At 74.4% G+C, this 57,671-nt stretch carries 55 protein-coding genes (2 of these 55 only partly in view); 11 read left to right on the top strand and 44 right to left on the bottom strand.

Translation table 11 applies throughout. The annotated features are described in order from the left end of the window. The 6 genes in view from KPF47_RS28690 to KPF47_RS28665 are tightly spaced (each overlapping or abutting the next) and all read right to left on the bottom strand, a layout consistent with a single transcriptional unit that may run on beyond the window. On the bottom strand, window positions 1-413 hold the 5' portion of the coding sequence (locus KPF47_RS28690; protein WP_224391923.1) for an ABC transporter ATP-binding protein. 643 nt of this gene lie to the left of the window's left edge; the window shows 413 of its 1,056 coding nt (coding positions 1-413); the start codon lies at window positions 411-413; its stop codon lies beyond the left edge, outside the window. Beyond that, window positions 410-1,459, bottom strand: coding sequence for an ABC transporter ATP-binding protein (locus KPF47_RS28685; protein ID WP_224391922.1), 1,050 nt, complete (start codon window positions 1,457-1,459; stop codon window positions 410-412). Before KPF47_RS28685 ends, KPF47_RS28690 begins: the two co-directional genes overlap by 4 nt. Further along, window positions 1,456-2,322: an ABC transporter permease gene (locus tag KPF47_RS28680; RefSeq protein ID WP_224391921.1), complete on the bottom strand. Its 867-nt coding sequence runs from the start codon at window positions 2,320-2,322 to the stop codon at window positions 1,456-1,458. The genes KPF47_RS28685 and KPF47_RS28680 overlap by 4 nt, the downstream gene beginning before the upstream one ends. Then, window positions 2,309-3,076: an ABC transporter permease gene (locus KPF47_RS28675; protein ID WP_224391920.1), complete on the bottom strand. Its 768-nt coding sequence runs from the start codon at window positions 3,074-3,076 to the stop codon at window positions 2,309-2,311. Before KPF47_RS28675 ends, KPF47_RS28680 begins: the two co-directional genes overlap by 14 nt. Continuing rightward, window positions 3,043-3,324, bottom strand: coding sequence for a hypothetical protein (locus KPF47_RS28670; RefSeq protein ID WP_224391919.1), 282 nt, complete (start codon window positions 3,322-3,324; stop codon window positions 3,043-3,045). The genes KPF47_RS28675 and KPF47_RS28670 overlap by 34 nt, the downstream gene beginning before the upstream one ends. Continuing rightward, a complete protein-coding gene (locus KPF47_RS28665; RefSeq protein ID WP_224391918.1) occupies window positions 3,321-4,937 on the bottom strand; it encodes an ABC transporter substrate-binding protein in 1,617 nt (538 codons plus the stop codon). The genes KPF47_RS28670 and KPF47_RS28665 overlap by 4 nt, the downstream gene beginning before the upstream one ends. Before the next feature lie 390 nt (window positions 4,938-5,327). Between KPF47_RS28665 and KPF47_RS28660 the strand changes: the two genes are divergently transcribed. Continuing rightward, window positions 5,328-6,134, top strand: a complete 807-nt coding sequence (locus tag KPF47_RS28660) for an IclR family transcriptional regulator (RefSeq protein ID WP_224391917.1) — start codon at window positions 5,328-5,330, stop codon at window positions 6,132-6,134. A 67-nt stretch (window positions 6,135-6,201) separates the two neighbouring features. Here the strand turns inward: KPF47_RS28660 and KPF47_RS28655 are convergent, their stop codons facing one another. The 23 genes from KPF47_RS28655 to KPF47_RS28545 all read right to left on the bottom strand — a co-directional run bounded on the left by KPF47_RS28655 (window position 6,202) and on the right by KPF47_RS28545 (window position 29,910). After that, window positions 6,202-7,206: an amidohydrolase family protein gene (locus KPF47_RS28655; protein ID WP_224391916.1), complete on the bottom strand. Its 1,005-nt coding sequence runs from the start codon at window positions 7,204-7,206 to the stop codon at window positions 6,202-6,204. Window positions 7,207-7,215: 9 nt separating this feature from the next. Next, window positions 7,216-8,325, bottom strand: coding sequence for a zinc-binding dehydrogenase (locus tag KPF47_RS28650; protein WP_224391915.1), 1,110 nt, complete (start codon window positions 8,323-8,325; stop codon window positions 7,216-7,218). Continuing rightward, window positions 8,322-9,188 (bottom strand): SDR family NAD(P)-dependent oxidoreductase, encoded by an 867-nt coding sequence (locus KPF47_RS28645; RefSeq protein WP_224391914.1) that lies wholly within the window; start codon window positions 9,186-9,188, stop codon window positions 8,322-8,324. Before KPF47_RS28645 ends, KPF47_RS28650 begins: the two co-directional genes overlap by 4 nt. Further along, window positions 9,185-10,081, bottom strand: a complete 897-nt coding sequence (locus tag KPF47_RS28640) for an SDR family NAD(P)-dependent oxidoreductase (RefSeq protein WP_224391913.1) — start codon at window positions 10,079-10,081, stop codon at window positions 9,185-9,187. The genes KPF47_RS28645 and KPF47_RS28640 overlap by 4 nt, the downstream gene beginning before the upstream one ends. Continuing rightward, entirely contained in the window at window positions 10,078-11,130 is a 1,053-nt protein-coding gene (locus tag KPF47_RS28635) for a hypothetical protein (RefSeq protein ID WP_224391912.1), read from the bottom strand. Before KPF47_RS28635 ends, KPF47_RS28640 begins: the two co-directional genes overlap by 4 nt. Beyond that, complete coding sequence (locus KPF47_RS28630) at window positions 11,127-11,687, bottom strand: UGSC family (seleno)protein (protein WP_224391911.1); 561 nt, start codon at window positions 11,685-11,687, stop codon at window positions 11,127-11,129. Before KPF47_RS28630 ends, KPF47_RS28635 begins: the two co-directional genes overlap by 4 nt. Before the next feature lie 18 nt (window positions 11,688-11,705). Then, window positions 11,706-13,004: a phenylacetate--CoA ligase family protein gene (locus tag KPF47_RS28625; protein WP_224391910.1), complete on the bottom strand. Its 1,299-nt coding sequence runs from the start codon at window positions 13,002-13,004 to the stop codon at window positions 11,706-11,708. A gap of 26 nt (window positions 13,005-13,030) precedes the next feature. Further along, on the bottom strand, window positions 13,031-14,155 hold the full coding sequence (locus KPF47_RS28620; protein WP_062404425.1) for an NDMA-dependent alcohol dehydrogenase: 1,125 nt from the start codon (window positions 14,153-14,155) through the stop codon (window positions 13,031-13,033). A 47-nt stretch (window positions 14,156-14,202) separates the two neighbouring features. Beyond that, on the bottom strand, window positions 14,203-15,132 hold the full coding sequence (locus tag KPF47_RS28615) for a TIGR03560 family F420-dependent LLM class oxidoreductase (protein ID WP_224391968.1): 930 nt from the start codon (window positions 15,130-15,132) through the stop codon (window positions 14,203-14,205). A 37-nt stretch (window positions 15,133-15,169) separates the two neighbouring features. Continuing rightward, window positions 15,170-16,648, bottom strand: coding sequence for an aldehyde dehydrogenase (locus KPF47_RS28610; RefSeq protein ID WP_224391909.1), 1,479 nt, complete (start codon window positions 16,646-16,648; stop codon window positions 15,170-15,172). A gap of 10 nt (window positions 16,649-16,658) precedes the next feature. Continuing rightward, on the bottom strand, window positions 16,659-17,768 hold the full coding sequence (locus KPF47_RS28605) for an NDMA-dependent alcohol dehydrogenase (RefSeq protein WP_224391908.1): 1,110 nt from the start codon (window positions 17,766-17,768) through the stop codon (window positions 16,659-16,661). A 131-nt stretch (window positions 17,769-17,899) separates the two neighbouring features. After that, window positions 17,900-18,850 carry a thioredoxin-disulfide reductase gene (gene trxB / locus KPF47_RS28600; RefSeq protein WP_224391907.1) on the bottom strand — a complete coding sequence of 317 codons (951 nt, stop codon included), beginning with the start codon at window positions 18,848-18,850 and terminating at the stop codon, window positions 17,900-17,902. Beyond that, on the bottom strand, window positions 18,847-20,433 hold the full coding sequence (locus KPF47_RS28595; RefSeq protein ID WP_224391906.1) for an ABC transporter substrate-binding protein: 1,587 nt from the start codon (window positions 20,431-20,433) through the stop codon (window positions 18,847-18,849). The genes trxB and KPF47_RS28595 overlap by 4 nt, the downstream gene beginning before the upstream one ends. Beyond that, the gene (locus tag KPF47_RS28590) at window positions 20,430-21,356 is read right to left on the bottom strand and encodes an SDR family NAD(P)-dependent oxidoreductase (protein WP_224391905.1); all 927 of its coding nucleotides are present in this window, start codon (window positions 21,354-21,356) and stop codon (window positions 20,430-20,432) included. Before KPF47_RS28590 ends, KPF47_RS28595 begins: the two co-directional genes overlap by 4 nt. An 11-nt stretch (window positions 21,357-21,367) precedes the next feature. Next, entirely contained in the window at window positions 21,368-22,357 is a 990-nt protein-coding gene (locus tag KPF47_RS28585; RefSeq protein WP_224391904.1) for an ABC transporter permease, read from the bottom strand. Then, a complete protein-coding gene (locus tag KPF47_RS28580; protein ID WP_224391903.1) occupies window positions 22,354-23,316 on the bottom strand; it encodes an ABC transporter permease in 963 nt (320 codons plus the stop codon). The genes KPF47_RS28585 and KPF47_RS28580 overlap by 4 nt, the downstream gene beginning before the upstream one ends. Beyond that, window positions 23,313-24,290, bottom strand: a complete 978-nt coding sequence (locus tag KPF47_RS28575) for an ABC transporter ATP-binding protein (protein ID WP_224391902.1) — start codon at window positions 24,288-24,290, stop codon at window positions 23,313-23,315. The genes KPF47_RS28580 and KPF47_RS28575 overlap by 4 nt, the downstream gene beginning before the upstream one ends. A 217-nt stretch (window positions 24,291-24,507) precedes the next feature. Then, window positions 24,508-25,503: an ABC transporter ATP-binding protein gene (locus KPF47_RS28570; protein ID WP_224391901.1), complete on the bottom strand. Its 996-nt coding sequence runs from the start codon at window positions 25,501-25,503 to the stop codon at window positions 24,508-24,510. Window positions 25,504-25,517: 14 nt separating this feature from the next. Beyond that, window positions 25,518-26,561, bottom strand: a complete 1,044-nt coding sequence (locus tag KPF47_RS28565) for a hypothetical protein (RefSeq protein ID WP_224391900.1) — start codon at window positions 26,559-26,561, stop codon at window positions 25,518-25,520. Further along, window positions 26,558-27,139 carry a UGSC family (seleno)protein gene (locus KPF47_RS28560; protein ID WP_224391899.1) on the bottom strand — a complete coding sequence of 194 codons (582 nt, stop codon included), beginning with the start codon at window positions 27,137-27,139 and terminating at the stop codon, window positions 26,558-26,560. The genes KPF47_RS28565 and KPF47_RS28560 overlap by 4 nt, the downstream gene beginning before the upstream one ends. A 526-nt stretch (window positions 27,140-27,665) precedes the next feature. After that, on the bottom strand, window positions 27,666-28,130 hold the full coding sequence (locus KPF47_RS28555) for a MaoC family dehydratase (RefSeq protein ID WP_224391898.1): 465 nt from the start codon (window positions 28,128-28,130) through the stop codon (window positions 27,666-27,668). Continuing rightward, window positions 28,127-29,029 carry an SDR family NAD(P)-dependent oxidoreductase gene (locus KPF47_RS28550; RefSeq protein WP_224391897.1) on the bottom strand — a complete coding sequence of 301 codons (903 nt, stop codon included), beginning with the start codon at window positions 29,027-29,029 and terminating at the stop codon, window positions 28,127-28,129. The genes KPF47_RS28555 and KPF47_RS28550 overlap by 4 nt, the downstream gene beginning before the upstream one ends. Window positions 29,030-29,205: 176 nt before the next feature. Next, the gene (locus tag KPF47_RS28545; protein WP_224391896.1) at window positions 29,206-29,910 is read right to left on the bottom strand and encodes a response regulator transcription factor; all 705 of its coding nucleotides are present in this window, start codon (window positions 29,908-29,910) and stop codon (window positions 29,206-29,208) included. A gap of 247 nt (window positions 29,911-30,157) precedes the next feature. Between KPF47_RS28545 and KPF47_RS28540 the strand changes: the two genes are divergently transcribed. The 7 genes from KPF47_RS28540 to KPF47_RS28515 all read left to right on the top strand — a co-directional run bounded on the left by KPF47_RS28540 (window position 30,158) and on the right by KPF47_RS28515 (window position 36,900). Then, window positions 30,158-31,027, top strand: coding sequence for an AMP-binding protein (locus KPF47_RS28540; protein WP_308015518.1), 870 nt, complete (start codon window positions 30,158-30,160; stop codon window positions 31,025-31,027). Beyond that, a complete protein-coding gene (locus tag KPF47_RS39255) occupies window positions 31,021-31,725 on the top strand; it encodes an AMP-binding protein (protein ID WP_308015517.1) in 705 nt (234 codons plus the stop codon). The genes KPF47_RS28540 and KPF47_RS39255 overlap by 7 nt, the downstream gene beginning before the upstream one ends. Window positions 31,726-31,786: 61 nt before the next feature. After that, complete coding sequence (locus tag KPF47_RS39250) at window positions 31,787-31,918, top strand: hypothetical protein (RefSeq protein WP_255660524.1); 132 nt, start codon at window positions 31,787-31,789, stop codon at window positions 31,916-31,918. A gap of 29 nt (window positions 31,919-31,947) precedes the next feature. Next, window positions 31,948-32,793, top strand: coding sequence for an ABC transporter substrate-binding protein (locus tag KPF47_RS28530; RefSeq protein ID WP_224391895.1), 846 nt, complete (start codon window positions 31,948-31,950; stop codon window positions 32,791-32,793). Between the two features lie 61 nt (window positions 32,794-32,854). Next, window positions 32,855-33,259 carry a nitroreductase/quinone reductase family protein gene (locus KPF47_RS28525; RefSeq protein ID WP_224391966.1) on the top strand — a complete coding sequence of 135 codons (405 nt, stop codon included), beginning with the start codon at window positions 32,855-32,857 and terminating at the stop codon, window positions 33,257-33,259. Between the two features lie 63 nt (window positions 33,260-33,322). Further along, window positions 33,323-36,229: a BTAD domain-containing putative transcriptional regulator gene (locus tag KPF47_RS28520; protein ID WP_224391894.1), complete on the top strand. Its 2,907-nt coding sequence runs from the start codon at window positions 33,323-33,325 to the stop codon at window positions 36,227-36,229. Window positions 36,230-36,363: 134 nt separating this feature from the next. Then, window positions 36,364-36,900 (top strand): DUF4333 domain-containing protein, encoded by a 537-nt coding sequence (locus tag KPF47_RS28515; protein ID WP_224391893.1) that lies wholly within the window; start codon window positions 36,364-36,366, stop codon window positions 36,898-36,900. 236 nt (window positions 36,901-37,136) lie between these two features. On the opposite strand, the gene KPF47_RS28510 is transcribed toward KPF47_RS28515, so the two are convergent. The 10 genes from KPF47_RS28510 to KPF47_RS28465 all read right to left on the bottom strand — a co-directional run bounded on the left by KPF47_RS28510 (window position 37,137) and on the right by KPF47_RS28465 (window position 50,367). Further along, the gene (locus KPF47_RS28510; protein WP_224391892.1) at window positions 37,137-38,375 is read right to left on the bottom strand and encodes a methyltransferase domain-containing protein; all 1,239 of its coding nucleotides are present in this window, start codon (window positions 38,373-38,375) and stop codon (window positions 37,137-37,139) included. A gap of 25 nt (window positions 38,376-38,400) precedes the next feature. Further along, on the bottom strand, window positions 38,401-39,513 hold the full coding sequence (gene proB, locus KPF47_RS28505) for a glutamate 5-kinase (protein ID WP_224391891.1): 1,113 nt from the start codon (window positions 39,511-39,513) through the stop codon (window positions 38,401-38,403). Window positions 39,514-39,520: 7 nt separating this feature from the next. Next, entirely contained in the window at window positions 39,521-41,020 is a 1,500-nt protein-coding gene (obgE, locus tag KPF47_RS28500) for a GTPase ObgE (protein ID WP_224391890.1), read from the bottom strand. 118 nt (window positions 41,021-41,138) lie between these two features. Next, window positions 41,139-41,396 (bottom strand): 50S ribosomal protein L27, encoded by a 258-nt coding sequence (gene rpmA / locus KPF47_RS28495; RefSeq protein WP_020624745.1) that lies wholly within the window; start codon window positions 41,394-41,396, stop codon window positions 41,139-41,141. A gap of 12 nt (window positions 41,397-41,408) precedes the next feature. After that, a complete protein-coding gene (gene rplU, locus KPF47_RS28490) occupies window positions 41,409-41,714 on the bottom strand; it encodes a 50S ribosomal protein L21 (protein ID WP_020624746.1) in 306 nt (101 codons plus the stop codon). A gap of 180 nt (window positions 41,715-41,894) precedes the next feature. Beyond that, window positions 41,895-45,191 (bottom strand): translation initiation factor IF-2 N-terminal domain-containing protein, encoded by a 3,297-nt coding sequence (locus KPF47_RS28485; protein ID WP_374108906.1) that lies wholly within the window; start codon window positions 45,189-45,191, stop codon window positions 41,895-41,897. Between the two features lie 174 nt (window positions 45,192-45,365). Further along, on the bottom strand, window positions 45,366-46,175 hold the full coding sequence (locus KPF47_RS28480) for a TIGR03936 family radical SAM-associated protein (RefSeq protein ID WP_224391965.1): 810 nt from the start codon (window positions 46,173-46,175) through the stop codon (window positions 45,366-45,368). A gap of 41 nt (window positions 46,176-46,216) precedes the next feature. Continuing rightward, a complete protein-coding gene (locus KPF47_RS28475) occupies window positions 46,217-47,692 on the bottom strand; it encodes an amino acid permease (RefSeq protein WP_224391888.1) in 1,476 nt (491 codons plus the stop codon). Between the two features lie 166 nt (window positions 47,693-47,858). Beyond that, window positions 47,859-48,401 (bottom strand): GNAT family N-acetyltransferase, encoded by a 543-nt coding sequence (locus tag KPF47_RS28470; RefSeq protein WP_224391887.1) that lies wholly within the window; start codon window positions 48,399-48,401, stop codon window positions 47,859-47,861. Further along, window positions 48,394-50,367, bottom strand: coding sequence for a TIGR03960 family B12-binding radical SAM protein (locus KPF47_RS28465; RefSeq protein WP_224391886.1), 1,974 nt, complete (start codon window positions 50,365-50,367; stop codon window positions 48,394-48,396). The genes KPF47_RS28470 and KPF47_RS28465 overlap by 8 nt, the downstream gene beginning before the upstream one ends. A 66-nt stretch (window positions 50,368-50,433) precedes the next feature. Between KPF47_RS28465 and KPF47_RS28460 the strand changes: the two genes are divergently transcribed. Both KPF47_RS28460 and KPF47_RS28455 read left to right on the top strand, forming a co-directional pair. Then, entirely contained in the window at window positions 50,434-51,309 is an 876-nt protein-coding gene (locus KPF47_RS28460) for an alpha/beta fold hydrolase (protein ID WP_224391885.1), read from the top strand. A gap of 93 nt (window positions 51,310-51,402) precedes the next feature. Beyond that, a complete protein-coding gene (locus tag KPF47_RS28455; RefSeq protein WP_224391884.1) occupies window positions 51,403-52,578 on the top strand; it encodes an acyl-CoA dehydrogenase in 1,176 nt (391 codons plus the stop codon). 300 nt (window positions 52,579-52,878) lie between these two features. Here KPF47_RS28455 and KPF47_RS28450 read toward each other — a convergent pair whose 3' ends face one another. The 3 genes from KPF47_RS28450 to KPF47_RS28440 are packed head-to-tail and all read right to left on the bottom strand — an operon-like array spanning window position 52,879 to window position 55,629. Continuing rightward, window positions 52,879-53,310, bottom strand: a complete 432-nt coding sequence (locus KPF47_RS28450; RefSeq protein WP_224391883.1) for a hypothetical protein — start codon at window positions 53,308-53,310, stop codon at window positions 52,879-52,881. Between the two features lie 49 nt (window positions 53,311-53,359). Next, complete coding sequence (locus tag KPF47_RS28445; protein ID WP_224391882.1) at window positions 53,360-54,541, bottom strand: acyl-CoA desaturase; 1,182 nt, start codon at window positions 54,539-54,541, stop codon at window positions 53,360-53,362. A gap of 29 nt (window positions 54,542-54,570) precedes the next feature. Then, the gene (locus KPF47_RS28440) at window positions 54,571-55,629 is read right to left on the bottom strand and encodes a ferredoxin reductase (protein ID WP_224391881.1); all 1,059 of its coding nucleotides are present in this window, start codon (window positions 55,627-55,629) and stop codon (window positions 54,571-54,573) included. 87 nt (window positions 55,630-55,716) lie between these two features. On the opposite strand from KPF47_RS28440, the gene KPF47_RS28435 reads away from it, so the two are divergent. Next, a complete protein-coding gene (locus tag KPF47_RS28435; protein ID WP_224391880.1) occupies window positions 55,717-56,517 on the top strand; it encodes a MerR family transcriptional regulator in 801 nt (266 codons plus the stop codon). Window positions 56,518-56,568: 51 nt separating this feature from the next. On the opposite strand, the gene dapA is transcribed toward KPF47_RS28435, so the two are convergent. Both dapA and KPF47_RS28425 read right to left on the bottom strand, forming a co-directional pair. Then, entirely contained in the window at window positions 56,569-57,447 is an 879-nt protein-coding gene (gene dapA / locus KPF47_RS28430) for a 4-hydroxy-tetrahydrodipicolinate synthase (RefSeq protein WP_224391879.1), read from the bottom strand. Window positions 57,448-57,527: 80 nt separating this feature from the next. Next, window positions 57,528-57,671, bottom strand: the 3' portion of a protein-coding gene (locus KPF47_RS28425) for a hypothetical protein (RefSeq protein WP_224391878.1). 633 nt of this gene lie beyond the right edge of the window; 144 of the gene's 777 nt are visible here — the last part of the coding sequence; the start codon falls outside the window, past its right edge — the gene reads right to left on this strand; its stop codon occupies window positions 57,528-57,530.

Genomic DNA, 57,671 nt, shown 5'->3' with positions numbered 1-57,671 from the left:
TCCCGGTAGCCGACCAGCGGCTCGGCGACCAGCTCGGTGACCCGCCAGCGCGGGTTCAGCGAGCCGAACGGATCCTGGTAGACCATCTGCAGCGACCGCCGGGCCCGCACCAGGTCCCGCCGCCGCAGGCCCATCAGATCGACGCCCTGGAACTCGATCTCGCCCGACTGCGGCCGCGGCGCCTGGATCAGTGACCGGGCCAGCGTGGACTTACCGGAACCGGTCTCGCCGACCACCCCCAGCGTCTCCCCCGGGTGGACCTCCAGCGACACGTTCGAGACGGCGTGCACCACGCCGCCCTTCACACCGCCCGCGGCCCGGACCGGGAACTCCTGGACGACGTCGCGGGCGGTCAGCAGCGGGGCGACCGGAGCGGTCCGCGATCCGGTCCCCCGGTGGTCGGTGACGGTCATCGTCGGCCCTCCTCGCAGTCGGTGTCCCGGCCGGGTTCGGGATGCCAGCAGGCCCAGCGGTGGCCGGGCTCGTGTTCGGTCAGTGGTGGCTCGGTCAGGCACTGCTCGTCGGCCGAGGCGCACCGTGGGCGGAACGGGCAGCCCTCGGGCAGCGCCCGCAGGTCGGGCGGCTGGCCGGCGATCACCGGCAGCGGGGTGTGCGACGGCCGGTCGAGCAGCGGGATCGCGCCCAGCAGCGCCGCGGTGTACGGCATCCGGACGGCACCGAACAGGGTCGGCGCGGGCGCGTACTCGACGGCCCGGCCCGCGTACATGACCAGCACGTCGTCGGCGTAGCTGGCGGCCAGCCCGAGGTCGTGGCTGATCATGACGACGGCGGTGCCGAGCCGCTGCTGCAGTTCGGCCAGCAGCTCCATGATCTGGGCCTGGGTGGTCACGTCGAGCGCGGTCGTCGCCTCGTCGGCGATCAGCAGCCGGGGCTCCCCGGCCAGCGCGATCGCGATCATGACCCGCTGCCGCATCCCGCCGGAGAGCTGGTGCGGGTACTCGAAGAAGCGCCGCTCCGGTGCCGGCAGCCGGACCATGGTCAGCAGCTCGACGGCACGCTCCCGCGCCGACCGGGCGTCGACGTCGGCGTGCACCCGGACGGCCTCGGTGATCTGGTTGCCGATCCGCATCGTCGGGTTGAGCGAGCGGGCCGGGTCCTGGAAGACCATGGCGATGTCCGAGCCGCGCCGCCTGCGCATCCGGCGCTCCGGCATGCCGATCAGTTCGGTGCCGTCGAACGTCGCCGAGCCGGTGACCCGGGCGGAGCCGGGCAGCAGCCCGAGCAGCGCCCGCGAGCTCACGCTCTTGCCGGACCCGGACTCGCCGATCACCGCCAGCGTCCGTCCGGGGGCGACGCTGTAGGACAGCCCGTTGACCGCGTGCACGGGAACGCCCTCGCGGCTGAACCGGACCCGCAGGTCCCGCACCACGAGCAGCGGATCTCCGACCGGCGCCGGATCGGTACCGGCCGGCGCGGTGTCGGTGCCGGAGATGGTCATCGGCCGCTCCATCGTGCGCGCAGGGTCTCGCCGAGCAGGTTGAAGGTCAGGACGGTCACGAAGAGCACCAGGCACGGCCAGACGACCAGCATCGGCGTCGCGGACAGGCTCTGCTGGCCCTGGGCGATCATGTTTCCCCAGCTGGGGGCGGGCGGCGGGATGCCGAGCCCGAGGAACGACAGCGCTCCCTCGATCACCATCACGATGCCCATGCCGAGCATCCCGAAGGTGATCAGCTGGGGTGCGATGTTGGGCGCGACGTGTCGCAGCAGCGTCCGGTGGCCGGGCGTCCCGCACAGCTCGGCCGCGGCCATGAACGGCTGCTCGCGCAGCCGCAGGGTGGCGGCCCTGGCGATCCGGGCGAACGCCGGCACGCTGAAGAATGCCAGCGCGAGGACGGTGTTGGTCCGGCTCGGGCCGAGGCTCTGGGCCACCGCCAGGGTCAGTACCAGCGACGGGAACGCGATCAGCACGTCCAGCACCCGCATGATGACGGTGTCGACGATCCCGCCGAGGAAGCCCGACACCGCGCCGAGGGTGCCGCCCACGAGCAGCCCGAGCAGGTTCACCGACACCGCGACGATCAGCGACGAGCGCCCGCCGTGCAGCACCCGGGACAGGATGTCGTTGCCGTTCGGGTCGGTGCCGAGCAGGTGCCCCGGGGAGAGCGCCGGGAGGTAGCTCGACAGCACGCTCCCACCGACCGGCGGCGGCAGGGGCAGCACCACCGGTCCGACGAAGCAGGCCGCGGTGATCAGCGCGAGCAGCCCACCCGGCAGGACGACCGCCGGGCTCCGGAGCAGGTCACGCCGGCCCGGCGGCACGGTGGGGACGACGGCGGTGACGGATTCAGCGACTGCCATAGCGGATCCTCGGGTCGAGCACGGCGTAGAGCAGGTCGGCGAGCAGGTTGGCCAGTACCGCGATCACCGCGAACACGACGACGCAGGCCTGCACCACCACGAAGTCCCGGGTGTTGATCGCCTGCAGGAGCAGCTGCCCGAGGCCGGGCAGCGCGAAGATCTGCTCGATGATCACGGTCGCGCCGATGAGCGTCCCCAGGTTCAGCCCGACCACGGTGATCAGCCCGAACGACGAGTTCCGGAACGCGTGCCGCACCAGTACCCGCCACGGCCCGACACCCTTGGCGCGGGCCGTGGTGATGTAGTCCTCGCCCTGCAGCTGGTCCACCAGGTCGCCGCGCAGGAACCGGGTGTAGAAGCAGAACAGCGGGAACGCGATCGCCACCGCGGGCAGCGCCAGCGAGTGCAGGTTGCCGGTCACGCTCTCCGAGAGCGGTACGAAGCCGATCGCCGGGAAGAGCGAGAACCGCACCGCGAACAGCAGCACCAGCAGCAGGGCCAGCACGTAGTTCGCCACCGACAGCCCGGTGATGCTGACGAGCATGCTGAACCGGTCGAACAGGCGGTTCGGCCGGTAGGCCGCCAGCAGCGCGACCGGGATCGCCAGTCCGAGCGACAGGACGAAGGCCATCCCCACCAGCTGCCCGGTGACGGCCAGTCGCTCCGCGAGCACCGGGGTGACCGGCTGGCCGCTGACCACCGAGTTGCCGAGGTCACCGGTCACGGCGCCGCAGAGCCACTGCAGGTAGCGCACAGGTCCGGACCGGTCGAGCCCGAGCCGCCGTTCCAGCGCAACAGCTGCTCGGCGGTCGCCTCCGGTCCGAGCAGCTGTTGCGCCGCCCCGCCCGGGATCAGGCTGAGCACCCAGAAGGTCAGGACGCTGGCCCCGAGCACGATGGGGACCGCCATCAGCGTCCGCTTGCCGACCATCCGCAGTGCCGGTGACCCGCGCAGCGCCGCGAGACGCGCGGAACGGTCGCGGACCGGTACGCCCGCGGTCACTGCGACGACTCCCGCCAGACCTCGTCCCAGTGCACACCGGTGTTGACGACGATCGGCGGAATCCGGCTGGTCAGGCCCGGTCCGTACACCCCCGGGACCGCGAGGTTGGCCGGAGCGAAGGCGAGACCGAACGGGCCGTAGTGGTTCTCGGCGATCAGACCGCCCGCCCGGTCGTAGAGCTCCTGACGCTGCGCGGGATCGACCGAGGCGGCGGCCTGGTCGAACAGTGCGTCCAGCTCGGGGTCTGCGACCCCGGAGAACCGGCTGTCCGAGTCGAACCGGAAGTTGACGCCGACCCCGGCGGCCGGGTCCCACGATCCGGCGGTCTGCAGCATCGCCTGCCAGCCACCGCCGTTGAACTCCTGGACCAGTGTGGACAGCTCGTAGGTCTCGGTCCGGACGGTGATGCCCGCCTCCTGCCACTGCGTCTGCAGCGCGGTCATGACCTGCTCGGCCACGTAGGAACCGAGTGTCCCGAGGTCGACCTCCAACCCGCCGAGCTCCGCGACGAGCTGCCGCGCCCGCTCCGGGTCGTGGCCGGTGTAGCCGGGGGTGTTCTCGGTGTGGAACAGCCCGCCCGGGCCGGTGAAGCTCTGGCTGACCGGGTACCGGCCGCGGAACAGGCCCTGCCCGATCGCGTCGAAGTCGGTGGCGGCGTAGATCGCCTCCCGGGCCCGCGGGTCGTCGAACGGCGCGGCCCGGGTGTTGAGCTGGACGACGTAGGGCGACGTCGCGGGCTGCACCGTCACGGCGAGCCGCCCCTGGGACTGCGCCTGCTCCAACAGCGGCGTCGTGGTCAGTCCCTCGTACGCCTGCGCCTGCCCCGCCAGCAGCGCCTGGTAGGCGGGCTGGTCGCCGCCGATCGACTGGAAGGTCAGCCGGTCCAGGTAGGGCAGACCCTCCTTGAAGTAGTCCGGGTTGCGTTCCAGCACCAGCTCGGAGCTGAGCTGGTTGGACACCACGGTGAAGGGCCCGGCGCCGACCGGCTCGATCGCGAAGGCGTCCTCGCCCTTCGCCGCGAGCGCGGAGGGCGAGGCGATCCAGTTCACGTTCGTCACCGGCATCGCGTTGATCACCGCGGCGTAGGGCCGGGTGAACTGCAGGACGACGGTCCGCGGCCCGTCGGTGGTGATCCCGCCGTCGGCCAGCGGCCAGTTCGGCGAACAGGTGCAGGGTGAGTCGACGGCGCGGCGGAAGTTGACGGCGACCGCCTCGGCGTCGAACGTCGTGCCGTCGGTGAATCGGAGCCCCTCGCGCAGCGTGATCCGGACCGTCCGGCCCCCGTTCTCGACCGAGCTGCTCTCTGCCTGGTGCGGCTCCACCCGGGCGTTCGTGCCGTCGTCGTCGGCGACGAGCCGGAACAGCCCGCCGTAGATCGCGCTCATCTGCGGCACGTTCGCACCGCCGGTGGTGTTGGTGGCCGGGTCCAGACCGGTCGGCCAGCCACCGGCGAACGAGCCGTCCTCCAGGACGGTCAGCTCACCGCCCCGCTGGGGCGGACCGGTCGGCTCCGCGGGAGCGCCGCCCGCGTTCGTGGTCGTCCCACCTCCGCAGCCGGCCACGACCATGGCCGTGGCCAGCAGCAGGGCCGGCAGGTGCATCCGTCGTCTCACGGGGCACTCCCGTTCGGTTCGGGACCGGCCGGCCCGCGCGGCGGCGGACGTCCGGTCGGTGGTGGGCCCCGGGGACCGGCGGTCGAGGGCAGCCGGGGAACGTGATCGGGCTCACGGTGATGTCGACCAGCGTCGGACAGCCCCACCGTCGCGGTGGAGGGCGCTTCCACCCGGCGGAAGACAACTTGGTGCCCTCCCCGGCCCGACCGCGACGAATGACGTAGGCCCTCTGTCCCATCCGACCCGTTCGTCCGTGCTGCCCTTGTGACGCAGCGTGTGACCTGCGAACACTGACCGGGCGCCGGCTCCGGCCGCCGCACGACGTGGACGCTGGACGAGGGGGTCGGGCGTGGTGGAACCCTGCGGTACGACGGGCACGGGGGCCGGTCGATGACGGTCACGGCGGAGCACGGCCCCGGGTGGGCCCACGAACCGGATGCCGGCCGGCGGGTCACGGCCGCGGGCCGGATGCTGGCGGTGCTCGACGCCTTCGGACCCCGGCACCGGTCGCTCACGCTCAGCGACATCGCGCGGCGTGCCGGGCTCAGCCTGTCGACCGCGCATCGGCTGGTGCACGAGCTGGTGGCCTGGGGCGCGCTGGAGCGCGACGGCGAGGGCCGCTACTCGGTCGGGCTGCGGCTGCTGGAGCTGTCGGCGCTGGCACCGCGCGGTCTCGGCCTGCGGGAGGCCGCCTACCCGCACCTCGAGGACCTCCACCGGGCCACCCGCGGCAACGTGCAGCTGGGTGTGCGGGACGGCACCGGCGTGGTCTACGTGGAGGCGATCCGCGCCCGTGTGCGTAACCCGGTGAACAGCCGGGTCGGGGACCGCTGGCCGATGCACGCCACCGGCACCGGTCTGGTGCTGCTCGCGCACGCCGAACCGGATTTCCAGGAACAGGTGCTCAGCTCGCCGCTGGAACGCTTCAGCCCGTTGACGGTGATCGACCCGGACGTGCTGCGACGCACCCTGGCCTCCATCCGGCAGACCGGAGTGGCGGTGGCGCGCGGGCAGATCACGGTCGCCGACATGGTGGTCGCGGTGCCGGTGCCCGACGCCGGCGGACGGGTCGCCGCGGCCGTCAGCGTGGTCGTTGAGGCGACCGAGGCGCGGACCCGTGAGCTCGCGGGGGTGCTGACGCAGGCGTCCCGGGCGATCTCCCGGACCCTGGGACCACGCCCGGTCACCGGCCTCTGAGCCGTCCGGCACACGCCGCTCCCCCGGGCACCGGGCCCGGGGGAGCGAGCGTGCGGCGGTACCGGGGTCAGGCCGGCGGGTCGACCCCGAGCCAGCGGAAGGTGTTGTGCCACAGGATGTCGTCCAGCTCGGCCGCGGACAGGTCCAGCGACCGCAGGGTCCGGCCGCAGGGCTCCTCGCGCGGCATCGCCGGGAAGTCCGAGCCCGCCAGCAGCCGGTCGTGCCCGAGCAGGTCGACGAGGTAGCGCAGGGCGCGGTGGTCGAAGACCGTCGTGTCGTAGTAGAAGCGCCGGGCGAGCTCGGACGGGGACGGGCCGTCGTCGTGCGCGAACGCGCGTTCGGGCACCGCGGGCTCCTCGTTCCAGGTGCCGCTCCAGAAGTACTGCGCCCGCGGCAGGACGAGCGGGAAACCGCCGGCCGCGTGGCTGAACGACAGCCGCAGGTCCGGGCACCCGGCCGCGGTCCCACCGGTGACCATCGACGCGGCGGCGGTCGCGCCCTGCAGGCCGACCACGTGGGTGCCCATCGCCGAGGCCGGGAGCTGGTCGGTCGGGGCGGGCATCGCGTGCACGAACACCGGCAGCCCGAGCCGCTCCGCCTCGGCGAAGAACGGCCGGAACCGCTCGTCCCCGATCGGCCTGCCGAGCACCCCGGAGGCGATCTCGACACCGTGCAGGCCGGCGTCGCGGATCTGCTTCAGCTCCGCGGTCGCGGTGTCCGGGTCCTGCATCGGGACGATGCCGAAGCCGTAGAGCCTGCCCGGTCCGGCCGCGCTCAGCGTCGCGGTGAACTCGTTGACGTGCCGGGCCAGCGACAGCCCGTCGGCGACCGGGAGGTCGTAGCGCAGCAGCGGCGGCATCGGGGTGATCACCTCGGCGTCCACACCGGACGCGTCCTGGGCCTCGATCCGCCGTTCGGCGTCGAAGAACGCGGCCTTCGCGGTGAACCGCACCGACCCGAACACCAGCAGCCGGGCGTCGGTGCCGTCGATCGCCTCCATCCGTGGGAAGCACCCGGGGCCGTCGTCGGGGTAGTCGTGGGGCAGCAGGTGGGCGTGTGCGTCGATCAGCACGGCGACTCCTCAGCGCAGGTGGGGATGGACCGACACGTGCACCGCGCGCTCGCCGGGCTCGTCCCCGCCGAGGGTCCGCAGCGCCAGCGCGGTGTCGTCGAGCCCGAAGGTGTGGGTGTGCAGCTTCTCCAGTGGGAAACGGCCGGACTCGATGATCGCGATGGCCTCGGCGTAGCCGCGGGCGTCGACGCCGAAGGCACCGCGCACGGTCAGCGCCCGGTTGATGATCAGGTCGGTGTTCAGCGGGTTCTCCCGGCTGCCCTTGAGCCCGGCGAGCACGACGGTGCCGCCGTGCTTCGCGGCGCGAAGCGCCTGGGTGAGCGGGGCGGCGGCCATCGGGGTCAGCTCCAGGACGACGTCGGCCCCGGCCCCGCCGGTCAGGTCGAGCACCGTCTCGACCGGGTCCTCGGCTCCCTCCCCGTCGACGACGACGGTGTGGTCGGCGCCGAACTCCCTGGCCAGCTGCAGCTTGTGCACGTCGGACTCCAGGCCGGTGACGACGATCGTCCCGGCCCCGGCCGCACGGGCGGCGATCACCGAGGCGATCCCGCGCTGGCCCGCACCCAGCACCAGCACGGTGTCTCCGAGTCCGACGCCGCCCAGGTCCACCGCCCACCGGACACCGGCGCCGAGCGGGTTGAACATCACCGCCAGCTCCGCGGGCAGGTCCCGGTCGACCTTGTGCAGCACCACGTTCGGGGCCAGGTAGAGGTGCTCGGCCATGCCGCCCCACAGCGACGGCGCGACGTCGGTCCCGGTCACGCCGTGTGCGTTCCCGCGGTGGCGGCAGGACTGGTAGCGGCCGGTGAGGCAGTCGTGGCAGGCTCGGCACGGCACGATGACCTCGAGGGCGACCCGGTCACCCGGCTCGACGCCCCACCGGGCGGCCGCCCGCTCGCCGACCTCCTCGACGATCCCGAGCGGCTCGTGCCCGGGGATCACCGGCCTGCCGGTCCCCATCCGCATGTGGCCGCGGAACATCTCGACGTCGCTGCCGCAGATCCCGGTCGCCTCGACCCGCAGCAGCCCGTCGTCGGCACCGATCGCCGGGCGCGGGAACTCGCGCAGCTCGATCGTTCCGGGTGCGGTCTGCACGGCCGCGCGTACCTGGTCGCTCATGGCGTGTCTCCTGGGTGGTCGGCGGGTCGGGGCAGCGGGAACGGACTGAGCCCGCCGCCGTCGAGGACGAGGGTCTGGGCGGTGACGTAGCCGGCGTCGTCGGCGGCGAGGTAGGCGACCGCCGCCGCGACGTCGTCGGGCCGCCCGGCCCGGCCGACCGCGATGGACCGCCCGCGGGCGGCGACCGCCGCGACGGCGGCCTCGTCGTCCAGCGTCGGATCGAGCACCGCCCGGCTGGTCGCGAGCAGACCGGGACAGATCGCGTTGACCGTGATCCCCCACCCGGCGACGTCCATCGCGAGCGCGCGGGTCAGCCCGACCACCCCGGCCTTGGACGCCGAGTAGGCGGCCGAGCGCGGGGCCGCGGACAGCCCGGCCATCGAGGAGATGTTGACGATGCGGCCGTAGCGCTGCCCGCGCATCACCGGCACCGCCTCCCGGCACATCAGGAAGGTGCCGGTCAGGTTGGTGTGCAGCAACTCCTGCCACACCTGCAGCGAGGTCTCGCCGATGTCGGCCCGGTCGGCGCCCTGTGGTGCGGCGGCGTTGTTGACCAGGACGTCGAGCCTGCCGAACTCGTCGACGGCGGTGCCCACCATGCGGGCGGCGTCCTCGGGCCGGCCGATGTCACCGAGCACGGAGACGGCCCGGGCCCCGGTGGCGGTGAGCTCCGCGGTCAGCGTCGTGAGCCCGTCATGCGTCCCGGTCCCGGACTGCGCCGCCTGCCGGGCGTTGGGTACGCCGCCGGGCACCCGGTCGGTGACGACGACGGCGTACCCGGCCACGGCGAGCCGGCGGGCGATCCCCTGGCCGGCGCCGTCCGGCTTGCCGCAGCCGGTGACCAGCGCGACCCGGGCGCTCACCGGGCACCTCCGTCGCCCGGGGCGGCTCCCGCGGTCCCGGCACCGACGGACCACCGCGCGTCGTCGGCCCCGGCCACCGAGCGGACCGGCGGCCCGGGCGGGAACCGGTGCGGCGGCCCGCCCTCCACCGCGAGGGTGTGGCCGGAGATCCAGCGGGCGTGCGCACCGAGCAGGAACGCCACCGCGGCGGCCACGTCCCAGGCCGTACCCTCGGTCTTCAGCGCGGTCGAGTCCCGGCGCGCACCGCGCAGGTCCTCGCTCATGTTCGCGGCGGCGAACGACCCCCAGATCGCGCCGACCTGCACGCAGTTGACCCGGATGCCCTGCGGCCCCAGCGTCGTCGCGGCGCCCTCGGTGAGGTTCTCCAGCCCCGCCTTGGCGACGCAGTAGACCATCCCGGGCCCGCGCATCCGGACCCCGACCGAGGACACGTTCACGATCGACGAGCCGGGCGGCAGCAGCGGGACGGCGTGCCGGGTGACCTGCCAGGCCGAGGTGAGGTTGATCCGGAGCAGCTCGTCGAACCGCTCCGGGGTGACGTCGAACAGCCCGGCCCGGTCCCCGGCGGCGACGTTGTTCACGAGGCCGTCGAGGCCGCCGAGCAGGCCGGCCGCCCGGGCGACGGCGGCGCCGCAGGCCGGGTCGGTCGTGACGTCGGCGACGACCGGGACGGCCCGTCCGCCGTCGGCGGTGATCCGCTCGACGGTGCGGCCCGCGGCGGCCGCGTCCCGGTCGAGCACCGCGACCCGGGCGCCCTGGGCCGCCACCAGCCGGGCGGTCGCGTGGCCGACACCGGGGAGCTCGCCGTTCTGGCCGGCGCCGGTGACGAGCACGGCGCGGCCGGCCATCGGGCCGGCCCCGGGCGCGAACGGGTTCTCCAGCGGGCCGGTCACCGGGTCACCCCCGCCACCGGGACCGCGGCGCCGGACCAGTCGGAGAACAGCCGCACCACCATCGAGATACCGGCGTTGCGTGCCCCGGCGACGGCCAGCAGCAGGTTCTCCCGGCCGGAGCCGGCCAACAGCGGGTCGAAGCCGTCGCCGCGGGTGCCGTCGGCGAACCGGACCTGGCCGTCCAGGCCGTCCTTCCCGGCCCGGGCGAGGTCGGTGACGCTGCGGCCGCACCGCTGCGCCAGCCAGGCCCGCACCTCGGCACGGCCGAACCCGGCGGCGGCGAGCTGCTGGGCGTGCTCGGGGCAGAACACGACCCCGGCGCTCGCGTGCCGGAAGATCCAGGCCCCGGTGCGGGAGAGCGTGTCGGCGACGTCGGCGAGCAGCTGCTCGGCCGAGCCGGTGTGCCGGTTGTCGACGTACTCGCAGGTCCGCAGCAGCGTCGCGGACACGGCGGACTCCCCCGGAGCGACGCCGGCCTCGACCGACAGCGGCTCCCAGGGGCTCTCCTCCTCGTTCTCGGCGATGCAGATCTGCCAGCGCCCGGGCAGCCCCTGGGTGGCCTGCTCCAGGGCGTGCGGGTGCACGCCGTAGACGTTGCGCACGATCAGCCCGATCGACCGGGCGACGGTGGCGTTCGGCCGGAACCCCGGCCCGAACACGCCGCCGGTGGAGTTGAACCCGAGCGCGTCGCGGACCGGGCCGTTGACCACGATCAGCGGTGCCGGACCGCTGGTCGACTGCCAGCCCCCGCCACCGGTCGCACGTTCCGCGGTCAGTGCGGCCCAGGCCGCGAGGACGACGGGGAAGTACTCCGGGCGGCAGCCCGCCATCACCGCGTTGATCGCGGCCAGCTCGACGGTGACCGCCCGGTCCAGCTGCGGCAGCCTGCCGATCTCGGTCTCCGGGGCCAGACCGGTGGTGGCCAGGAAGCCGTCGACCAGCGCGCGCGACGCAGGCACCACCGGCAGCCCGTCGGTCCAGCCCTGCTCGAAGCAGTGCTCGACCGCGGCGGCGGCGAGATCCGGGTCCGGGTCGGTCCCGGCGGTCACCGCTGCGCCCCGGTGAGCAGAGCGGCGACGTCGCCGGCGAGCCGCGCGGCACGGTCCCGGACCTGGTCCGGTTCGAGGATCGCGACCGGGTGCGGGGTGGTCAGGTAGCGGTAGCCGGTGGCGCCGCGCAGCGCGGCCATCGTGTCGGCGGTGGCGGCGAACGCGTCGCTGCAGATCACCGCGGCAGGCACCCCCGCCCTCTCGAACAGCACCCCGTCGGCGACCGCGGACGCGCTGCACGATCCGCAGTCACCGACCCCGGTGACGACGACGTCGCAGCCGCGGGCGTACTCCTCGATCAGCTCGTCGGGCGCCGGGACGGCGAACTGACGTTTGGTGCGGGCCACCGTGACCCCGGCGGCGCCGTGCTCGTCGACGAGCAACCGGGCCAGCTCGGTGAGCAGCAGGTCGGCGTTCTTCTTGGTGTTCTCCAGGACCCCGATCCGGAGGCCGGTCAGCTCCGGGCGGCGCGGCGCGAGCACTCCCGCCCCGGGCTCCGGGGAGGGATCGGCGCCCCGGCCTGTCGGGTCGAGGATGGGGTTGGGCCTCTCGGTCACGTCTCGTCTCCTTCCTGTTCAGCCCGCGAGCCGGGTCAGTCGGGACTTCATCTCGGCGCGTTCCAGCGAGCCGGGCGGCACGAGCGTCACCGCGGCCCTGACCGACAGCCGGGTCCGGATCGCGGTCTCGATCTCCCTGCCGAGCTGCTCGGTGTCACCGGCCGCCTCGCCCCACTCGGCCTCGATCCGCAGCGGCGGGTCGACCCGCGGGCCGTGCTCGGGCAGCACGATCTGCACGGCGCCGGTGGTGCGCGGGTGCAGCGCGACGACGAGATCGCGCACCGCGGACGGGAAGACGTTGACGCCGAGCACGATCAGCATGTCGTCGGTCCGACCGATGCAGCGGATCAGCGGGGCGTCGTCGGCCGCCCGGCCGGTGACGACCACCCGGTCCCGGGTGCGGAAGCGCACGAGCGGGCAGCATTCGCGGTCCACCGAGGTGTAGACGAGCTCGCCCTCGGCCCCGGGTTCGGCGCCCACCGGCTCCCCGGACTCCGGGTCGATCAGCTCGGCGACCACGTGCCGACCACCGGTGAAGCGCATCCCACCGCTGCCGGGCTGCTCGGCGAACAGCACCGGGGCCATGTCGGCGTTGCCGAGCCCCTCGGTGACCGGGGCGCCCCACTCCTGCTCGACCTGTCTGCGGAACGCGGGTTCCCCGCCGCCGGGCTCACCTCCGACGAAGATCTTGCGCAGCCCGAACTCGCGCGGGTCGCGGCCGGCCGCCCTCAGGTACTCGGCCAGGTAGCGGGCGTAGGACGGCGTCGAGTGCAGCGCCGTGACGCCGAGCGACTCCAGCGCCAGCACCGCCTTCTCCGACGCCCCGGTCCCGATCGGGACCATCGTGCTGCCGATACGTTCCAGCGCGTCGCGGATCGGGAGGCCGCCGACGAACAGGGTGAGGCCGGCGCCGTGCAGGACGACGTCGTCGCGGGTGGCCCCCATGGTGCGGAACGCCCGTGCGACCAGCTCGGTCCAGGCGCCCGCGTCGCGCCGGGTCACCCCGACCCAGCTGGGGCGTCCGGTGGTGCCGGTGGAGGCGTGCACCCGCACGACCTCCGACATCGCGACGCCGGCGTGCCGGCCCAACGGCGGCTGCGCCGCCTGGGAGTCGCGCAGCATCTGCTTGCCGGTGAAGGGGAACCGGGCCAGGTCGGCGAGCGAGCCGAACGCCGACGCGTCGATCCCGTGCTCGGCGAACAGGTCGGCGTAGAACGGCGAGCGGGCGAGCAGGCCCTCGAGCTGGGCCCGCAGCAGGTCGGTGACGGCATCGGCGTCGGCCGGCGCGACGAACCCGGGCACGGGTGCAGGGGACACGGTGGCTCCTCGGATCGCGGCGGGCGTCAGACGTCGTGGACGATCACGCCGCGGATGGTGCGGCCGGCGGTCATGTCGGCGTAGCCCCGGTCGACCTCGTCCAGCCGGTACCGGCGGGTGATCAGCTCGTCGAGCTTGAGGTCGCCGGCCCGGTAGAGGCCGAGCAGGCGGGGGATGTCGTACAGGGGGTTGCAGCCGCCGAACAGCGCGCCACGGATCTGGCGCTGGTAGCTGATCATCATCCCGGCGTGCACGTCGACGGTGTTCTCCCCGAGCCGCCCGACCGCGGTCACGGTGACCCTGCCGCCCTTGCCGACGACCGCGACGGCGTCGTTCACGATCTCCGGGGTGAGGACGCCGGGGGTGCAGATCGCATGGTCGGCGAGCTGGCCCCAGGTGGTCTCGACGACGAACTCGTGTGCGCTCGCCGCGTCGGCGAAGGTGTGCGTCGCCCCGAACATCTCGGCGGACTCGCGCTTGAACGCAACCGGATCGACGACGACCACGTTCTTCGCGCCGGCGTAGCGGGCGCCCTGCACGGCGTTCGACCCGACCCCGCCCGCGCCGTAGATCACCACCGTCTCCCCCGCCCGGACGCCCGCGGCGTACACCGCGGAGCCCCAGCCGGTGGGGACACCGCAGCCGACCAGCGCGCCGATCTCGAACGGGATGTCCTCGGGCAGCGGGACGCACGCCCACTCCGATACCACCGCGTACTGCGAGAACGTGCCGAGCGTGCAGAAGCCGCCGAAGTCCACGCGCTCGTCGCCGGTGCCCTGGTGGAACCGGAACGACCCGTCGAGGAACATCCCGGTGCCCGCGTTGAGGCCCTTCACGCACATGTTCTGGTGCCCGGTCGAGCAGGGACGGCAGGCGCCGCAGGCGGGGATGTAGGAGCAGACGATCCGGTCGCCGGGGCGGACCCGGCGCACGTCCGGGCCGACCGACTCGACGATCCCGGCGCCCTCGTGGCCGCCGACGACCGGGAACCGTACGGGCGCGTCGCCCGCGGTGATGTGGTCGTCGGAGTGGCACAGACCGGCGGCGTGGAACCGGACCCGCACCTCGTGCGCGCGGGGCGGTTCGAGCCGCAGGTCGGTCAGCTCCCAGCCGGTGTGCGGGCCGCGGGCCACCGCCGCCCGGGTGGTGATGACACCGGCGTCGGCGGTGGACGGTCCGGCCGTCGTCTCTGCTGTGCTCACTGCGGGGCCCCCTCCGGTCGTGCCGCGACGTGCGGCAGCACCTCCGCCCCGATCAGGGCGATGTGGTCGAGATCGGCGATGTCGTAGACGTGCAGGTAGACGGTGTCCGCACCGGCCTCGGCCAGCCGTCCGATCCGGTCCGTGACGTGGTCCGGAGACCCGATGGCGGCGTTGTCGCGCATGAGGTCGGACCCGATGACCGCGCCGCGGCGGGCGACCTGCGCCGGGTCGGCGCCGCAGGCCACCGGCAGTACCGCGGACCGGCGTGCGGTCGCCGGGTCCCGGCCGATCGCCTCGCACGCCCGGTCGAACACCGCGTAGCGCTCGGCCAGGTCGCCGCCGAGGGCGCCGTTGAACTCGTCGGCGAAGCGGGCGGCGATCGCGGGGGTGCGCCGCCGACCGGTCCCGCCGACTATCACCGGCGGGTACGGGTCCTGCGCCGGGTGCGGCGGGGTGTGGTTGTCCGCGATCCGGTGGTGGTGGCCGTCGTGGGAGAACGACGTGCCGGCCCGGGCGGCCCGCCACAGGCCGGTGACGATCGTCAGCTGCTCCTCCAGCCGGTCGAACCGGTCGCGGGTCGGCGGGAACGGGATCCCGAACGCGGCGTGCTCGCGCTCGTACCAGCCGGTGCCCAGTCCCAGCTCGACCCGGCCGCCGCTCATCTCGTCGACGGAGGCGACGATCGTCGCGAGCAGGCCGGCCTCGCGGAACGTGGCGGCTCCGACCAGGGCGCCGAGCCGGATCCGGCCGGTGTCGCGGGCCAGGCCGCCCAGCGTGGTCCAGCAGTCGGTGGGGCGGTACGTGCGGTCGTGCGGGTCGACGCCCATCAGGTGGTCGGAGCGGAAGAACGCGTCGAACCCGGCGGCCTCGGTCGCCCGGGCGAGGGCGAGGATCTCGTCGTAGCGGCAGCCGTGGCGGGGTTCCATGAGCACCCGCAGCCGCACCCCGGTGCCCGCCGTCCGCTCAGCCACGGATCGACACCGTCTTCACCTGGGTGTGCTCCAGCACGGCGTCGGCGCCCATGGTCCGGCCGAAGCCGCTGCGCCGGTAGCCGCCGAACGGCCCGCCGATCACCCCGGCGCCGAGCGCGGCGTTCACCGCGACCTGCCCGGCGGCCAGCCCGCGCGACATCCGCACGGCACGGCCGACGTCGCGGGTCCAGACCGACGCGACCAGCCCGTAGTCGGTGCCGTTCGCGACGTCGAGGGCCTCGGCCTCGTCGTCCACCGCGAGCACCGACAGCACCGGGCCGAAGATCTCCTCGCGGGCGATCGTCATGCCGGGGTCGACGTCGTCGAACAGCATCGGTTCGACGAAGAACCCGCGGTCCAGTCCGCTCCCGGGCGGCGTGCCGCCGCCGGTCACCAGCCGAGCGCCCTCCTCGCGTCCGGCGCGGACGTAGCCGAGCACCCGGTCCCGCTGCCGGGCGTTGATCAGCGGCCCCATCCGGGCCCGTGCGTGCCAGGGGCCGACGCTGACCGCCGCCATCTCGGCGGCGAGCCGTTCCACCACCTCGGCGCGGATCGACCGGTCCACCACGACCCGGGACCCGGCGGCGCAGATCTGGCCGGTGTTCAGCGTGATGCCCGCGACGATCGCCGGGATCGCCCGGTCCAGGTCGGCGTCCGGGAACACCACCTGCGGGGACTTGCCGCCCAGCTCCAGGTGCAGCGGTACCAGCCGTCGTGCGCAGGTCGCCATCACCGCGGACCCGGTCTCCGGGGAGCCGGTGAAACCGACCCGGGCGACGTCGGGGTGCGCGGGAAGGGCGGCGCCGGCCTCGTGGCCGTAGCCGGTGACGACGTTGACCACCCCCGGCGGGATCCCGGCCTCGCGGGCGAGCCGGGCCAGCGCGAGCGGGGTCAGCGGGGCGTCCTCGGCCGGTTTGACGACCACGGTGTTGCCCGCGGCGATCGCAGCGCCGGTGTCGTTGGCGAACATCGGGCCCGGGGCGTTCCACGGGATGATCGAGGCGACGACGCCGTAGGGCTCGCGCAGGGTGAGACCGAGGACGTCCGGGGTGTGGGTGGGTAGCGAGAGCCCCTGGACCTTGTCGGCCTGCCCGGCCAGGAAGGTGAGCATCCGAGCCATCGGCGGCGGGCCCCAGTGCGGCCGCCCCACCTCACGGGACTCCAGCCGGTCCAGCTCGTCGGCGTGCCGCTCGACCAGCTCGGCCCAGCGCAGCAGCAGCCGCCCGCGCTCGGTGGCACTGGTGTCGCGCCAGGCCGGGAACGCCTCCCGGGCGGCCGCGACGGCGGCGTCGACGTCGGTGGCGGTGCCGCGCGGCACCCGGCCGACGACCTCGCCGGTGGAGGGGTCGAGCACGTCGATCGTGCGGCCGTCCGCGGCGGGCACCCAGGCGTCGCCGATCAGGTGGGTGGCCCCGGCGGTCGGTCCGGCGCCGGTATCGGTGTCCGTGCCGGCCGTCGTGTCGGTCGTCATCGTCGCCGCCTCAGTGCTCGTGGACGATCACGCCGCGGACGTTCCGGCCGTCCGCCATGTCCGCGTAGCCCTGGTTGACCTCCTCCAGGCGGTACCGCCTGGTGATCAGCTCGTCCAGCTTGAGGTCGCCGGAGCGGTAGAGGTCGAGCAGTCGGGGCACGTCGTGCAGCGGATTGCAGGCGCCGAAGATCGCGCCCTGCACCCGGCGCTGGTAGCCGATCAGCATCCCGGACGGCGCCCGGACCGAGCCGTTACCGACCGCGGTGACGGTGACCTGGCCGGACTTCCCGGTGACCGCCAGCGCGCGGGCGATCACCTCGTCGTGCAGCACACCGACGGTGATGATCGCGTGGTCGGCGAGCTCGCCCCAGGTGGTCTCGACGACGAACTCGTGCGCGCTCTGCGCGTCGGCGAAGGTGTGGGTGGCCCCGAAGACCTTCGCCATGTCGCGCTTGAACGCCACCGGGTCGACCACCACCACATTGCGGGCACCGGCGAGCCGGGCGCCCTGCACCGCGTTGGCCCCGACCCCGCCGCAGCCGTAGACGACGACGGTCTGCCCGGCACGGACCCCGGCGGCGTGCACCGCCGAGCCCCAGCCGGTCGGTACGCCGCAGCCGACCAGGGAGGCGACGTCGAACGGGATGTCGTCGGCGATCGGGATGCAGGAGAACTCGGAGACCACCGCGTACTGGGAGAACGTGCCGAGCACGCAGAGCCCGCCGAGGTCCTCGCCGTCGAGGTGGAACCGGAAGGTCCCGTCCGGGAACTTACCGGTGGCGGCGTTCTTCCCGGCGTCGCACAGGTTCTGCCGGGCGGTGGAGCAGTACCGGCAGGAGCCGCAGGCCGGTATGAAGGAGCACACGACGTGGTCCCCGACCTGCACCCGGGTGACACCGGGACCGATCGCCTCGACCACCCCGGCGCCCTCGTGCCCGCCGACGACGGGCATCCGCATCCGCGCGTCGCCCTTCTGGATGTGGTCGTCGGAGTGGCAGAGCCCCGCGGCGTGGAACCGGATGCGGACCTCGTTGGCGCGCGGGTCGTCCAGCTCCACGTCGGTGATCTCCCACGGCGTCCCCGGTGTGCGGCAGATCGCGGCTCGGGTCGTCATGCCCATGTCGGCTCCTGTGTGTGGGAACGGATACGGCCGCCTCGGCGGAGGTCCGGGGCCCGGAAGGGAATGTGGGCCGGGTCACCGGCTCGTGCCCTCACGATGCCGCCCTCCCGGCGGGTGCCGGGAGGGCGCTTTCACGTCGTGGAAGGACGGTCCACGCGGGCCCCGGCCAGCCAGCGCTCGGCGTCGATCGCCGCGGCGCAGCCCGACCCGGCGGCGGTGACCGCCTGCCGGTAGTACCGGTCCACCAGGTCACCGCAGGCGAACACCCCGTCGACGGCGGTCCGGGTGGTCCCGTCGAGCGTGCGGACGTAGCCGTCGGGGTCCAGGTCGAGCCGGTCGGCGACCAGCCCGCTGCGCGGGTCGTGGCCGATCGCGACGAACACCCCGGCGACGTCCAGCCCGGACTCCGCGCCGTCCCGGACGTCGCGCAGGCGCAGCCCGCCGACCGCGCCGTCGCCGGTCACCGCGACGACCTCGCGACGGGTCGCCCAACGGATCGCGGGATTCGCCCGTGCCCGCTCCAGCATGATCCGCGACGCCCGGAAGGTGTCCCGGCGGTGCACGACCGTGACGCTGCGGGCGAACCGGGTGAGAAAGTGCGCCTCCTCCATCGCGGAGTCCCCGCCACCGACGACGGCGACGTCCCGGTCCCGGAAGAAGAACCCGTCGCAGGTCGCGCAGGACGAGACCCCCCGCCCGAGCAGCTCCTGCTCCCCCGGCACACCGAGGTAGCGCGGCGCGGCGCCCATCGCGAGCACCACCGCACGGGCCCGGTGCACCTCGCCGTCGGTCACGATCTCCTTGACCGGGCCGTCCAGCCGGATCTCCCCGACGTCGCGGGGCCGCAGATCGGCGCCGAAGCGCTCGGCCTGCGCCCGCATCCGCCCCATCAGGCCGGGCCCGTCGACGCCGTCGGGGAAGCCGGGGTAGTTCTCCACGTCGGTGGTGGTCATCAGGGCGCCGCCGTGACTGGAGCCCTCGAACACCAGCGGGGCCAGCCGGGCCCGGGCGGCGTAGACCGCCGCGGTGTACCCGGCCGGGCCGGACCCGACGACGACGAGATCGTGTACCCCGACGCTCACGGCGACGCAGGCTGGTCGCTGAGCCACACGTCGGCGAGCCGGCGGCCCTGGTGGATCGGCACCGGGAACAGGTCCCGGGTCCGCGAGGAGAAGATCGTGTAGTCGAACTTCTGGATCGGGAACAGGCCCTGCACGATCTCGGTCTCCATCCGCCTCTGCATGGCGCGGTGCAGCTCGCGCCGCTCGGCGTCGTCGGTGGTGGTCCGGGTCCGGGCGTAGCCCTCGACGAGTTCCGGGTCGTCGACGAGCGCGTAGTTCTCGATGTAGCCGGGCATGAAGTCGCGCCAGGTCTGGTCGGGCAGGTGCACGGTCCGGAGTGCCTTCGTCATGGCGAACTCGTGGGTGCGCCGGCGTTCGATCCCGGTCCCGGGGTCGACGGTCTCGATCGTGACGTCGATCCCGACCTCGGCCAGGTCGGCCTGCATCCACTGGGCCTCGCGCACGTCCTCGTCGTCGACCCGCTGGACGAGCAGCGTGGTCGTGAAGCCGTCAGGGAGACCGGCCTCGGCGAGGAGCCGGCGGGCCTGCTCGGGGTCGAACGGGCGGATCTCGCGGACCTCGTCCTCGGACAGTGCTGCGTCGGAGACGTCGGGACGCAGGATGGAGGTGAGGTTGAACGAGCCGCGGACGGTCTCCCCCATGCCCTCCCAGTCGATCGCGAGGGACACCGCGCGGCGTACCCGGACGTCGTCGAACGGCTCCACGCGCGGGTTGAGGTAGAAGCTCACCGGCGCGCCGGGCGTCTCGGTCACGGTGTGGTCGCCGTCGCGGAACTCGTCCGCCACGGTGACGTCGCTGGTGGTGCCCACGTCGAGGCGGCCGCTCCGCAGGGCCGCGGTGGTCGCCGCCGTGTCGTTGATGACCGGTCGCCGGACCTCGTCGAGGTACGGGCGATCGGGAACGTGGTAGTCGGGATTGCGCCGGAGCACCCACTCGACGTCCGGGGTGTGCTCGGCGAGCAGGAACGGCCCGGTGCCGATCGCCACCGTGTCCAGGTCGTAGCGCCCCTCGATCCCTTCCCGGGGAACCATCAGGAAGGTGTGGTAGGCCACGTACTCCAGCAGCGGGGCGAAGGGCCGGTCCAGGGTCAGGACGACGGTGTGCTCGTCCGGCGCCTGCACGGTCCGCACCGCCTCGAGCATGTAGGCCTGCAGGCCGCGCTCCTTCATCGCGGTGATCGTCGCGACGACGTCGTCGGCGACGAAGGGCCGGCCGTTCACCGGCTCGACGTCGTGCCAGGTGACGTCCCGGCGCAGGTGGAAGGTGTAGGTCAGACCGTCCTCGGAGACCTCCCACGACTCGGCCAGGTCGCCCTCCAGCTCCATCTCCGTGACGTCGGGGCCGGTGCGCCAGTCGAGCAGCTTCCCGTAGACCGAGCCGGAGATCAGCCCGGTGGCGCTCGGGTCGGAGCTCTCCAGCGGGTTCAGGTCGGTGGACACCTCGGCCGGCAGCTGCCACACCAGCGAGCCGCCGGGACGCGGGTCCCCGACCGGCTCGTCGTTGCCGCCACCGCCACCGGCCCCGCAGGACGACAGCACCAGCGCCGCGGCCAGCAGCAGCGCCGCGGCGCGACCCGGTCTCACACCGTCTCCCGGTCGAGCTCGCCGGTCACGTCCAGACCGACCAGCGGGACCGGTCCGGCGAGGTCACCGGCCGCCGCCGGGACGTAGGCGAAGTTCTTCGCCCGGGCCCCGCCGTCGACGACGAAGTCCTGACCGGTGATCAGCCGGGCCTGGTCCGAGCACATCCAGGCCACGCAGTGCCCGATGTCGGTCGGGGTGCCGGTGGTGCCCATCGGCACCATGGGCACCCGGTCGCCGCTCCAGCGGGCGGGCCGACGCCACGGCTCGTCGCCGGTGCCGCCGCCGATCCCGTTCCGCGGCCGGTCCATGACCGACTTCCCGTCCGGTCCGGTCAGGGCCGGGTTGTCCGGGGTCGGCGCGGTCGGGGTGAAGGAGTTGACCCGGATCCCGTAGGGGGCGAGGTCCATCGCCGCGGCCCGCACGAAGTTGTTCACCCCGCCCTTGTGGAAGGCGTAGGCGATCACCCCGGCCGAGCCGGACCAGCCGTTCGACGACGAGACCAGCACGATCGAGCCACGGGTACCGCGCTCGGCCATGTGCCGCCCGACCGCCCGGGTGTTGAGGAAGCTGCCCAGCCCGGCGACCCGCACGGCACGGTCGAAGAACTCGGCGCTCTCGTCGAGCACCCCCTTGCCGCCGAGCAGGGCGGCGTTGTTGACCAGGATGTCGATCCCGCCCAGCTCGCCGACGACCCGGTCGACGTAGCCCGCCACCTGGTCCTCGTCGGTCACGTCACCGGGGACCGCGATGGCCCGGCCACCGTTGCGCTCGATCCGCTCGACGGCGGCGGCCGCCGCGTCCGGGTCGATGTCGTTGCAGGCCACGGTCGCGCCGTAGCGCGCCAGCGCCAGGCCGATCCCGCCGCCGATGTTCGGACCGGCTCCGGTGACCAGGGCCACCTTCCCGGCGAGTGAGATGTCCACTGTGCACGCTCCTAGTCGGGTCGTCGGTCGGTGGGGTCGGTGGCGTCGAGCTCCTCCGCCGCCCGGGCGAGGGCGGGGGCGAGGCGGGCCGGCGGGCGGGGCCGCCACCACCGCCGGGACTCGGCGAAGGTGGCGTGCTGCAGGCGCGGGTCCAGGTGGTCGCGCAGCGCGTCGCCGAGCAGGTTGAGGCTGAACACGGCCAGCGAGAGCAGGACCGCCGGCACGACGATCAGCCACGGCGCGCGCTCCACGTACCGGACGCCCTCGGAGAGCATCAGTCCCCAGGACGGGGTCGGCGGCGGCGCGCCGATGCCGAGGAAGCTCAGCGCCGACTCGGCGATGACGACTCCGGCGAAGATCAGGCTGGCCAGGGTGAACACCGGGGCGACGATGTTCGGCAGGACGTGCCGGGTCAGGATCCGGCCGGTCCCGGCACCGGTGGCCCGGGCCGCCTCGACGTAGCGCTCCTCGCGCACCCGCAGCGTCTCGCCGCGGGCGATCCGGTTGAACGACGGTGTGATCACCACGGTCAGCGCGATGATCGTGTTGCGCACCGAGGGCCCGAGGATCACCGCGATGAACAGCAGCAGCACGATGCCGGGGATTGCCTGGACGGCGTCCATCACCCGCTGCAGGACGATGTCGACGCCCCGGCCCGCGTAGCCGGAGACCACCCCGATCGTGGTGCCCAGCACCAGGCTGACCGCGGTGGTCACCACCCCGATCAGCAACGAGGTCCGGGCGCCGTGCAGCGAACGGCTCAGCACGTCCCGGCCGAGGTCGTCGGTGCCGAGCAGGAACCGGGCGGACGGGCCGTCGAGGATGTCCCGGCGGAACTGTTCCAGCGGGTCGTACGGCGCCACCAGCGGCGCCAGCAGCCCGGCCAGCACGAACAGCATCAGTACCGTCAGCGCGATGCCGCCGAGGGGCTGGGCGCGGACGAACCGGGCGACGGCGCCGGGGACGGCGCGCAGCTGCGCGGGGGTGGCCGGCGCGCTCACGAGAGTGCCCGCCCGGTCCGGATCCGCGGGTCGACCAGCGCGTAGAGCAGGTCGATCACGATGATCGTCACCACGAACAGCCCCGCGTAGAAGATCGTGCAGGCGACGACCACCGGGTAGTCGCGCTCCAGCACCGCGGAGTAGATGAGCTGCCCGGTCCCCGGGATCCCGAACATCTGCTCCAGGATCACGGTGCCACCGAGCACCGTCGCCAGCTCCAGGCCGAGCAGCGTCAGCACCGCGATGGTGGAGTTCCGGGCGGCGTGCTTGCCGACGACGGTGCGCTCCCGCGCGCCCTTCGCACGGACCGTGCGCACGTAGTCCGACCCCAGCGACTCCAGCAACGACGACCGCGCCATCCGCGCGGTCCCCGCCATCCCGGCGGTGCCCAGCGCGATCACCGGGATCGCCATCTGCTGCATCCAGTTCACCGGGTCCTCGGTCAGCGGCCGGTAGGCCAGCGGTGGCGACCAGTTGAGCCAGACCGCGCACGCGGTCAGCGCCAGCAGCGCGACGACGAAGTTGGGCACCGACAGGAACGCGACCGCGAAGCTCCGCACGGCGGCGTCCAGCGCGGAGCCGCGGGAGACTGCGGCCAGCACGCCCAGGGTGATGCCGGCGACGGTCGCGAACAGCATCGCCAGCAGGCCGAGCGAGACGGTGACCGGCACCCGTTCCAGGAACAGCCCGGTCACCGGTGCGCCGCCGCCGTAGAACGACCTGCCGAGATCACCGCGTGCGACACCGGCGAGCCAGTTCCCCAGCTGCGTCCAGACCGGCACGTCGAGGCCGAACTCGGCGCGCAGGGCCGCGACCTGCTCCGGGCTCGCGCCGGACTCGGCCAGCTGCATCGTCACCGCGTCGCCGGGGACCAGCCGCACGAGCACGAACACCAGAGCGGTCACCAGCGCCATCACCACACCGCCGTAGGCGAGCCTGCGCAGGACGTAGCGCGTCACGGTCGCACCGCCCCTGAGGTCCGTGCGCCGGCCAGCAGGCAGGCGACGTCCCGGTCGGCGACGACCCTGCGCAGCGCGGGCCGTTCCTCGCGGCAGCCGGCCTCGGCCTGCGGGCAGCGGGTGTGGAACCGGCACCCCGGCGGCGGGTCGATCGGGCTGGGCACCTCGCCGACCGGCGTGACGTCCTGGGCCGGTCCGGCCGCGGCCAGGTCCGGTACGGCGGACACGAGCATCCGGGTGTAGGGGTGCTGCGGGTCCCGCAGCACCGCGTCGCCGTCCCCGCGTTCGACGATCTCGCCGAGGTACATCACGCAGACCTCGTCGGACATGTAGCGGACGACGTTCAGGTCGTGGGCGATGAACAGGTAGGACAGCCCGCGCTCGGCCTGCAGGCCGCGGAGCAGGTTGAGCACCTGGGCCTGCACCGAGACGTCCAGCGCGGAGACCGCCTCGTCGCACACGATGAGGTCCGGGTCGGTGGCGAGCGCGCGGGCGATCCCGATCCGCTGGGCCTGACCGCCGGAGAACTGGTGGGCGTACCGGTTCAGGTCGCGCGCACCCAGCCCGACCCGTTCGAGCAGCTCGACGACCCGGTCGGCGAGCGCGGCCCCACGGGCCATCCGGTGCACCACGAGCGGCTCCCCCACCGCCTGCAGGACGGTCATCCGGGGGTTCAGCGAGCCGTTCGGGTCCTGGAAGACGATCTGCATCCGGCGTCGCAGCCGGCGCAGCGTCGCGCCCGAGGCGGCGCCGAGATCGGCGCCGTCGAACGACAGCGTCCCCGAGGTCGGTTCGAGCAGCCGCAGCGCGAGCCGGGCCACCGTGGACTTGCCGGAACCCGACTCGCCGACCAGGCCGACCGTGCGGCCGCGCGGGATGCTCAGCGACACGCCGTTGACGGCCTGCACGACCCCGCGCCGGCTCCGGAAGTGCTTCACCAGGTCGTGGGCCTCGAACAGCGCCGGCCCGGTCACCGGGCACCGGCCGGGACGCCCACCGGCACACGCCCGGTCCGGTCGGTGGTGGTCTGACACATGTGGGTCTCCCGTCGGACTCCGTCGGCCGTGTGCTGCGAGAGGCTAGGAATCGCACCCAGCCGGTCACCAGACCGTCTTCCACCAGGGAGAAGACAGGCCGCAGGGTGCGGTGCGCGTCGCGGTCCACGCCGCGACGGATGACGTGGCAGCCCTGTCATCGGGCGCCGCCGCCCGGGGCCCCGGTCGGCGCCGGGACGCGGCCCGCGTCCTCGGCCAGCCAGCACCGGCTGATCCGGCCCTCCCCCGTCCGGACCACCGGTGGCACCTCGGTGCGGCACCGCTCCACCGCCTGCGGGCAACGCGGATGGAACCGACAGCCGTCGGGCATGTCGGCCGGGTTCGGCACGCTCCCCGGGATCACCGTCAGCAGCTCGTCTCGTCCGGTGTGGACGGTCGGGACGGAGCCGATCAGCGCCCGGGTGTAGGGATGGGTGGGCGCGCTCAGCACCTCGGCGACGGCGCCCCGCTCGACGACCTGGCCCGCGTACATCACCACCACCCGGTCGGCCATCCGGGCCACCACCGACATGTCGTGCGTGATGAGCAGCAGTGCCGCGCCGTGCTCGCGTTGCAGCCGTCGCATCAGGGCCAGGATCTGCGCCTCGACCGTGACGTCCAACGCCGTCGTCGGCTCGTCGGCGATCAGCAGCTCCGGATCGCAGGCCAGCGCCATCGCCACCCCGACCCGCTGTTGCTGACCGCCCGACAGCTCGTGCGGATAGGACCGCATCCGGCGTTCCGGGTCCGGCAGCCCCACCTCGCGGAGCAGCTCGACGGCAAGTCCCCGGGCCTGCGCCCGGCCGACCGGCCGGTGCACCCGGATCGCCTCGACGACCTGGTCCCCGACGCTGAACAGCGGGTCCAGCGCGCTCATCGGGTTCTGGAACACCATCGCGATCTCGGCGCCGCGCAGCCGGCGCAACCGCTCGGGACCGGCACCGGCGATCTCCTCGCCCCGGAACGACACCGACCCGCCCGCGATCCGGCCCCTGCCGAGCAGCCCGAGCACCGCCAGCGAGCTGACGCTCTTGCCCGATCCGGACTCCCCGACCAGCGCGACCGTCTCACCCGGCCCGACGTCGAACGAGACGCCGTCGACCACCCCGAGCGCACCGGCCGCTGTCGGGAACTCGACACGAAGGTCCCGCACGTCCAATACCGGGTTCACGCCGCGGCCCCGCCGACGTGAACCGGGTGCGTGGTGCGCGACCATCCGCCGAAACCGAACGGCCGCACCACCAGCGACATCCCGGCGTTGCGGGCGCCGGTGACGACGATCGGCAGGTGCTCCGGCTCGGGCACCATCGGGAACGGGGCATCGTCCGGCGCGTCCCCGGCCACCCGGCCCTTCCCGGCGGCCCGCAGGTCGGCGGCGGTCCGCACGGCGTGCTCGCTGATCCAGGCGGCGACGTCGGCCTTGCCGAACCCGCCGTCGGCCAGCAGTGTGGCGTGCTCGACGCCGAGCAGCAGGCCGGCCGACGACCGTCCACCGACCACCGTGCCGGTCCGGGCCACCGTGTCCGCGATGTCGCGGAGCAGGTCCTCCGGGTCGGTTGAGTCCCGGTTGTCGACGAACTCGCAGGTCCGGATCAGCATCGCCGAGACCGACCCGGCGCCGGGCACGGCGCCGAGCTCCACCGAGAGGGGCTCCCAGGGGCTCTGCTCCTCGTTCTCGCCCACGCACACCGCGAACCGGCCGGGCAGCCCCTGGGTGGCCTGGTCCAGCTCGTGCGGGCGGATGCCGAGCACGTTGCGCACGGTCAGCCCGATCGCGCGGGCGATCGTCGCGTTCGCCCGGAAGCCGGGCCCCACCGAGCCGCCAGCCGAGTTGATCCCCAGCTCGGCCCGCACGTCGCCGTTCACCACGACCAGCGGGGCCGGGCCGCTGGTGCTCTGCCAGCCGCCGCCGGTGACGACCCGCTGGGCCATCAGGGCGTCCCACGCGGCCAGCACGACGGGCAGGTACTCCGGGCGGCAGCCGGCCATTGCGGCGTTCACCGCGACCCGTTCGACTGTGCACTCCCGGCCCAGGCTCCCGGCGTGCGCGACCACCTCGCCCGGATCGCGCGGGGTCGCCGCGAGGAACTCGTCGCGGGTCGCCGCGGTCACCGGGACGACCGGCAGGCCGTCGGTCCAGCCCTGGTCGTAGGCGTGCTCGACCGCGGCCCGGGCGATGTCCACCGGATCGACGGAGGTCGCGGCGCTCACCGGACACCCGCCCCGGGGTGGTCCGCGCCGTTCCCGGGCGGGCCGCCCGGTCCCACCCGCGCGTGCAGCAGCCGGACCAGCCCGGGCAGCACCTCGCCGGCCCGGGCCGCGACTCCGGCGGCGTCGAGCGAGGCGACCGGGTGCGGCACGACCGCGTAGTCGTAGCCGGGGCTGCCGCGCAGCCCGGCCATTGCGTCCGCGGTCGTCCGGAAGGCCTCGCTGACCAGCACGGCGGCCGGGACCCCCGCCGCCTCGAGCGCGATGCCGTCGGTGACGGCGGACGCGCTGCACGATCCGCAGTCGCCGACCCCGACGAGCACCACGTCGCACCGCTCGACCAGGTCGGCGAGGACCTCCGGTGCGACCGGATCGTTGATGTGCGGCTTGACGTGCCGGGCGGCGGGCACCGTGCCGTACTGCTGTGCGAACCGCTCCGCGACGGCGTCGAGCAGCTCCGCCGCGTTGCGCTTGGTGTTGAGCAGCAGGCCGAGCCGCAGCCCCGCCAGGTCCGCCGGGCGTGGCGCGAGCGCCGCACCCGCCGGGGCGACCGGATCGGCTGCCCCGGTCGGATCGATCATGGTCTCGAACATGGCGGGTCCCGTCGTCGGAACTGAGGGGTCCCGGGCACGCTAGGAACCCGCCTCGGGGCCCACCAGACCGCCTTTCACCGGGTGAAAGGGGTTCGGACCTGCGCGACGGGCCGACGTGGCGGCCACGGGGCGTTCGTGCCTCACCCACCACCCGCGGTGCTGCCCGACGCCGGGGCCGTCGGCCCGCCGGCGCGACCCCGGGTCGCCCGACAGTGACTACGCGATGGGTGCCGACGGCCCGTCGATGTCGACCGTCCACCACGACCGAGTCCGGGGTGCCGTCGCCGGCCGCGGTGGACCCGGGCGCCCCGCTCGGCATCGCGGTGCCCGACGTCCGTACGGCGGAGTCCGCACGACCACCGTCGAGCCGCACGGTCAGGTCGCGGTGCGTGCGGTCGGCGGCCCCGCCGTACAGCGGGACGGCGTGCGGACACCACCACCGGTCCGGCCGGCGGACCGCGACGTCCTGGTCCCGGCTCCGGGGCGGGCGCGCCGTCGCGCGCCCGCCCCGTTCTCACTCCAGGTGCCGGGTCAGGAACGTGACCACGCAGGCGGGTTTGGCGGCGCCCTCGACGGTCATCGTCATCGTGATCGTGACCTGCAGGCCACCGGCCACCTCGGTGACGTCGTCGAGGACCGCGGTCGCCCGCAGCGTCGACCCGGTCGGCACCGGCGACGGGAACCGCACCTTCTCGCAGCCGTAGTTCACGACCATCGAGAAGCCGTCCAGCCGCAGGATGTCCGGCAGCAGCCGCGGCACCAGCGACAGGGTCAGGTAGCCGTGCGCGATCGTGCCACCGAACGGTGTCCCGGCGGCCCGCTGCGGGTCGACATGGATCCATTGGCGGTCGCCGGTGGCCTCGGCGAACAGGTCGACGTCGTGCTGGGTCACCGTGACCGGGCCGCTCTCGCCGAGCACCTCGCCACGCGGCAGCGCCCGGACACCGTCGAGGCCGGTCGCGACCGTCGGGGCGCTCACCGGGTGCCACCGGTGGCCGCGGCGGGCAGCGCCTGGGTGAAGTCCTGCAGCGGCGCGTCCGCGAACTCCGCGGCCACCGCCTCGGGGCTCCAGCCGCCGTCGCGCCACCGCTCGGCGACCTCCTCCGGATGGGTCCACAGCGCGATCCGGTCACCACCCGCGGCGATCGCCTGACCGGTCACGTGCGCGGACGCCGCCGACGCCAGCCACACGACGACCGGTGCGGCGTCGTCCGGTGTGCCCAGCCCCGTGCGCCGCACCTCCGGCGGCACCGGCTCGTCCCGGCCGACGGCCTCGACCAGCTCGCCGAGCCCGGGGATCGTCGCGACCATCCGGGTCAGGGCGGTCGGCAGGATCGCGTTGGCGGTGACGCCGATCTTCGCGTGTTCCACCGCCCAGGTCCGCATCATCGCGACGATCGCCCCCTTCGACGCCGAGTACGCGCTCTGGCCGAAGCTGGCCCGCTGCCCGGCGGGTGACCCGACCAGGATCAGCCGGCCGCCGTCGCCCTGTTCGCGGAACCGGGCGGCCGCCGCCCGGCCGCAGGTGAAGGTGCCGCGCAGATGGCTGCCGACGACGAGGTCGAAGTCCTCGTCGGTCGTCCTGCGCAGCGTCCGGTCCCGCAGCGCCCCGGCGTTGGTGACCATCGCGTCGAGCCGCCCGAACTCGCCCACAGCACGTCCGACCAGCGCGTCGGCGACCTCGGCCGTCCCGACCGCCCCGGGTTCGGCGACCGCGCGCCCACCGGCGTCGGTGATCAGCGCGACCGTCTCGTGGGCGACGGCGGCATCGAGGTCGTTCACCACCACCGCGGCGCCCGACGCCGCCATCGCCCGGGCGTACGCCCGGCCCAGCCCTCGTCCCGCTCCCGTCACCACGGCGACCCTGCCGTCGAGCATCCGTACCTCCCTCATCCGTCCCGCCGTGCGACGCCCGGACCGGGTGCGCTCGTGCGGGCACCCGGATCAGGCGCCCGGTGGGCGCTCGTCCGGGCGCGGGCGTGCTCCGCCCCGGAGTCCGACGCTAGGGACCCACCGAGGCGACGGCGGTGGTCCGGTGTCCCGGCCGCGCTACGTCATCCGTCGTAGCCGGCCGGCCGGCCCCGCGGTGGGACGAGCCCTTCCCGGACCGCGACCAGCGCCGCCTGGGTGCGTGAGGTGAGCTGCAGTTTGCGCAGCACGTTGCCGACGTGCTTCCGCGCGGTCCGCTCGCTGATCAGCAGCTGGTCGGCGATCTCCAGGTTGGACCGGCCCTGGGCGACCAGCATCAGCACGTCCCGCTCGCGGAGGGTGAGTGCGCCGAGCCCGCTCGCCGGCGAGACCATCTCCCTGGTCAGCTGCCGGGCGACCCTCGGGTCGAGGAGCACCTCACCGCGGGCGGCGGCCCGGACCGCCGCGGCCACCTCGCCCGGGCCGGCGTCCTTCAGCAGGTAGCCCGACGCACCACTGCCGAGTGCGGCGTGCACCCGTTCCCGTTCACCGAAGCTGGTCAGCACGACGACCCGCACGCCCGGGAAGCGCTCGACGATCAGCGCCGTCGTCGTGGCGCCGTCGAGGCGGGGCATCAACAGGTCGATCAGGACGACGTCGGGCAGCGCCCGGTGCACGGACATCGCGCCGAGCCGGTCCAGCACCTCCTGCCCGTCACCGGCCTCGCCGACGACCTCGACGTCGTCGAGGGACTCCAGGTAGGCACGGACCCCACGGCGGACGACGGCGTGGTCGTCGGCGACGAGGACCGTCACCGGGGTGGTCGTCGGGGACCCGGTCGGTGCGTCCACTCGCAGCGCCTCCGCTCGGTCGTCCCGGGGCTCCGCCGCCGCCCGGAGGTCCAGCATGGCAGCCCGGTCCGCGTAGCGGCCCGGACTACGTCATCCGTCCCGGTCCGCCATGGTCGGACGACCGCCCCGGTCACTGTCATCGGCCGATCGCCGCCCGGTGGGCGGCTCCCTAGCCTGGGTCCGTATGGACGTCGCCTTCGGTACCGTGTGGGAAGCCCTCGCCGCCCGGATCCCGGACGCGACGGCCGTGAGTGAACCCGGGGCCCGGTGGACCTACGCCGAGTTCGACGACCGTGCATCGAGACTCGCGACCGCACTCGACCGCGCGGGAGTCGGGGCCGGGGACACGGTCGCCTGCTACCTGTACAACGGCTCGGCCTACCTGGAGACGGTGTTCGCGGCGTTCAAACTCGGCGCGGTCCCGGTGAACGCGAACTACCGCTACACCTCGGCCGAGCTGACCTCGCTGCTCGACGACGCGGGGGCCGCCGCGATCGTGTTCAGCGGGTCGCTCGCCCCGAACGTCGCGCACGCGGCGGCGCACCTGCCCTCGCTGCGGCTACTTGTCCGCGACGGTGACGCGCCTGGCGCCGACCCCGGTCCGGACGCGGCCGACCTGTCCGCGATCCGCCGCACCACCCCGCCCCGCCCGCACAGCCCGCGACCGGGCTCGGACCGGCTGTTCATGTACACCGGCGGGACCACCGGACGGCCGAAGGGCGTCGTGTGGCGCCAGAGTGATCTGCTGCACGGCATCGCGGTCGCGGTGTTCGGCCCGCTGGGCCGGGACGCCCCGCCCGAGGGCCTCGACGACGCCGTGGCTCTCGCGGTGTCCGCCCGTGCCGAGGACCGGTCGCCGGTCACCCTGCCGGTCGTGCCACTGATGCACGGCACCGGACTGTTCAACACCCTCGGTGCACTGCTCGTCGGCGGCCGGGCGGTGTTCGCCCGCCCCGGCAGGCTCGACCCACCGCACGTCTGGCAGACCGTCGCCGCGGAACGGGTCCAGACGATCGTGGTCGCGGGCAACGCGGTCGCCGCCCCCTGGTCGACGAGCTGGCCAGAGCCGAGCGCGCAGGCGCACCACACGACCTCTCGTCGCTGCGCGTGGTGCTGAGCTCGGGCACCGCGCTCGGCGACCGGCTCAAGCAGGCGCTGCACGAACGCACCGCGCTGACCGTCACCGATGCCATCGCGGCCAGCGAGGGCGGCCCGTTCGCCTTCGCGGTGACCCGCTCGGTGCACGACCTGCCCGCGCAGTTCCGACCGGTGCCCGCCACCCGGCTGATCGCGGACGACGGCCGGGTGCTCGCCCCCGGCGAGCCCGGGACCGGGGTCCTCGCCTACCGCGGCCCGCTGCCGCTGGGCTACCACGGCGATGCCGAGCGCACTGCCGCGACGTTCCGGTTCGTCGACGGGGTGCGCTACGCCGTGCCGGGCGACCTGGCCGAGCTGACCCCGGACGGAGTCATCCGGTTCCTCGGCCGCGGCGCCGGGGTGATCAACACCGGTGGCGAGAAGGTGCACCCGCAGGAGGTCGAGGACGTGCTGCTCGCCGACCCGGCGGTCGCCGACTGCGTGGTCGTCGGGGTCCCCGACCCGGTGTGGGGCCAGCGGGTGACCGCGATCGTAGTCTCCCCCGGCGCGGATCCGGAACTGCCCGGACGGCTGCGCGAGCGGGTCCGCACGGTACTGGCCGGCTACAAGGTGCCGCGCACCGTGGTGGTCGTCGACGAGCTGCCCCGCACCCCGACCGGCAAGATCGAGATCGCCCGGGCCAGGGAGCTGGCCGGGGCGGTCCCGTCCGCCGGGTGAGACTTCCTCGCCGTGCCCGTTCTCTGATAGAAGGTGAGCCTCACCTTACCTGAGGAGAACGATGAGGCCCCGTGGAACCACGCTGCTCGCGGCGCTGCTCGGTGCGACCCTGGTCCTGACCGGCTGCGCCGCCTCCCCCGGCAGCACCGGCACCGCCCCGGCGACGCCGACCGACGGGCCGCGTTCCCGGTGACCGTCCGGCACGCCTTCGGCGAGACGACGGTGCCCGCACCCCCACAGCGGGTCGTCGCGCTGGGCATGAACGACCTGGCCGTCGCCCAGGCCGTCGGCGCACCGGTCGTCGGCGCGGTTCGCAGCTCCGGCGACAGCGGTCCCGCGCTGCCCTATCTGGACGCCCTTCCACCCGAGGTGCTCGCGATCGAGCCGGAGGGGTCGCTGCCACTGGAGCAGATCGCGGCGTTCCGGCCGGACCTGGTCCTCGGGGTCTCGGCGTTCCAGATCACCGACCGGGCCGGCTACGACGCGCTGTCGCGGATCGCGCCGACCGTCACCTACGCCGAGGGCCTGTACACCTCCTCCATGCAGGACGACGCCCGCCAGATCGGGCGGGCGCTGGGCCGCGAGGACGCCGTCGGGACGCTGGTCGCCGAGGCGGAACGCCGGATCGCCGAGACCCGTGACCGGCTGCCCGGGCTCGCCGGGAAGACCTACCTCTACGGGCAGGCGCGCGGGGAGATCCTGCCGATGGTGGTCGGCGAGCAGAACCAGTCGACGGTGTTCCTGCGGTCGCTGGGACTGGAGGTGCCGGCCTCGTTCCGGGACGCGCCGGCGAGCGACGCGCTGGCCCCGGGCACGGTCGGGGTGTCCTACGAGGAGATCGGCAGGCTGTCGGAGGCCGACCTGCTCCTGATGACCTTCGCGGGGCCGGGCGACCGCACCAGGTTCGAGGGCGACGAGCTGGTGCGCCGGGTGCGCGCGGTGCGGGAGGGCACCTACACACCGGTGACGCTGGACCAGGCCATCGCCCTGCAGGCGCCGAACGTGGTGTCGGTGGGCTGGCTGCTCGACGGGCTGCGGCCCGCGCTGGAGAGGGTCGCGACGAGCTGACGAGCCGGCTACCCGCCGGTAGGCTCGGGTCGTGAACCCACCCGACTTCGCGCTCAAGGCCATGAACGCGGGCCACCGTCTGCTGATCCGGCTGACCGGCGGGAAGGTCGGCCACTCCGCCGGAGGCATGCCCGTCGTCGAGCTGACCACCCGCGGCCGGCGCTCCGGTGAGCCGCGCACGGTACTGCTCACGGCACCCGTCCACGGCGACGGGCGCTACGTCGTGGTCGCCTCCCGGGGCGGCGACGACCGCCACCCCGCCTGGTTCCTCAACCTGCGTGCGGACCCGGACGTCGAGGTCGCCGTGCAGGGCGGGCCACGCGTGCCCATGCGCGCCCGGATCGCCGACCCGGCCGACCGCGCGACGCTCTGGCCGCAGATCGCCGGGAAGTACCGCAACTACGCCGGCTACCAGCGCAGCACCACCCGGGAGATCCCGCTGGTCCACCTGGAGCCGCGCGGCTGAGAGGCCACGCATCATCAGGGCAGATGATTCCGGAGGTCCGGATCATCTTCGTAGGGTCGGGGCATGTCCGGTCCTGCCGTGCCCGCGGAGGCGGTACCCCCGCAGGCGTCCCCGCTGCAGCTCTCGGTCCTCGGCGGTGTGCGGGCGAGCCGTGACGGCGACGACCTGGCGCTCGGCGGGCCGCGTCCGCGGGCGCTGCTCGCCGCACTCGTCGTCGCCGCCGGGCGTCCGGCCACCGAGGACCTGCTGATCGACGCCGTCTGGGACTCCGAACCCGCCCCGGCCGCGAAGCAGGCGCTGCACACCTACGTCGCCCGGCTGCGAGGTGTCCTTGAGCCCGGCCGCTCGGCCCGCGGGGCCGCGACGGTGCTGGTCCGCGGCAGCGGCGGCTACGCCCTGGCCGTCCGGCCCGAGCAGGTCGACGTGTGGGCGATGCGCGAGCTCGCCGCCCGCGGCGCGACCGCACTGGCGCAGCGACGCCCGCACGAGGCGGTGTCCGTGCTGGACCTGGCGCTGGCCACCGGCGACGGCACCCCGTTCGGCGACCTCGCCGCCCGCGCCTTCCTGGCCGCCGAGGTGGCCGCGCTGACCGAGCTGCGCGTCGGCATCCGCGAGGACCGGGCCGCCGCCGCGCTCGCCACCGGCGAGGACGTAGCGCTGCTCGACGACCTCGCCGCGCTCACCGCCGAGTACCCGCTGCGGGAGCGCGCGTGGGAGCTGCGGGCCCGCGCGCTCTACCGCGCCGGGCGCCAGGCCGACGCCCTCGCGGTCCTGCGGACCGCGCGGGACCTGCTCGCCGAGGAGCTCGGCGTCGACCCGGGGCCCGGCCTCGCCGCGACCGAGCGGGCGGTGCTCGCCCACGACCCGGAGCTGCTGCACCGGGCCCCCGCCGCCGACGCCCCGGCGCCCGCCGCCGGGACCGCCCGCAGGCCGCTGCCGGTGCCGTCGACGGCGCTGCTCGGCCGCGACGACGACCTCGTCCGGCTGCGCGCGGCCCTCGACGCCCACCGGCTCGTCACCGTCGTCGGCCCCGGCGGGGTGGGCAAGACCCGCGTCGCGCTGGCCGTCGCCGCCGACGCGGGCGGGCCGGTGTGGTGGACCGAGCTCGCCGATCTCGCGCCGGGGACCCCCGGCGCGCTGCTCGCCCCGGTCGTCGCCGAGGCCACCGGGGTGCTCACCGCCCAGGGTGCCGACCAGCTCGCCGCCGCCCTGGCCGGCCCCCCCGGCCTGCTGGTGCTCGACAACTGCGAGCACGTCCTCGACGCCGTCGCCGAGCTGCTCGGCACCCTGCTGCCCGCCTGCCCCGGTGTGCGGGTGGTCGCGACCAGCCGCGAGCCCGTCGACCTGCCCGGCGAGCAGCTGCTGGAGCTCGCGCCGCTGTCCTCCGCCGCGGCCGAGCAGCTGTTCCTGGACCGCGCGTCGGCCGCGGCGCCCGGGGCGGCCCCCGTCGGCGGCGACCGGGCCCGCGTCGCCGAGGTCTGCGCCCGGCTCGACGGGCTCCCGTTGGCCGTCGAGCTGGCGGCGGCGCGCAGCCGCACCCTGTCGGTCGGCGAGATCGCCGACGCCCTCGACGACCGGTTCTCCCTGCTCGTCGGCGCCGGGCGGGGCACCCCCGCCCGGCACCGGAGCCTGGAGCACACGATCGCGCTGTCGGTCGACGACCTCGGCCCTGCCGACCGGCGGCTGTTCGGGGCGCTGTCGGTGTTCACCGGCGGGTTCGACGCGGCCGCGGCCGCCGCCGTCGCCGGGGTGCCGGTCCGCGACGGGCTGGCCACGCTCGTCGCGAAGTCCCTGGTCGGCGTCGACACCGGCGCACCGGGCCCCCGCCGGTTCGCGCTGCTGGAGTCCCTGCGTGCCTTCGGCGACACCCTGCTCGACGACGCCGCGCGTACGGCGGCCCGCACCGCGCACCTGCGCTGGGTCCTCGGTGTCGTCACCGAGGCCGACGCCGCCTGGCTCGGCCACGACGCGGCCCGCTGGTTCGGGCGGGTCCGCGCCGAGCAGCCGAACGTGCGGGCCGCGTTCGGGGCCGCGCTCGCCGACGGGAGTACCGCCGCGGTCGACGACGCGCTGCGCCTGGCCGGGGTGCTGGGCTGGTACTGGTACCGCTTCGGCCGGGTCGCCGAGGGCATCGGGTGGGTCACCGCGGCGCTGGCCGCGGCCGGGCCGGACGCCGACCCGGAGGCCGTCGGGCTGGCGCACTTCGCCTCCGGTCCCCTGCGCTACCTGGCCGGTGACCCGGCCGGGGCGGCCGCCGACGTCGCGGCCGGGCTGGAGCGGATGGACCCGGCACGGCACCCGACGAAGGTCGCCCGCGGGCTCGCGTTCCGCGCCTACCTCGCGGCGGCGACCGACCCGGCGGCCGCCCAGGCCCTGCTCGGTGAGGCGCTCGCGGTCTCGCGCGCCGCGGGCGACGGCCCCGGCGAGTCCGAGACGCTGATGGCCGCCGGGCACCTCGCACGGCTCGGCGGGGACACCGCGACGGCGCTGGACCTGCTGCGGTCGGCGGTGTCCGTCGCCCGGCGGGCCGGGCACGGGTTCGCCGACGGGTCCTCGCGCTGGCACCTGGTGAAGGCCCTGCTCGACCGTCGCGACCCGGCCGCGCTGGACGAGGCGGAGTCGCTCGTGCGGTTCCTCGGTGGCGAGCCCGACGTGACGTCCTGGCTGGTCGCGACGCACGCCCTCGCGGGCGCGCTGGGACAGTCCGGGGACGGCGTGCGTGGCGCCCGGCTGCTCGGGGCGGTGTCCGCGGTCGGCGGCGAGGTCGGCTACCGGCCCGAGGACATGGACCCGCAGGACTCCGAGCGCAACGTCGCGCTGGTCCGGGCCGGGCTCGGCGGGTCGGCGGAGCGGTACGCGGCCGCGTTCACCGAGGGCGTCGCGGGTGGTCGGGAGGCGATCGCCGCGGTCCTCGACGAGCTCGGCGACGAGGGCACCGTCGCCGCCCGGGCGGTGGGCCGGAGCGCCTGAGCAACGCTCCGCGGGACCGCGTGCAGGACCCTGCAAGGCCGCTGCAAGTGGACTGCCAGTGGCCCACCGCAGAGTTCGTGGTGTTCGCCCCACCGGCCGCCCGGGCCGCCGGGGCCACCACCCGAGGAGACACCATGAACGCCACCCTGCGCAGCCTCGCCCGGCTCGGCCTGGTCGCCGCGGCGACGAGCACCGTCCTGTTCGGCACCACGGCCTGCAGCCTCGCCTCCGTCCCGGCGGACAGCGTCGAGCAGCAGATCGTCAGCAAGCTGGGCGCGCAGGGCGTGTCCCTCGACAACGGGAAGGCCGACTGCGCCACCGACCTCGACGCGACCGTCGGGGCGAGCCAGACCTGCGAGTTCCACTCCGGTGGCCAGCCGGTCGGCGCGGTCGTCACCGTGACCGCCGTCGACGGGGACACCGTCTCCTTCGACATCACCACCGAGCCCCGCCCGGTGCCGAGGGCGCTGCTGCAGGACACGGTGGGCTCGCTCGTCGCGCAGAACGCCGGCGTCCCGATCGACGCCACCTCCTGCGACGGCGACCTCGCTCCGACCACCGGGCAGGCCGTCGGCTGCCGGGTCACCTCCGGCGAGGACTCGATCGACGTGCGCGCGACCGTGACCGAGGTCGAGGGCGGCCTGGTCAACTTCGACGTCGAGCAGGTCTGAGTCGTGCCGGTCCCGACGACGCCGGGGACCACGACCGCCGCTCCGCCGCGGACGCCCCGGTCACGGTGAGCGCCGTGACCCGGGCGACGTGGGCGGTCCGGCGGCGCGCCCGGGGCCCGCCGCCGGAGCGCCCGGGGACGCCGGGTGGGCCGGGGCACCGGGCCACGGATCCCGCACCGCGGCAGCGCTGCGGGGGCGTGTCGCCCCGGGCCCGGCTCCGGGCCGCGTCCCGTGCCTCAGCCGGCCGTGCCCCACTGCAGGGTCAGCCGGGTACCGGCGCCGTCCACCACGACGTGCCCCGCGCCGGTGCCACCGGGCCCGGTGGCGCCCTCCGTACCGTCCGCGGGGTCCTCCGCCAGGGACGGCACGACGGCCTCGACCCGCAGGTCCGCCGCGTGCGGACGGCCCGCGTCGACCCACCCCGCGACCAGCCCGGCCAGCCGCTCGGCGGCGAGGTCGCCGTCCGGCCCGCAGGAACGCACCGTGGCCTCCGGGGCCGCCAGCAGCAGCGCGCAGCCGTCGCCCGCGACCAGGCCCAGTGTCGCCCGGACACCGCCGAGGTCGAACAGGGCCGGGGCGGCCCAGCCCTCCGGCGGGCCGAACAGCCGCACCACGCCCGGGTCGGCGACCGCGCACCACAGGCCGAGGCCGTCCCACAGGTCCGCGACCGAGCCCGCCGCGGCCACGGCCCGGTCGGTGCCCGCCCCGGTGGTCGCGCGGGCCAGCGCCCGCGGGTCCGGGACGTCGGCGTCGTCGGAGGCGCAGGCGGGCTGCACCCGCCACCGGCCGTCCGGCAGGGCGACCTCGGCCCCGGGGTCGGCGCCCGCCCCGCGCAGCCGGACGAACGCGCAGCTGCGCACCGACCGCGACCGCAACCGTCCCGGTGCGGTGTGGGTGAACGCCACCGACAGCTGGCTGCCGCGCACCGTGAGCGGCAGCAGCAGCCGGCCACCGGGCGCGAGCTGGGCGACCCATTCCGGCCGGACGCCGGTGGAGCCGACCGTGAGCTCGATACGGTCGTAGGGCGCCGCGGGCGGGTGTCCGAGCGCGCCGTCCCCGGCGACGACCTCGACCCCGTCGAACCCGGCAGCGTCCAGGTTCGCCCGTGCCCCGGCGACGAGATCGTCGTCGATGTCGAGGGTGGTCACGACCCCGTCGGGTCCGACGAGCCGCCCGAGCAGGGCCGCGTTCCAGCCCGCACCCGCACCGATCTCCAGCACCCGGTGTCCCGGGCCGGCCCCGAGCTGTTCCAGCATGATCGCGACCATCGAGGGCTGGGAGACCGAGCTGACCGTCACGCCGTCGTCGACCTTGATCGGGACGGCGACGTCGGCGTAGGCCTCCGCCGGGTCGAGGCCGGGCAGGAACAGGTGGCGCGGTACCGTCTCCAGTGCCGCACGGACCGCGGGGGTGCGCACCCGGCCGTCGCGGACCAGGGACGCGACCAGCGCGGAACGGGCGCGGTCGGCCGTCATGCGGGCATTGTGCCCGTGCCTCCGTCTAGAGCAGAACCAGGTCGTCCGCGTGGACGAGTTCGCGCCGCTGCTCGGGCGGCAGCTCGCGGGTCCGGCGGCCGATCATGTGCGGCAGCTCGGTCGCGTCGTAGGAGACGACCCCCCGCGCGATGGCCCGCCCGCCGGGTGCCAGCAGCTCGACGACGTCGCCGGCGTCGAAGTCGCCGGACACGCCGTGCACCCCGGCCGCCAGCAGCGAGCGGCGACGACGGCGGACGGCCTCGACCGCGCCGTCGTCGAGGTCGAGGGCACCGCGGACGTCGGCGGCGTGCCGCAGCCAGAACCGGCGGGCGCTCATCCGGGTCCCGGCGGCGCGGAACACGGTGCCGACCACCGGGCCGTCGTCGGTCGTGGCCAGGGCGTCGCCGACCCGGTCGGCGGAGGTCAGCAGCACCGGGATCCCGGCCGCCGACGCCGTCGCCGCCGCCTCGACCTTGGTGGCCATCCCACCGGTGCCCAGCCCCGAGCCGGGACGGGTGACGCTGACCCCGGCGAGCTCGGCCGGGTCCTCGACCTCGCCGATCAGCGACGTCCCGGGGTCACGCGGGTGGCCGTCGTAGAGGCCGTCGACGTCGGAGAGGAGCACCAGTGCGTCGGCGCCGACGATGTGCGCGACGAGCGCGGCGAGCCGGTCGTTGTCGCCCACCCGGATCTCGGCCGTGGCGACGGTGTCGTTCTCGTTGACCACCGGCAGCGACCCGAGCTGCAGCAGCCGCTCCAGGGTGCGCTGGGCGTTGCGGTAGTTCGAGCGCCGGATCATGTCGTCGGCGGTGAGCAGGACCTGGCCGATGCCCTGCCCGTGCCGGGCGAACGACGCCGAGTAGGCGTGGGCGAGCAACAGCTGCCCGACCGACGCGGCGGCCTGCTGGGTGGCGAGGTCGCGCGGGCGTCGGCGCAGCTGCAGCGGCGCGAGCCCGGCCGCGATCGCCCCCGACGAGACCAGCACGACCTGCGCCCCGGCGGCCCGGCGCGCCATCAGGGCGTCGACCAGGGCGTCGAGCCGGGCCGGGTCGAGCCCACCGGTCAGGCTCGTCAGCGACGACGACCCGACCTTCACCACGATCCGCCTCGCCGCACCCAGGGCGGCGCGCGTGCTCACGCGGGACTCACTCCTCGATCTCACGGTCCGAGGAGTAGCGGGCGCCCGCGGCGAGCTCGGCGTCGGACAGGTGGGCGCGGCGCGCGCCCCGGGCGCGCTTGCGGTCGGCGGCACCGACCCGGTCGTTGCCCTCCAGCCGGACGTCGGTGCCACGCCCGGTGAGCAGGGCGGCGACGCCGGCCGGGGTCGACGGCTCCCAGTCGAAGGTGACCTGGCCGATGGTGACCGGGCAGCCGGGGACGGCACCGGCCTTGGCCAGCGCCTCCTCCACACCGAGCCGGGCCAGCCGGTCGGCGAGGTACCCGACGGCCTCGTCGTTCTCGAACGCGGTCTGCCGGATCCACCGCTCGGGACGCTCGCCGCGCACGACGAACCCGCCGTCGAGCTCCGGGTCGGGCGTGATGGTGAACCCGGTGTCGTCGACGGCGCGCGGGCGCAGCACGATCCGGCTCGGCTCGGCCTCCGGGCCGGCGGCGCGGGCCGCGGCGACCCGCTCGGCCATCGCGAAGCTCAGCTCCCGCAGCCCGGCGCGGGACGCGGTGGAGATCGCGAAGACCGGCCAGCCGAACCGCTCGGTCAGGTCCTCCCGGACCATGTCCACCAGCTCGGCGGCATCCGGGACGTCGATCTTGTTCAGGGCGACCAGGCGGGGACGCTGGTCGAGCCGCTCCCCCAGCGCGCCGGTACCGAGGGCCTCGGCGTAGTGCGCCAGCTCGGTCTCCAGCGCCTCGATGTCGGACACCGGGTCGCGCTCGGTCTCGAAGGTCACGCAGTCCACCACGTGCACCAGCACCGAGCAGCGCTCGATGTGGCGCAGGAACTCCAGGCCGAGGCCGCGGCCGTCGGCGGCGCCCGGGATGAGCCCGGGGACGTCGGCGACGGTGAAGGTGTCGTCACCGGCACTGACCACACCGAGCTGGGGAACCAGCGTGGTGAACGGGTAGTCGGCGATCTTCGGGCGGGCCGCGGACAGCGCCGCCACCAGCGAGGACTTGCCCGCGCTGGGGAACCCGACGAGGCCGACGTCGGCGAGGCTGCGCAGCTCCAGGGTCAGCTCGACCTCGTCGCCGGGCTCACCGAGCAGCGCGAAGCCGGGGGCCTTGCGGGCGGCGGAGGACAGCGCGGCGTTGCCGAGCCCGCCCCGGCCGCCCTCGGCGGCGACGAACCGGGTGCCGACGCCGACGAGGTCGGCGACGACCTCGCCGTCGGCGTCGAGCACGACGGTGCCGTCGGGCACCCGCAGCTCCAGGTCCGGGGCGTTCGCACCCTGTTTGAACGCGCCCTGCCCCTGGGTGCCGCTCTTGGCGACCGCGCGGGGACGGTGGTGGTAGTCGAGCAGTGTGTGCACGCCTGCGTCGACGACGAGCACGACCGAGCCGCCCCGGCCGCCGTTGCCACCGTCGGGACCGCCGAGCGGCTTGAACTTCTCGCGGTGCACCGAGGCGCAGCCGTTGCCCCCGGCCCCCGCGGTCGCGTGCAGCACGACGCGGTCCACGAACCGGGACATGACGGTGCTCCTCTGTGGTCGAACCGCGGCCGGACCGCGGTGGGTGGTGACACGACGAACGGCGGGCCCCCCGTTACCGGGGTGACCCGCCGTCGGCGTCGCTGTGCTGGCGGGTCGCTCAGACCTCGGCCGGCACGATGTTCACGGTCTTGCGACCGCGCTTGGAACCGAACTCGACGGTCCCGGCGGCGAGGGCGAACAGCGTGTCGTCCTTGCCACGCCCGACGTTGACACCCGGGTGGGTGGCGGTGCCGCGCTGACGGATGAGGATCTCGCCGGCCTTGACCGACTGGCCGCCGAACCGCTTCACACCCAGGTACTGGGCGTTGGAGTCGCGACCGTTACGGGAGCTGGACGCACCCTTCTTGTGTGCCATGACGCGGGCTCCTTACTTGCCGATCGCGGTGACCTGGACCTTCGTCAGGGGCTGACGGTGCCCCTGACGCTTGTGGTACCCGGTCTTGTTCTTGAACTTGTGGATCCGGATCTTCGGACCCTTGGTGTGCTCGACGACGGTGGCCGTCACCGCGGAGGTGAGGCCGCTGGCGTCGGTGGTCACCTGGTCGCCGTCGACGAGCAGCACGGCGGGCAGAATGATCTCGGCGCCGGGCTCACCGTCGAGCTTCTCGACGGTGACCACGTCGTCGACGGCCACCTTGTACTGCTTGCCGCCGGTCTTGACGATCGCGTACATCGCTGACGCACGACTCCTGAACATCGGGGGCGCACCTGGTGCGCTCGGGCTTCACAGCTCGCGCCGGTCCCCGGCGCGCACACCACCGCCCCCGTGCCGAACACTGTCGTGTGCAGAGGCGTGGCTTCTGTCGGTCAAGGTTACGCGACCCCGTCGGAGGGCTCTCCGCCGGGGTCGCCGTCACCCTCCGTCCTGGGGCGGGCCCGCCGGGCGGGAGGCCGCCCGGCGCGGACGTCGGGGTCGGGTCACGGCCGCGGCGGGCTCCGGCTGCGCGGCGACGGCCGGAGCGGCCGTCGTCCCCGCGTCGGCCGGGCCCCCCGTGGCCACCGGCGGAGCGGCCTCCTCCGGCGTCGAGGCGGTCGTGATGACCGCCGCCTCGCCGCCGCGGACCGGGGCGCCGGCGGAGCGGCTGACCCGGCGGCGGCGCGGTGCGGGTGCCTCGGGCTCCGGGGCCGCGGGGATCGACCCCGTCGGCTCCGGGGCCACGTCCCGGGCCGGTGCCGCGGCCTGCGGGGCCCCGGGCGGCTCGGCGACCACCGGGGCCGCGGCCCCGGTCAGCTCACCGCGCGGCTCGGCGACGACGGTCTCGTCGTCGGCCGGGGCCGGTGCGGGTGCGGCGTCGGTGACGGTGGTGTCGGCCGTGGCCGGCACGGAGACCTCGCCGGCCGCGCCCTCGTCGCCCCTCGGGGTACTGCCCGCGGCGGCGACGGCCGCGACTCCCGCGGCGGCGCCGACGCGCCCGGTCCCCTCCTCGGCACGGTCGGAGCCGTTGCGGTGGCCCGAGCCGTTGCGGTCAGCGTCCTGACGGCCCGGGTCCCGCCGGCCGGAGCCACCGTTGCCGTTCCCGCCGCGGCGACGGCGGCGGCCCCCGCCGTCGGAGTCGGCGCCGTTCCCGGAGCCGTTGTCGGAACCGCCTCCGTGGCCGTTGCCGTTCCCGGACCCGTTGCCGTTCCCGGAGCCGTTCCCCTGGTGCGCGCCGTTGCCGGAACGACCGTGCTGGTGGTCCGGGCCGGTGTCGGTCGAGACGATCACGCCCCGTCCGCGGCAGTGCTCGCAGGTGGTGGAGAAGTGCTCCAGCAGCCCGCCGCCGACCCGCTTGCGGGTCATCTGGACCAGACCGAGGGAGGTCACCTCCGCCACCTGGTGGCGGGTGCGGTCCCGGGCGAGGCACTCGGTGAGGCGGCGCAGGACCAGGTCCCGGTTCGCCTCGAGCACCATGTCGATGAAGTCGACGACGATGATCCCGCCGATGTCACGCAGCCGCAGCTGTCGGACGACCTCCTCGGCCGCCTCCAGGTTGTTGCGGGTGACGGTCTCCTCGAGGTTGCCGCCGGAACCGGTGAACTTGCCGGTGTTGACGTCGACGACGGTCATCGCCTCGGTCCGGTCGATCACCAGCGTGCCGCCCGAGGGCAGCCAGACCTTCCGGTCCAGCGCCTTGAGCAGCTGCTCGTCGATCCGGTACTCGGTGAAGACGTCGGACGGGCCGGTGTGCCGGTGCATCCGGTCGACGAGCTCGGGGGCGACGTGCCCGACGTAGCCGGAGACGGTGTCCCACGCGTCGGCGCCCGACACGACCAGCGCCGAGAAGTCCTCGTTGAACTGGTCGCGGACGACCTTCACCAGCATGTCCGGCTCCTCGTAGAGGAGCGTCGGCGCCTTGGGCGCGCCCGGGCCGGTCTTGTTCGCCTTCTCCTTGACGACCTCCCACTGCGCCTGCAGCCGGCGGACGTCGCGTTCGAGCGCCTCGTGCGAGACCCCCTCGGACGCGGTCCGGATGATCACTCCGGCATCCGCCGGGACGATCTCCTTGAGCATCTCCTTGAGGCGCTTGCGCTCGGTGTCGGGCAGCTTGCGGGAGATCCCCGCGGCGCCGCCGGAGGGGACGTAGACCAGGAAGCGGCCGGCGAGGGAGATCTGCGTGGTCAGCCGGGCACCCTTGTGGCCGACCGGGTCCTTGGTGACCTGCACCAGCACCTGGTCGCCCGAGGAGAGCGCCTGCTCGATCTTGCGCGCCTTGCCGTTGAGGCCCGCGGCGTCCCAGTCCACCTCACCGGCGTAGAGCACGGCGTTGCGCCCGCGACCGATGTCGACGAAGGCGGCCTCCATCGACGGCAGCACGTTCTGCACGCGCCCGAGGTAGACGTTGCCGACCATGGAGCTGCCGGAGTTGCCGCCGGTGATGAAGTGCTCGACGAGGATGTCGTCCTCGAGCACGCCGATCTCGGTGCGGTCGGACCGCTGGCGGATCACCATCCGGCGGTCGACCGACTCGCGCCGGGCCAGGAACTCCGACTCGGACAGGATCGGCGGACGGCGACGGCCCGCGTCCCGGCCGTCCCGGCGGCGCTGGCGCTTGGCCTCGAGCCGGGTGGAACCGCGCACGCCCTGGACCTGGTCGTCCGAGGACGACCCGGAGTCCTGGCGGGCGGCGCTGCGGGCCTCACGGACCCGGGTGACGGTGTTGGGCGGGTCGTCCTCGGAGCGGTCCTCGACGTCGGACCCCCCGCGACGGCGGCGGCGCCGCCGCCGGCGGGAGCCGCCCGAGGACTGCTCGTCGGAGTCGTCCTCGGCGTCGTCGTCGGAGTCGTCCGCGGAACCGGAGTCCCCGGACCCGGCCGCGGAGGAGCCGGAGTCCGCGGAGCCGGAGTCCGCGGAGTCGTCGGCGTCGTCGCCGTCCTCGCCGGAGTCCTCGCCGCCCTTGCCGCGCCCGCGGCCGCGGCGGCCCCGGCGGCGACGGCGGCGGTTGCCGTCCTCGCCGTCGCCGTCGTCGTCGGAGCCCTCGCCCCGGTCGTCGGTGTCGGCGGCCCCGTCGGTGTCGGTGTCCTCGGCGGCCTGCGTGGTGGTGTCCCGGGTCTCCGCGGCCGCCGCGACCTCGGCGTCACGGTCCTTGCGGCGTCGGCCCTTGCGGCCGCGGCGGGGGCCGCCGTCGGAGCCGTCCTCGCCACCGGGCTGCTCGCCCGTGTCGCCGGCGGGCTCGGTGGCCTCCGGGGCGGACACGGCGGGCGTGGTGCCCGGGGCGGCGGGTGCCTGGAACATCGGGACGGCGAACACCGGCGCCAGGGCCGGGGCGGCTCCGCCCCGGGCGGCCCGGGAGCCGGTGTCGAACGGGTTCGTCGGGGTGTCGGCGGGCGCGTCCCCGTCCCCGTCGCCGAGGTCGGCGGCGGACCCGGCGGTCCCGGGGTCGACCGGCCCCCCGGCGCGGTCGGCGGCGTCGACGGACCCGGTCGTGGTGGGGGTCGGCTCCGCGGGGGACCCGTCGGGCCCTCCGGTCACCGGGCGCAGCGCCGCGACGACCTGTTCGGCCGTGGCACGGGTGATGCTGGACTGGGCGCTGCGGACCTCCTGGCCCAGACCGGCGAGGGTCGCCAGCACATCGCGGCTCGCCGAACCCAGCAGCTTCGCCAGGGCGTGGACCCGCATCTTCTCCGGCAGCTCGGGGAGCCCGCCGGTGCTACCGGCGGGCGCGTCGTTCACGGACATTCAGCTCCTTCGCCCCCGGGCGCCTCACGTCGGAGGCGGCCGCTCAGGGACCTTGCGCGTACGTTCCGCAGCTCGCGCGGGTTGCGCGGTACGGCACATCTGATGTCGCTCCCCGGTCTTCGGGGATGGTGCTCGACGCCGGACCGGCGGCGGGAGGTGCCGTCCGTGTCAGGAACCGTCCGGCCGGGCCCGGGTCGCCGGGACCGCACCGAGCGGATCCACCAGATGGCCCTCGTCGTCGAGCAGGCCCTGCGCCAACCGGGTGGCCGTCACCGGTACCGGTGGCGCCAGGTCTGCGACGACGGTGAGCGCACCCAGTACGTCATCGGGTCGGACGGTCGGTGTCGTCAGCCGTACGACCGCCGTCAGTATCGCACAGTCGGTGACCGATCCCGGCGAACCCGCCGCCCCGGACGGGTCGTGATCGGCCGGCGTACCGTTCACCAGCGGTTCGACCGACAGGCTCACGACGGCGGCCCGCACGTCGATCTCCTTGCGCCCGGACGGGGTCATCCGGGTCACCACGACCGAGGACTCGGCGCGGAACCGCTCGACCGCGGACCGCACCGCGGCGGGGTCGAGCCCGCGGACCTCGAGCCGCCAGCGGGCGGCGTCGATCCGGTCGGCCAGCGCGGGTGGCGTCGCCACCGCCGCCGCGACGACGTCCAGCCCGTCGGGCAGCGCCCGGTCCATGGCCTCCCGCACCAGCTCCGGGTCGACCTCACGGGTCAGCCCCATCTCGACGTACTCGGCCTCGCTGGCCGCACCGGTCGGTGCGGCGCCGACCCAGGACAACCGCGGGTGCGGGCTGAAGCCGTGCGAGTGCGACACCGGGACGCCCGCCCGGCGGACCGCCCGTTCGAAGCTGCGGGCCACGTCGCGGTGGGACAGGAACCGGAGCCGGCCACGCTTGGCGAAGCGCAGCCGGACCCGCTGCACCGTCGGGGGTGCCGGGTTCGCCGCGGCTCCGGCCTTCACTCGTGCCACGGCGGCGAGTCTAGAGACCGGGCCCGGCCCGGTCAGCCGCGGTGCGGCCGGTCGGCGCGGACCGGGAAGCGGCCGGTGTGCCCCATCCGCTCCCGCGCGGCCTCCAGCACCCGGGTGCGCACGCGGAACCAGCCGATCGTCAGCAGCACGGCCAGCACCGGGATGGCGGCCACCGTGTAGGTGCCGACCGGGTAGTCGAAGCCCATCAGCACCAGCACCGCGACCAGGAAGACCAGCACCGCGTAGCCGGTCCAGGGCGAACCCGGCAGCCGGAACGAGGGCCGCGTGAGGATCCCGGACTCGGTCATCCGCACGAACCGGATCTGGCAGAGCACGATCGTGGCCCAGCTGGCGAGGATGCCGAGCGAGGCGACGTTCAGCACGATCTCGAAGGCCTGCTCGGGCACGACCGCGTTCAGCCCGACGCCGAGCAGGGTGATCACCGCGGTCAGGCCGATGCCGCCGTAGGGCACCCCCGACCTGTTCATCCGCCCGGTGAATCCCGGGGCCGAGCCGTTCATCGCCATCGAGCGCAGGATGCGACCGGTCGAGTACAGCCCGGCGTTGAGGCTCGACAGCGCGGCGGTCAGCACGACCAGGTTCATCACGGTGCCGGCCCCGGGCACCCCGATCGAGTCGAAGAACGTGACGAACGGGCTGACGCCCTCGCGGTAGGCGGTGTAGGGCAGGAGCAGGCCGAGCAGCACCAGCGAGCCGACGTAGAAGACCGCGATCCGCGCGATCACGGAGTTGATCGCCCGGGGCATCACCTTCTCCGGGTCCTCGGTCTCCCCCGCGGCCGTGCCGACGAGCTCGGTGGCGGCGTAGGCGAAGATCACGCCCTGGGTGATGACGACCGCGGCGAGCAGGCCGTTGGGCAGCAGGCCGCCGTTGTCGGTCAGCACGGAGATGCCGGTCTCGGCGCCCTGGATCGGGAACCGCCCCGCGAGGAAGACGGTGCCCACGACCAGGAAGGCCACCAGCGCGATCACCTTGACCAGCGCGAACCAGAACTCCAGCTCACCGAACAGCTTCACCGAGACCAGGTTCGCCGCCAGCACCACGACCAGCGCGACCAGGGCGATCAGCCACTGCGGGGCGGCGGAGAAGGCGCCCCAGAACTTCATGTAGAGCGCGATCGCCGTCACGTCGACGATGGAGGTGAAGGCCCAGTTGAGGAAGTACAGCCAGCCGGCCACGTAGGCCGCCTTCTCGCCGTAGAACTCACGGGCGTAGGAGACGAACGACCCCGACGACGGCCGGTGCAGCACGAGCTCGCCGAGCGCCCGCAGGATCAGGAACACGAACACGCCGCAGACCGCGTAGACCACCGCCAGCGCGGGCCCCGCCGAGGCGAGCCTGCCCCCGGCGCCGAGGAACAGCCCGGTCCCGATCGCACCCCCGATGGCGATCATCTGGAGCTGTCGTTTGCCCAGGCTCTTGTGGTAGCCCTCCTCCTCGTGGGAGAAGTCCGGACGGTCACCCGTCGGCTCGTGCGTCGTCGCCATGTGGTCCCCCCACGCCGGATCCGGACGCCGTCGCGGGCCCGGTGCGGCCAGACCCTAGTTCGATCATCGCCGCAGCACCGGGCACCCCCGTGACCGTTGGGTATCCGATCCGGACACCGCGGGACGGAGACGACCGGACGGGCACGAAAGCCCGCCGCGGTCCGCCTCAGTCGCCCAGGACCAGCAGCGTGTCGCCGGCGGGTCGGAACCCGGCGCGCCGGTAGAACGCGGCGCTGCCCGCGGTCGGGGCCAGCATCAGCCGCCGGTACCCGCGGGCCCTGGCGTGCGCGACCACCGCCGCGAGCAGCACCCGGGGCACACCCGCCTCGGTGAACGCGGCGAGCACGAAGGCGTTGCCGACCTGTCCGGTCCGCGTCCCCCGGCCCCCGGGCCGGGGCATCTGCACGGTCTCCAGCACGTTGATCGACCCGACCGGGGTCCACCCGGCGCGGTCGCTGCCCGCCTCGGCCACCCAGAACGCCCGGCGCGGCTGTTCGACCCGCCACCAGGCGGCGAACGCCTCGGCGAAGCCGGGGTCGTCGACCGGGCGTCCGGCGCGCTCCTCCAGCCAGAGCCTGCGCAGCCGGGCGAGCTCGGCGACGTCGCGCTCGTCGGCGACCCTGACCCGCAGGTGCCTGCCGCCGTACTCCCAGGAGGAACCGTCGGCGACGGCCGGGTCCGGGATCGAGGACAGTCCGTTCTCAGTCACCCGGGGACGTGCCCCCGAGCGGTCCGGCGGCCGAGGCCGTCGGGTTCACCACGGTCAGCGGCAGCAGCGTGGTCCCACTGGGGCCGACCTCGATGTCGGTGCCGGTGGACGGGCACACCCCGCAGTCGAAGCAGGGCGTCCAGCGGCAGTCGTCCTGCTCGCGTCCCTCGAGCGCGTCCTGCCAGTCCTCCCAGAGCCAGTCGCGCTCCAGGCCGGAGTCCAGGTGGTCCCAGGGCAGGACCTCCTCGGCGTCGCGCTCGCGGGTGGTGAACCAGTCCAGCGACACCCCCTGCGGCTCCAGCGCCTGCGCCGCGGAGTCGACCCAGCGGCGGTAGGAGAAGTGCTCGGACCACCCGTCGAAGCGGCCGCCGTCGCGCCACACCCGCTCGATGACGGCGCCGACCCGGCGGTCACCGCGGGCGAGCAGTCCCTCGATCAGCGAGGGCTCGCCGTCGTGGTAGCGCATGCCGATGTTGCGGCCGATCTTCCGGTCGGCGTTGACCGCCTCGCGCAGCTTGCGCAGCCGGGAGTCGACCACCTCGGGGTGGCACTGCGCGGCCCACTGGAACGGGGTGTGCGGCTTCGGCACGAAGCCGCCGATGGAGATGGTGCAGCGCACGTCGTTGCGGCCCGAGGCCCGCCGCCCGGCCTCGATCACCCGGTAGGCCATCCCGGCGATCTCCAGCACGTCCTCGTCGGTCTCGGTGGGCAGCCCGCACATGAAGTACAGCTTCACCTGCCGCCATCCCTGCGAGAACGCCTCGGCGCAGGTCCGGATGAGGTCCTCCTCGGAGACCATCTTGTTGATCACACGGCGGATCCGCTCGGACCCGCCCTCGGGGGCGAAGGTCAGCCCGGAGCGACGGCCGTTGCGGGAGATCTCGTTGGCCAGGTCGATGTTGAACGCGTCGACCCGGGTGGAGGGCAGCGACAGCGAGGTGTTGGTGCCCTCGTAGCGGTCGGCGAGGCCCTTGGTGATCTCGGCGATCTCGGAGTGGTCGGCGCTCGACAGCGACAGCAGGCCGACCTCGTCGAAGCCCGAGGCCCGCACGGCGGCGTCGACCATCTCGCCGACGCCCTGCAGCGACCGCTCCCGCACCGGGCGGGTGATCATCCCGGCCTGGCAGAACCGGCAGCCGCGGGTGCAGCCGCGGAAGATCTCGACGCTGGCCCGCTCGTGCACGGTCTCGGCCAGCGGGACCAGCGGCTTCTTCGGGTAGGGCCACTCGTCGAGCTCGATGGTGGTGCGCTTCTGCACCGTGGCCGGGACGCGGTCGTCGACCGGCGTGACCGCGGCGATGTGGCCGTCGGGCCGGTAGCTCACGTCGTAGAGGGAGGGGACGTAGCAGCCGGGCGTCGCCGACAGCCGCAGCAGCAGCTCCCGGCGCCCGCCCGGGCACCCCTCGCCCTTCCAGTCACGGACCACGTCGGTGATGTCCCCGACGACCTCCTCGCCGTCGCCGAGCGCGGCGACGTCGACGAAGTCCGCGACCGGCTCCGGGTTGAACGCCGCGTGCCCGCCGGCCACGACGACCGGGTGGGTCCCGTCGCGGTCCCGGGCGTGCAGCGGGACCCCCGCCAGGTCGAGCGTGGTGAGCAGGTTGGTGTAGCCGAGCTCGGTGGAGAAGGAGACGCCGAGGACGTCGAAGTCACCGATCGCGTGGTGGGCGTCGACGGTGAACGACGGCACCCCCGACTCGCGCATCAGGGCCTCGAGATCGGGCCAGACCGCGTAGCAGCGCTCGGCCAGCGCGTCGGCGCGCTCGTTGAGGACCTCGTACAGGATCTGGACGCCCTGGTTGGGCAGGCCGACCTCGTAGGCGTCCGGGTAGAGCAGTGCCCAGCGGACGGCCGCGGAGTCCCACGGCTTGACCTGCGAGTTCCCCTCACCACCGACGTACTGCACCGGCTTGGCGACGCGGGGCAGGATCGGCTCCAGGGCGGGGAAGACGGAGGTGGGTGCCACGCTGCACCAGGGTAGCCACCTCCGTTCGGGACGAACCGGCGGGTCGTGTCCGACCGAAGGCGGGGTGTGGAACCCGAGGAGTACACCGACGTCGGCGCGGTCCGGCTGTGCCACCAGTCCTTCGGCGACCCGGCCGACCCGGTGGTGGTCCTGGTGATGGGGCTGGGCCTGTCCCTGGACTGGTGGCGCGACGACCTGTGCACCGCGCTGGCCGGCCGCGGGTTCCGCGTGGTGCGGTTCGACAACCGCGACGTCGGCCGGTCGACGCAGCTGTCCGGGCCGGGCATCTCGGCGTGGGGGTTCCTCACCCGGCGGGCCCGGCCGGTCTACACCCTCGCCGACATGGCCGACGACACCGGCGGGCTGATCGCCCGGGTCGCGCCGTCCGGGGCGCACGTGGTCGGCGCCTCGCTGGGCGCCTCGATCGCCCAGGAGACCGCGATCCGCCACCCCGGCCTGGTCCGGTCGCTGACCTCGGTGATGGGCCGCCCCGGCGACGGCACCGGACGGACCGCGCCGCGGATGCTCCCCGAGTTCCTCCGCCCACCGCCGTCGGACCCGGTCGAGGGTCTGGTCCGGTCGTTCCGCCGGATCGGCTCGCACGACCGGACCGCCGCCGACGACGAGGACGTGCGCGTCACGTTCCGGCGGGCGCAGGCCCGCGAGACCGGCGACGGCAGCGGGGCGGGCCGGCAGCTGGCGGCGATCGTCGCCGAGCGGGACCGGACCGCCGACCTGCGTGCACTGACCTGCCCGGCCCTGGTGCTGCACGGGCGTGAGGACCGGATCATCCGGCCCGACGGGGGCCGTGCGACCGCGGCGGCCGTCCCGGGCGCCGAGCTGATGGAGGTCCCGGGGATGGGCCACGACCTGCCGCGGTGGGTGTGGCCCCGGCTGGTCGAGGGGATCGTGCGGACCGCCGCCCGCGCACACGCCCGCTGAGGCGCGGGTCACGGCGGGCCACGGGGCGGGAGACCTACGCTGGCCCCGACCCGACCCCCACGTGCGTCGTCCCCGATCTCCCAGGAGACCCCCGTGTCCGTGACCGACGCCGAGCTGCACGCCCGGTTCCGCCCGCTGTTCGACCGGATCGCCGCCGGGGCGGTCGAGCGGGAGCTGGAGCGGCGCCTGCCCGTGGCGGAGATCGCCGCCCTGCGCGAGGCCGGGTTCGGCGCCGTCCGGCTCCCGGTGGAGGCCGGCGGCGCGGGCGCCTCGCTGCGCCAGCTGTTCGGGCTGCTCGTCGAGCTGGGTGCGGCGGACTCGAACGTCCCGCAGGCGCTGCGGACCCACCTCCTGTACGCCGAGCTGTGGTCGGCCGGTGCCGCGGACGACCCGGTACTGCGCGGGCGGGTGGAGCAGATCGCGGCCGGACGCCTGGTCGGCAACGCCATCTCCGAGCGCGGCGGGGTGGTGCGCAACTCCGCCACCACGACGCTGCGCCGCGACGGGGACACGCTGCTGCTCGACGGCGAGAAGTTCTACTGCACCGGGACGCTCTACGCCGACCTGGTCGACGTCGTCGCCCTCGACGAGAACGGCGAGCGGGTGACCGTGCTGGTCGAGACGACCGACCCGGGGGTCGAGCGGGTCGACGACTGGCGCGGGTTCGGGCAGAAGCTGACGGCCAGCGGCACCACCCGGTTCACCGCGGTGGAGGTCGACCCGGCCCAGGTGCGGCCCGCGCCGACCGACGTGCACCAGCCGGTCCGGCAGGCGTTCCTGCAGCTGGTGCAGCTGGCGGCGCTGGCCGGGATCGCCCGCCGCGCCGCCGACGACGCCGCCGCCTACGTCCGCGACCGGCGCCGCAACTGGCCCTACGGCAACGCCGACCTGCCCAGGGACGACCCGCTGGTGCAACAGGTCGTCGGGAAGGTCGACGCGGCCGCGTTCACCGTCGCCGCCGTCGTCGACGCCGCGGCGGCCTCGCTGGAGCGGGCGCTCACCGACCCCGGACACGGCCCGACCGCCGAGCTCGACGTGTACCGGGCCCAGTCGACCGTGCCGCAGCTGGTCCTGGACGCGACCTCGGAGCTGTTCGAGGTGGGGGGCGCCTCCACGGTCGACGTCGACCGGGCGCTGGACCGGCACTGGCGCAACTCCCGCACCCTCGCCGTGCACAACCCGATCGTCTACAAGCAGCAGGTGATCGGGGACTCGGTGCTGAACGGGACGGTGCCGGTGCTGTCGCTGTCCTCGGGGGTCGCGGGCTGAGCGGGTCCGCCACCCCGATCCGCTCGCCGCCCGCACCGGCCACGACGGCGTCGCCGGGTTCCCGGGCACGGTCCGGGAGGAGCCGGCCGGGGTCGGGTTCCGGCTGCCCGGCGAGGTCGACGGGCACCACGACCGGGCGTGGTTCCGCCGGCAGGCGGCGCCGCCGGAGGTCGTCGCCTCCGGTGCCGAGGCCCCGGTGGTCGGGTTCGAGGTGGTCGTGACCGACGGCGGCGGCCGGATCGCGCAGGTGCCCGGCTTCCTCGACGTCGTGCCGCCGCGCCGGTGGGCGGACCGGACCGGTCAGTGGACGACCGGCCCCGACGACGGGCCCTGTGCCCACGACGGCGGCGGGCCGGGTTCGGCCCGCCGCCGCGGCACGACGAACGCCGCCACCGCGAGCAGACCGGCGAGCAGCATCCCGTACTGCAGGCTCAGCAGGTAGCCGAGCCCGCGGCCGAGTGCGAACGACGACTGCGGGTCGACCAGCGTCCACGCCGAACCACCCAGGAGCAGCACGGCCCCGGCCAGCGGTGCGCCCGGGGACAGCCGGGCGGCGAGCACCACCGCGCCCAGCAGCAGCCCGCCCACGAACAGCAGGCCCGAGCCGGCGGGGACCCGGTCGAGGTCCATCCGCATCATCGACTCGGAGGCGATGCCCATCCCCGCACCGGCGACGGCGAGCGCCACCGCCGTCCCGACGAGCCCGACCAGGATCCCCACCAGGTGCCGCACGACCGCTCCCCCTCCGCCGATCCGGACGGATCGGACACGACGGAAGCTATCAGCGCTTCCCGTTCGGCAGGGCCAGTCGGTTGATCGTGCCCAGGACCTGCATGTACTGCGTCCACAGCGGCCCGCTCGTGTACTCCAGCCCGTACTCGCGGCAGAGCTCCCGGACCTCGGGGGCGATCTCGGCGTAGCGGTTGCTGGGCAGGTCCGGGAACAGGTGGTGCTCGATCTGGAAGGACAGCTGGCCGGTCATCAGGTGGAAGAACCGGCCGCCGTCGAGGTTGGCCGAGCCGAGCAGCTGACGGACGTACCACTCACCGCGGCTCTCGTCCTCCAGCTGCTCTTCGGTGAACTGCACCGCGCCGGTCGGGAAGTGCCCGCAGAAGATGACCGCGTGCGACCAGACGTTGCGCACCAGGTTCGCGGTGACGTTGCCCGCGAGCACCGGCAGGAAGAACGGCCCGGCCAGCGCGGGGAACGCGACGTAGTCCTTCAGGATCTGGCGCCCGGTCTTGCGGCCGATCGCCTTGACCTGCTGCCAGACCCGGCTCAGCGGCTTCTGCCCCGCCACGACCTTCTCGACCTCGAGGTCGTGCAGCGCGACGCCGTACTCGAAGAACAGGCTGAGCAGGAAGTTGTAGAGCGGGTTCCCGAGGTAGTACGGCGTCCACCGCTGCTCCTCGGACAGGCGCAGGATCCCGTAGCCCACGTCGCGGTCCTTGCCGACGACGTTGGTGTAGGTGTGGTGCATGTAGTTGTGCGAGTGCTTCCACTCCGCCGAGGACGAGACGTTGTCCCACTCCCAGGTGGACGAGTGGATCTTCGGGTCACGCATCCAGTCCCACTGGCCGTGCATGACGTTGTGCCCGATCTCCATGTTCTCGAGGATCTTGGCGATCGAGAGCATGGCGGTGCCGGCGATCCAGGCCGGCGGCAGCACACCGGCGAACAGCAGCGCACGGCCGCCGATCTCCAGCGCCCGCTGCTTGCGAATGACGCCGCGGATGTACTCGGCGTCGGACGCGCCGCGCTCGGCGAGGACGCGGTCGCGGATCGCGTCGAGCCTGCGGCCGAGCTCCTCGATCTGCTCGGCCGTCAGCTCGGTCGTGGCCTGCACGTCCTCGCGACGCGAGGAGGGCACGAGCTCCAGCACCGGGCGCTGCGGGTGCTGCTCGCGGCCGGTCACCTCCGGGCCGGGCTCGGCGTGCGTGGGGTTCTCCAGGACGGCGGTCATGAGAACCTCCTTCGGTCGGAGCGGAACGATCAGGGAAGGTCGATGCGGGCGGGCCCGCACGCGGAGTTGATGCAGGTCTGGACGAGGTCGCCGGGCTCGCCGTGCGCCTCGCCGGTGCGCAGGTCGCGCACCCGGCCCTCGCGCAGCGGCAGCACGCAGCCGAAGCAGATGCCCATCCGGCAGCCGCTGGGCATGAGCTTCCCGGCCGCCTCCCCGGCCTCGAGGAGGCTCTGGCCGGACGCGACGACGACGTCGTCACCGCCGAGGTCGACGGTGCCCCCGGTCCCCTCGGTGGCGCGGGCCGGCGGGGTGAAGCGCTCGGCCACCACGCCCTCCCAGGCCTCCTCCAGCGCGTCGAGCAGGCCGTCGGGGCCGCAGGCGTACACGGCGCGGTCCGCCCGGTCGGCGACGGTGTCGTCGAGCGTGGCGGGGTCGAGCCGCCCGGAGACGGCGCTGTGGCGCAGCACGACCCGCAGCGACGGGTGCCGCGCGGCCAGACCGGCCAGCTCGGCCCGGAAGATCGTGTCCTCCGGCGTGCGGGCCCCGTGCACCAGCACCACGTCGGGCATCGTCGCGGCGCGGTCGAGGGTGCGCAGCATGCTCATCACCGGGGTGATCCCGCTGCCCGCGGTGACGAACAGCAGCTTCTCCGGGAGCGGGTCGGGCAGGGTGAACCCGCCGGCGGCCTGCTCCAGCTCGACGATCGTGCCGATCGGCAGGTCGCGGACCAGGGTGGGCGACACCGCGCCACCGTCGACCTCCTGCACGGTCACCGTGAGGTGCTCGGCGTCCTCCGGGGAGGTGAGCGAGTAGCTGCGGGTGAGCCGGACACCGTCCACCTCGACACCGACGCCGAGGTACTGACCCGCGCGGTGACCGGCCCAGGCGTGCCCGGGCTCGATGGTCACGGAGACGGCGCGGCCGGTCTCCCGACGACGGGCGACGACCCGGCCGCGCAGCGACGTCGTCGACCAGAGCGGGTCGACCAGCCTCAGGAAGTCCTCGGGCAGCAGCGGCGTCGTGAGGGCGCTCGCGGCGGCCAGCAGGCCCCGGCGCCGCGAGGTCGTGCCAGGAGCGGATCGGAACATGACATGGACTGTGCACGGTTCGATGTCACATAGCAAGCGGGGCGACTCAGATTCTGTGTCACATGTCGGCCTGTTATCGTCCGTGTCATGGTCGAGGACCCGGAGCCGGCGGACTGGCGCACCATCGACGAGCTGGCGCGGTCCAGCGGCGTCACGGTCCGCAACATCCGCGCCTACCAGTCCCGCGGGCTGCTGCCCCCGCCGCAGGTCAGGGCCCGTACCGGCTACTACGGTCCCGGTCACGCGGCGCGTCTGGAGCTGATCCAGGACCTGCAGGACGAAGGCGTCAAGCTCGATACGATCAAGAAGCTGCTCGACACCACCGGCGGCTCCACCGAGCAGGTCGTGCAGTTCATCCGGACCGTCCGCGCGCTGTTCGCGCCCGAGGACCGGCAGATCGTGCACCTCGCGGAGCTCGCCGAGCGCTACGAGAACACCGACGTCGGCATCGCCAAGCGGGGCGTCAAGATGGGCCTGCTGCGCGAGCTCGGCGACGACACCTACGAGGAGATCAGCCCGCGGCTGATGAACGCCGCCGCCGAGCTGACCGGCCTCGGCATCCCGATCACCCGCTCGCTCGACGTCGTGGAGCAGCTGCGCAAGCACGCCGACGCCGTCGCCAAGCTCTACATCGACCTGTTCCTCGGCGAGATCTGGCAGCCCTTCGACGCCGAGGGCCGTCCCGACGACCAGTGGCCGCGCGTCTACGAGACGATCGAGCGGATGCGCCGCATCTCCGGCGAGGTCATGATCGCCGTCCTGGAGCTGGCCGTGGCCGAGCGGGTCGACGTCACCTTCGGCCGCGACATCGTGCGCAACGTGAAGACCACGAGCGCGGGACCGACCGTGGCCCCGGCCGGTGGCCGGGACGGGTCCGAGTCCTCCTGACGACCGGCGGGACCGGCCGGGTCCCGCGCAACGCCCCGGGGGGCGCGGAGCTCAGGACAGCAGGCCCGCGGCCCGCAGAGCGGCACGGACGTCCTCGTGGTGCCACTCGTCCAACGGCACCAGGGGCAGACGGATCCCGCCGGGCATGAGCCCCAGCTCGGCCAGCGCCCACTTCGCCGGGATCGGATTCGGCTCGGAGAACAGCGCCGCGTGCAGACCCGCGAGGTCGGCGTCGAGTGCGGAGGCGGTCTCGGCGTCGCCGGCGACGGCGGCCTTGCACATGCGGGCCATGGTCTCCGGGGCGACGTTCGCGGTGACCGAGATGTCGCCGTGGAACCCGGCGAGCATCGACGCCCGGGCGGTGCCGTCGTCGCCGGAGTACAGCGCGAAGTCCTCCAGCCCCAGCGCGACCAGCTCCCGGACCCGGTCGAGGTCGCCCTTGGCCTCCTTGAGGCCGACGATGTTCGGGATCTCCGCCAGCCGCGCCACCGTCGACGGCAGCATGTCGCAGGCCGTGCGGCCGGGGACGTTGTAGAGGTACTGCGGGATGTCGACGGTCTCGGCGACCCGCTTGAAGTGCTGGTAGAGGCCCTCCTGCGGAGGCTTGTTGTAGTACGGCGTGACCAGCAGCGCACCGTCGGCGCCCGCCGCCCGCGCCGCGCGGGTCAGGTGGATCGCCTCGTCGGTGGAGTTGGCACCGGTGCCGGCGATGACCGGGACCCGGCCGTTCGCGACCTCGATGGTGCGACGCATGACCTCGGTGTGCTCGAGCACCGACAGCGTCGAGGACTCACCGGTCGTGCCGACCGAGACGATCGCCGCCGTGCCGGCGTCGATCTGTCGCTCGACGAGCTCGCCGAGCGACCTGTGGTCGACCTCGCCGCTGTCGTGCATCGGGGTCACGATCGCGACGATGCTTCCGGTGATCATGCCGGGCCTCCCTGGTACCGCTGCTCCTGCCGGGTGCGACGGTAGCAAGCGCTCCCCCAGGTCCCGGCGGGAGTTTCGGCTCAGCCGAGTGCGAGCCGTGCCGGCTGCACGGACCGCGTGATCCGGCGCACCGCCTGCACCGCGACCGTCCCCGCGGCGACCAGTGCCACGAGGGTGACCGCGATCGGGCGGTCGTTCGCGACGATGCCGAGCAGCGCCCAGCA

Source organism: Pseudonocardia sp. ICBG1293 (assembly GCF_020131355.1).
In the GTDB taxonomy this organism is placed as follows: Bacteria; Actinomycetota; Actinomycetes; order Mycobacteriales; family Pseudonocardiaceae; genus Pseudonocardia.
The sequence above is the reverse complement of the archived record's forward strand: the minus strand, read 5'-3'. Positions and strand labels throughout refer to the sequence as shown.

Coding starts and splice junctions, on each gene's coding strand:
- KPF47_RS28435 (WP_224391880.1), top strand. CDS start 55,717: ATGGTCGAGGACCCGGAGCCGGCGGACTGGCGCACCATCGACGAGCTG.
- dapA (WP_224391879.1), bottom strand. CDS start 57,447: ATGATCACCGGAAGCATCGTCGCGATCGTGACCCCGATGCACGACAGC.
- KPF47_RS39250 (WP_255660524.1), top strand. CDS start 31,787: ATGAGGCCCCGTGGAACCACGCTGCTCGCGGCGCTGCTCGGTGCGACC.
- KPF47_RS28550 (WP_224391897.1), bottom strand. CDS start 29,029: ATGCTCGACGGCAGGGTCGCCGTGGTGACGGGAGCGGGACGAGGGCTG.
- KPF47_RS28615 (WP_224391968.1), bottom strand. CDS start 15,132: ATGGAACCCCGCCACGGCTGCCGCTACGACGAGATCCTCGCCCTCGCC.
- KPF47_RS28610 (WP_224391909.1), bottom strand. CDS start 16,648: ATGACGACCGACACGACGGCCGGCACGGACACCGATACCGGCGCCGGA.
- KPF47_RS28440 (WP_224391881.1), bottom strand. CDS start 55,629: ATGTTCCGATCCGCTCCTGGCACGACCTCGCGGCGCCGGGGCCTGCTG.
- KPF47_RS28520 (WP_224391894.1), top strand. CDS start 33,323: ATGTCCGGTCCTGCCGTGCCCGCGGAGGCGGTACCCCCGCAGGCGTCC.
- rpmA (WP_020624745.1), bottom strand. CDS start 41,396: ATGGCACACAAGAAGGGTGCGTCCAGCTCCCGTAACGGTCGCGACTCC.
- KPF47_RS28650 (WP_224391915.1), bottom strand. CDS start 8,325: ATGAGCGACCAGGTACGCGCGGCCGTGCAGACCGCACCCGGAACGATC.
- obgE (WP_224391890.1), bottom strand. CDS start 41,020: ATGTCCCGGTTCGTGGACCGCGTCGTGCTGCACGCGACCGCGGGGGCC.
- KPF47_RS28515 (WP_224391893.1), top strand. CDS start 36,364: ATGAACGCCACCCTGCGCAGCCTCGCCCGGCTCGGCCTGGTCGCCGCG.
- KPF47_RS28685 (WP_224391922.1), bottom strand. CDS start 1,459: ATGACCATCTCCGGCACCGACACCGCGCCGGCCGGTACCGATCCGGCG.
- KPF47_RS28660 (WP_224391917.1), top strand. CDS start 5,328: ATGACGGTCACGGCGGAGCACGGCCCCGGGTGGGCCCACGAACCGGAT.
- KPF47_RS28605 (WP_224391908.1), bottom strand. CDS start 17,768: ATGGGCATGACGACCCGAGCCGCGATCTGCCGCACACCGGGGACGCCG.
- rplU (WP_020624746.1), bottom strand. CDS start 41,714: ATGTACGCGATCGTCAAGACCGGCGGCAAGCAGTACAAGGTGGCCGTC.
- KPF47_RS28525 (WP_224391966.1), top strand. CDS start 32,855: ATGAACGCGGGCCACCGTCTGCTGATCCGGCTGACCGGCGGGAAGGTC.
- KPF47_RS28475 (WP_224391888.1), bottom strand. CDS start 47,692: ATGGCGACGACGCACGAGCCGACGGGTGACCGTCCGGACTTCTCCCAC.
- KPF47_RS28680 (WP_224391921.1), bottom strand. CDS start 2,322: ATGGCAGTCGCTGAATCCGTCACCGCCGTCGTCCCCACCGTGCCGCCG.
- KPF47_RS28445 (WP_224391882.1), bottom strand. CDS start 54,541: ATGACCGCCGTCCTGGAGAACCCCACGCACGCCGAGCCCGGCCCGGAG.
- KPF47_RS28510 (WP_224391892.1), bottom strand. CDS start 38,375: ATGACGGCCGACCGCGCCCGTTCCGCGCTGGTCGCGTCCCTGGTCCGC.
- KPF47_RS28560 (WP_224391899.1), bottom strand. CDS start 27,139: ATGATCGATCCGACCGGGGCAGCCGATCCGGTCGCCCCGGCGGGTGCG.